This window comes from Streptomyces sp. D2-8, assembly GCF_023184515.1.
In the GTDB taxonomy this organism is placed as follows: Bacteria; Actinomycetota; Actinomycetes; order Streptomycetales; family Streptomycetaceae; genus Streptomyces.
In genome coordinates this window covers 795,781-852,212 of sequence record NZ_JAAHBP010000003.1, presented here as the reverse complement: position 1 = coordinate 852,212, position 56,432 = coordinate 795,781, and the positions used below count along the sequence as shown (strand labels likewise).

General features: G+C 72.1%; 50 protein-coding genes and 2 pseudogenes (2 of these 52 only partly in view). 27 read left to right on the top strand and 25 right to left on the bottom strand.

Features of this window, described 5'->3' with window-relative positions:
- A protein-coding gene (locus G3I77_RS10250) for a SpoIIE family protein phosphatase (protein WP_248502365.1) crosses the window boundary here: on the top strand, positions 1-362 show its 3' end. Its footprint begins 2,035 nt before the window's first position; the window shows 362 of its 2,397 coding nt (coding positions 2,036-2,397); the start codon falls outside the window, past its left edge; it ends in the stop codon at positions 360-362.
- A gap of 245 nt (positions 363-607) precedes the next feature.
- Here the strand turns inward: G3I77_RS10250 and G3I77_RS10245 are convergent, their stop codons facing one another.
- The gene (locus G3I77_RS10245; protein WP_248502363.1) at positions 608-1,096 is read right to left on the bottom strand and encodes a flavin reductase family protein; all 489 of its coding nucleotides are present in this window, start codon (positions 1,094-1,096) and stop codon (positions 608-610) included.
- A 9-nt stretch (positions 1,097-1,105) separates the two neighbouring features.
- Complete coding sequence (locus G3I77_RS10240) at positions 1,106-1,804, bottom strand: peptidoglycan-binding domain-containing protein (RefSeq protein WP_248502361.1); 699 nt, start codon at positions 1,802-1,804, stop codon at positions 1,106-1,108.
- A 221-nt stretch (positions 1,805-2,025) separates the two neighbouring features.
- Between G3I77_RS10240 and G3I77_RS10235 the strand changes: the two genes are divergently transcribed.
- Positions 2,026-2,697 (top strand): TetR family transcriptional regulator, encoded by a 672-nt coding sequence (locus tag G3I77_RS10235; protein WP_248502644.1) that lies wholly within the window; start codon positions 2,026-2,028, stop codon positions 2,695-2,697.
- Between the two features lie 151 nt (positions 2,698-2,848).
- Positions 2,849-3,259, top strand: coding sequence for a Zn-ribbon domain-containing OB-fold protein (locus G3I77_RS10230; RefSeq protein WP_248502359.1), 411 nt, complete (start codon positions 2,849-2,851; stop codon positions 3,257-3,259).
- A gap of 7 nt (positions 3,260-3,266) precedes the next feature.
- Here the strand turns inward: G3I77_RS10230 and G3I77_RS10225 are convergent, their stop codons facing one another.
- The 3 genes from G3I77_RS10225 to G3I77_RS10215 form a co-directional block, all read right to left on the bottom strand.
- A complete protein-coding gene (locus tag G3I77_RS10225) occupies positions 3,267-4,604 on the bottom strand; it encodes a Gfo/Idh/MocA family protein (RefSeq protein WP_248502357.1) in 1,338 nt (445 codons plus the stop codon).
- Positions 4,605-4,668: 64 nt separating this feature from the next.
- On the bottom strand, positions 4,669-5,049 hold the full coding sequence (locus tag G3I77_RS10220) for a PPOX class F420-dependent oxidoreductase (RefSeq protein WP_248502355.1): 381 nt from the start codon (positions 5,047-5,049) through the stop codon (positions 4,669-4,671).
- Between the two features lie 30 nt (positions 5,050-5,079).
- The gene (locus G3I77_RS10215) at positions 5,080-6,258 is read right to left on the bottom strand and encodes a MalY/PatB family protein (protein ID WP_248502353.1); all 1,179 of its coding nucleotides are present in this window, start codon (positions 6,256-6,258) and stop codon (positions 5,080-5,082) included.
- A gap of 24 nt (positions 6,259-6,282) precedes the next feature.
- Here G3I77_RS10215 and G3I77_RS10210 point away from each other — a divergent pair, with 24 nt between their 5' ends.
- Together G3I77_RS10210 and G3I77_RS10205 are read left to right on the top strand one after the other, a co-directional pair.
- A complete protein-coding gene (locus G3I77_RS10210; protein ID WP_248502351.1) occupies positions 6,283-7,272 on the top strand; it encodes a hypothetical protein in 990 nt (329 codons plus the stop codon).
- A gap of 122 nt (positions 7,273-7,394) precedes the next feature.
- Positions 7,395-8,741: a S1 family peptidase gene (locus G3I77_RS10205; protein ID WP_248502349.1), complete on the top strand. Its 1,347-nt coding sequence runs from the start codon at positions 7,395-7,397 to the stop codon at positions 8,739-8,741.
- Positions 8,742-9,141: 400 nt separating this feature from the next.
- Here the strand turns inward: G3I77_RS10205 and G3I77_RS10200 are convergent, their stop codons facing one another.
- Positions 9,142-9,327 (bottom strand): hypothetical protein, encoded by a 186-nt coding sequence (locus G3I77_RS10200; RefSeq protein WP_248502347.1) that lies wholly within the window; start codon positions 9,325-9,327, stop codon positions 9,142-9,144.
- 151 nt (positions 9,328-9,478) lie between these two features.
- Positions 9,479-10,639: an ROK family transcriptional regulator gene (locus tag G3I77_RS10195; protein WP_248502345.1), complete on the bottom strand. Its 1,161-nt coding sequence runs from the start codon at positions 10,637-10,639 to the stop codon at positions 9,479-9,481.
- 171 nt (positions 10,640-10,810) lie between these two features.
- On the opposite strand from G3I77_RS10195, the gene G3I77_RS10190 reads away from it, so the two are divergent.
- The 4 genes from G3I77_RS10190 to G3I77_RS10175 are packed head-to-tail and all read left to right on the top strand — an operon-like array spanning position 10,811 to position 15,306.
- Positions 10,811-11,776: a carbohydrate ABC transporter permease gene (locus tag G3I77_RS10190; RefSeq protein ID WP_248502343.1), complete on the top strand. Its 966-nt coding sequence runs from the start codon at positions 10,811-10,813 to the stop codon at positions 11,774-11,776.
- 18 nt (positions 11,777-11,794) lie between these two features.
- Positions 11,795-12,718 carry a carbohydrate ABC transporter permease gene (locus G3I77_RS10185; RefSeq protein WP_248502341.1) on the top strand — a complete coding sequence of 308 codons (924 nt, stop codon included), beginning with the start codon at positions 11,795-11,797 and terminating at the stop codon, positions 12,716-12,718.
- 10 nt (positions 12,719-12,728) lie between these two features.
- On the top strand, positions 12,729-14,078 hold the full coding sequence (locus G3I77_RS10180; RefSeq protein ID WP_248502339.1) for a sugar ABC transporter substrate-binding protein: 1,350 nt from the start codon (positions 12,729-12,731) through the stop codon (positions 14,076-14,078).
- Positions 14,079-14,106: 28 nt separating this feature from the next.
- Positions 14,107-15,306: a Gfo/Idh/MocA family protein gene (locus G3I77_RS10175; RefSeq protein WP_248502338.1), complete on the top strand. Its 1,200-nt coding sequence runs from the start codon at positions 14,107-14,109 to the stop codon at positions 15,304-15,306.
- 31 nt (positions 15,307-15,337) lie between these two features.
- Here the strand turns inward: G3I77_RS10175 and G3I77_RS10170 are convergent, their stop codons facing one another.
- The 4 genes from G3I77_RS10170 to G3I77_RS10155 all read right to left on the bottom strand — a co-directional run bounded on the left by G3I77_RS10170 (position 15,338) and on the right by G3I77_RS10155 (position 18,911).
- Positions 15,338-16,033 carry a L,D-transpeptidase family protein gene (locus G3I77_RS10170; RefSeq protein WP_248502336.1) on the bottom strand — a complete coding sequence of 232 codons (696 nt, stop codon included), beginning with the start codon at positions 16,031-16,033 and terminating at the stop codon, positions 15,338-15,340.
- 156 nt (positions 16,034-16,189) lie between these two features.
- Positions 16,190-17,104 carry an SDR family oxidoreductase gene (locus G3I77_RS10165; RefSeq protein WP_248502334.1) on the bottom strand — a complete coding sequence of 305 codons (915 nt, stop codon included), beginning with the start codon at positions 17,102-17,104 and terminating at the stop codon, positions 16,190-16,192.
- Between the two features lie 89 nt (positions 17,105-17,193).
- Positions 17,194-17,823, bottom strand: coding sequence for an MBL fold metallo-hydrolase (locus tag G3I77_RS10160; RefSeq protein WP_248502332.1), 630 nt, complete (start codon positions 17,821-17,823; stop codon positions 17,194-17,196).
- Complete coding sequence (locus G3I77_RS10155) at positions 17,823-18,911, bottom strand: S-(hydroxymethyl)mycothiol dehydrogenase (RefSeq protein ID WP_248502330.1); 1,089 nt, start codon at positions 18,909-18,911, stop codon at positions 17,823-17,825. Before G3I77_RS10155 ends, G3I77_RS10160 begins: the two co-directional genes overlap by 1 nt.
- A gap of 160 nt (positions 18,912-19,071) precedes the next feature.
- On the opposite strand from G3I77_RS10155, the gene G3I77_RS10150 reads away from it, so the two are divergent.
- Complete coding sequence (locus G3I77_RS10150) at positions 19,072-20,826, top strand: ABC transporter ATP-binding protein (protein WP_248502328.1); 1,755 nt, start codon at positions 19,072-19,074, stop codon at positions 20,824-20,826.
- Positions 20,827-20,883: 57 nt separating this feature from the next.
- Here G3I77_RS10150 and G3I77_RS10145 read toward each other — a convergent pair.
- Positions 20,884-21,170: pseudogene (locus tag G3I77_RS10145) on the bottom strand (hypothetical protein).
- Between the two features lie 173 nt (positions 21,171-21,343).
- Between G3I77_RS10145 and G3I77_RS10140 the strand changes: the two are divergent.
- Entirely contained in the window at positions 21,344-21,709 is a 366-nt protein-coding gene (locus tag G3I77_RS10140; protein WP_248502326.1) for a nuclear transport factor 2 family protein, read from the top strand.
- Between the two features lie 608 nt (positions 21,710-22,317).
- Here G3I77_RS10140 and G3I77_RS10130 read toward each other — a convergent pair.
- Entirely contained in the window at positions 22,318-22,977 is a 660-nt protein-coding gene (locus G3I77_RS10130; protein ID WP_248502324.1) for a TetR/AcrR family transcriptional regulator, read from the bottom strand.
- Between the two features lie 179 nt (positions 22,978-23,156).
- Between G3I77_RS10130 and G3I77_RS10125 the strand changes: the two genes are divergently transcribed.
- Entirely contained in the window at positions 23,157-24,413 is a 1,257-nt protein-coding gene (locus tag G3I77_RS10125) for a YncE family protein (protein ID WP_248502323.1), read from the top strand.
- A gap of 8 nt (positions 24,414-24,421) precedes the next feature.
- Here the strand turns inward: G3I77_RS10125 and G3I77_RS10120 are convergent, their stop codons facing one another.
- Both G3I77_RS10120 and G3I77_RS10115 read right to left on the bottom strand, forming a co-directional pair.
- Positions 24,422-26,281 carry a cellulase family glycosylhydrolase gene (locus G3I77_RS10120; RefSeq protein WP_248502321.1) on the bottom strand — a complete coding sequence of 620 codons (1,860 nt, stop codon included), beginning with the start codon at positions 26,279-26,281 and terminating at the stop codon, positions 24,422-24,424.
- 81 nt (positions 26,282-26,362) lie between these two features.
- Entirely contained in the window at positions 26,363-28,336 is a 1,974-nt protein-coding gene (locus tag G3I77_RS10115; protein ID WP_248502319.1) for a translation factor GTPase family protein, read from the bottom strand.
- Positions 28,337-28,526: 190 nt separating this feature from the next.
- Between G3I77_RS10115 and G3I77_RS10110 the strand changes: the two genes are divergently transcribed.
- From G3I77_RS10110 to G3I77_RS10085, 6 genes are all read left to right on the top strand, one after another.
- Complete coding sequence (locus G3I77_RS10110) at positions 28,527-29,633, top strand: XdhC/CoxI family protein (protein ID WP_248502317.1); 1,107 nt, start codon at positions 28,527-28,529, stop codon at positions 29,631-29,633.
- Between the two features lie 84 nt (positions 29,634-29,717).
- The gene (locus G3I77_RS10105) at positions 29,718-30,050 is read left to right on the top strand and encodes a putative quinol monooxygenase (RefSeq protein WP_248502315.1); all 333 of its coding nucleotides are present in this window, start codon (positions 29,718-29,720) and stop codon (positions 30,048-30,050) included.
- 133 nt (positions 30,051-30,183) lie between these two features.
- Positions 30,184-31,191 carry an NADP-dependent oxidoreductase gene (locus G3I77_RS10100; protein WP_248502313.1) on the top strand — a complete coding sequence of 336 codons (1,008 nt, stop codon included), beginning with the start codon at positions 30,184-30,186 and terminating at the stop codon, positions 31,189-31,191.
- 26 nt (positions 31,192-31,217) lie between these two features.
- Positions 31,218-32,270, top strand: coding sequence for an alcohol dehydrogenase catalytic domain-containing protein (locus G3I77_RS10095; RefSeq protein WP_248502311.1), 1,053 nt, complete (start codon positions 31,218-31,220; stop codon positions 32,268-32,270).
- Between the two features lie 68 nt (positions 32,271-32,338).
- Complete coding sequence (locus G3I77_RS10090) at positions 32,339-32,944, top strand: carboxymuconolactone decarboxylase family protein (RefSeq protein ID WP_248502309.1); 606 nt, start codon at positions 32,339-32,341, stop codon at positions 32,942-32,944.
- A 243-nt stretch (positions 32,945-33,187) separates the two neighbouring features.
- Positions 33,188-33,673 carry a cytidine deaminase gene (locus G3I77_RS10085; RefSeq protein ID WP_248502308.1) on the top strand — a complete coding sequence of 162 codons (486 nt, stop codon included), beginning with the start codon at positions 33,188-33,190 and terminating at the stop codon, positions 33,671-33,673.
- Positions 33,674-33,859: 186 nt separating this feature from the next.
- On the opposite strand, the gene G3I77_RS10075 is transcribed toward G3I77_RS10085, so the two are convergent.
- Positions 33,860-34,369, bottom strand: a complete 510-nt coding sequence (locus G3I77_RS10075; RefSeq protein ID WP_248502306.1) for a metallophosphoesterase — start codon at positions 34,367-34,369, stop codon at positions 33,860-33,862.
- Positions 34,370-34,464: 95 nt separating this feature from the next.
- Here G3I77_RS10075 and G3I77_RS10070 point away from each other — a divergent pair, with 95 nt between their 5' ends.
- The 3 genes from G3I77_RS10070 to rfbC all read left to right on the top strand — a co-directional run bounded on the left by G3I77_RS10070 (position 34,465) and on the right by rfbC (position 39,087).
- On the top strand, positions 34,465-36,357 hold the full coding sequence (locus G3I77_RS10070; RefSeq protein WP_248502305.1) for a TerD family protein: 1,893 nt from the start codon (positions 34,465-34,467) through the stop codon (positions 36,355-36,357).
- A 173-nt stretch (positions 36,358-36,530) separates the two neighbouring features.
- Positions 36,531-38,471, top strand: a complete 1,941-nt coding sequence (locus G3I77_RS10065) for a glycosyltransferase family A protein (protein WP_248502304.1) — start codon at positions 36,531-36,533, stop codon at positions 38,469-38,471.
- 4 nt (positions 38,472-38,475) lie between these two features.
- The gene (gene rfbC, locus G3I77_RS10060; RefSeq protein ID WP_248502303.1) at positions 38,476-39,087 is read left to right on the top strand and encodes a dTDP-4-dehydrorhamnose 3,5-epimerase; all 612 of its coding nucleotides are present in this window, start codon (positions 38,476-38,478) and stop codon (positions 39,085-39,087) included.
- Positions 39,088-39,593: 506 nt separating this feature from the next.
- On the opposite strand, the gene G3I77_RS10055 is transcribed toward rfbC, so the two are convergent.
- The 7 genes from G3I77_RS10055 to G3I77_RS10025 form a co-directional block, all read right to left on the bottom strand.
- On the bottom strand, positions 39,594-40,397 hold the full coding sequence (locus G3I77_RS10055) for a class I SAM-dependent methyltransferase (protein ID WP_248502302.1): 804 nt from the start codon (positions 40,395-40,397) through the stop codon (positions 39,594-39,596).
- Positions 40,384-41,271, bottom strand: coding sequence for a dTDP-4-dehydrorhamnose reductase (gene rfbD, locus G3I77_RS10050; RefSeq protein WP_248502301.1), 888 nt, complete (start codon positions 41,269-41,271; stop codon positions 40,384-40,386). The genes G3I77_RS10055 and rfbD overlap by 14 nt, the downstream gene beginning before the upstream one ends.
- A complete protein-coding gene (gene rfbB, locus G3I77_RS10045; RefSeq protein WP_248502300.1) occupies positions 41,268-42,248 on the bottom strand; it encodes a dTDP-glucose 4,6-dehydratase in 981 nt (326 codons plus the stop codon). The genes rfbD and rfbB overlap by 4 nt, the downstream gene beginning before the upstream one ends.
- A complete protein-coding gene (locus G3I77_RS10040; RefSeq protein ID WP_248502298.1) occupies positions 42,245-43,312 on the bottom strand; it encodes a glucose-1-phosphate thymidylyltransferase in 1,068 nt (355 codons plus the stop codon). Before G3I77_RS10040 ends, rfbB begins: the two co-directional genes overlap by 4 nt.
- A gap of 104 nt (positions 43,313-43,416) precedes the next feature.
- A complete protein-coding gene (locus G3I77_RS10035; protein ID WP_248502296.1) occupies positions 43,417-43,590 on the bottom strand; it encodes a hypothetical protein in 174 nt (57 codons plus the stop codon).
- A gap of 204 nt (positions 43,591-43,794) precedes the next feature.
- Positions 43,795-44,214 carry a CBS domain-containing protein gene (locus tag G3I77_RS10030; protein ID WP_248502294.1) on the bottom strand — a complete coding sequence of 140 codons (420 nt, stop codon included), beginning with the start codon at positions 44,212-44,214 and terminating at the stop codon, positions 43,795-43,797.
- 74 nt (positions 44,215-44,288) lie between these two features.
- The gene (locus tag G3I77_RS10025; protein WP_248502292.1) at positions 44,289-45,224 is read right to left on the bottom strand and encodes a LysR family transcriptional regulator; all 936 of its coding nucleotides are present in this window, start codon (positions 45,222-45,224) and stop codon (positions 44,289-44,291) included.
- 155 nt (positions 45,225-45,379) lie between these two features.
- On the opposite strand from G3I77_RS10025, the gene G3I77_RS10020 reads away from it, so the two are divergent.
- On the top strand, positions 45,380-46,075 hold the full coding sequence (locus G3I77_RS10020) for a type 1 glutamine amidotransferase domain-containing protein (RefSeq protein WP_248502291.1): 696 nt from the start codon (positions 45,380-45,382) through the stop codon (positions 46,073-46,075).
- Between the two features lie 36 nt (positions 46,076-46,111).
- Here G3I77_RS10020 and G3I77_RS10015 read toward each other — a convergent pair whose 3' ends face one another.
- Positions 46,112-48,559, bottom strand: a complete 2,448-nt coding sequence (locus G3I77_RS10015) for a SpoIIE family protein phosphatase (protein ID WP_248502289.1) — start codon at positions 48,557-48,559, stop codon at positions 46,112-46,114.
- Between the two features lie 186 nt (positions 48,560-48,745).
- Here G3I77_RS10015 and lanKC point away from each other — a divergent pair, with 186 nt between their 5' ends.
- The 4 genes and pseudogenes from lanKC to G3I77_RS40860 form a co-directional block, all read left to right on the top strand.
- Positions 48,746-51,340 (top strand): class III lanthionine synthetase LanKC, encoded by a 2,595-nt coding sequence (gene lanKC / locus G3I77_RS10010; RefSeq protein WP_248502287.1) that lies wholly within the window; start codon positions 48,746-48,748, stop codon positions 51,338-51,340.
- 84 nt (positions 51,341-51,424) lie between these two features.
- Positions 51,425-51,538 (top strand): SapB/AmfS family lanthipeptide, encoded by a 114-nt coding sequence (locus G3I77_RS10005; RefSeq protein WP_248502285.1) that lies wholly within the window; start codon positions 51,425-51,427, stop codon positions 51,536-51,538.
- Positions 51,539-51,620: 82 nt separating this feature from the next.
- Positions 51,621-53,423 (top strand): ABC transporter ATP-binding protein, encoded by a 1,803-nt coding sequence (locus tag G3I77_RS10000; protein WP_248502283.1) that lies wholly within the window; start codon positions 51,621-51,623, stop codon positions 53,421-53,423.
- A gap of 46 nt (positions 53,424-53,469) precedes the next feature.
- Positions 53,470-55,002 (top strand): annotated as a pseudogene (locus G3I77_RS40860) (ATP-binding cassette domain-containing protein); the annotation flags it as partial.
- 291 nt (positions 55,003-55,293) lie between these two features.
- Here the strand turns inward: G3I77_RS40860 and G3I77_RS09990 are convergent.
- Positions 55,294-55,902 (bottom strand): response regulator transcription factor, encoded by a 609-nt coding sequence (locus G3I77_RS09990; RefSeq protein ID WP_248502282.1) that lies wholly within the window; start codon positions 55,900-55,902, stop codon positions 55,294-55,296.
- A gap of 317 nt (positions 55,903-56,219) precedes the next feature.
- On the opposite strand from G3I77_RS09990, the gene G3I77_RS09985 reads away from it, so the two are divergent.
- Positions 56,220-56,432: the 5' end (the start) of a SpoIIE family protein phosphatase gene (locus G3I77_RS09985; protein WP_248502641.1), read on the top strand. Its footprint extends 1,944 nt past the window's final position; 213 of the gene's 2,157 nt are visible here — the first part of the coding sequence; its start codon is at positions 56,220-56,222; its stop codon lies beyond the right edge, outside the window.

Sequence of the window (56,432 nt, the reverse complement as noted above, 5' to 3'; positions counted from 1 at the left end):
GCCGGCGCCTGGTCTGGGCCCAGGCGGGGCATCCCCCGCCGCTGCTGCTGCGTGACGGCGAGGCGCGGTATCTGCGCCGCCCCAGCGGCATGCTGCTCGGGGCGACCGCCACCCCGGCCTACCAGGAGGCGGAGTGCCGCCTCGACCCGGGCGACCGGCTCATCCTGTACACCGACGGCCTGGTCGAACACCCTCCGGACAGCATCGACCGGGGTCTGGAGCAGCTCGCCGAGGCGGTGGCGGCTCCGCACGGCGACGGGCCCGGGTCGCTGGGGCCGCTGCTCGCGCGGATGCTGCCGGACGAGCGGCGGGACGATGTGTGCGTGGTGGACGTCCGGGTTCCCGGGGTCAGGGAACGGTAGGGCCACGCCGGCTCACGAGTCCCCGCGGTGGCGCCAGTACCACCACAGGCCCACGAGCAGGGCCAGCAGGAACAGGGTGGGCAGCACCAGGCCGGGGATGCGGGAGCCGTTCATGGGCGTGGCCTTCGGTTCGCGGCGGTTCGGGCGCCTCGTGCGTCGCCCCGGTCCAGGGTGACGCCGGGTGATCCCGCCGTTCCGCTGCTTTCCCCAGCCCTTGCCCGGCGTTCGATTGAAGGGGAGCGGCGTCAGCCGACCGGGTGACCCGGGTCGATGGTGACGGCGTCGGAAAGGCGCAGCAACGGCCCGTCGTGCCCCTCGTGTCCGCCCCACTCGACCGGGTCGAGGACGAAGCCGATGTGGTCGCCGCCGCCCGCGCGCGTCACGATCCGGCCGACGAACCAGGCCGGCGCGTCCTCCAGTACAAGGGCCCCGCCGTACGCCTCCCGCAGGCGGACGTCCTGGAACTTGTCCGTCCGGTCGCCGGTGTGCCCGCCGAACAGCTCGGCGAGGCCGCGCTGTTCGCGTCCGAGCAGGTGCACGGCGAGGACCTCCGCGTTCCGGGCCACCCGGAAGGTGTGGTTGAGCTCGGACAGCCACACCACGAACCGCACGGGCCGAAGCGAGCACTGCGAGGCGAACCCGACCAGACAGCCCGCCCGTTCACCGCCCGCGGCGGCCGTGACCACGTACATGTCGGGGTTCAGTCGGTCGATGAACGCGTCCATGCCGGCCATGGTCACACATCAGCTCGAGCCCGCCGGGGTGCGGGACTCCAGTGCGGCCCGGGTGTCGTTGCCGTAGACGCCGGTCTCGTCGCCGCGGATGCCGTACCAGAGCTGGAAGCGGGCGACGGCCGCGGTGAGGGTGGGGTCGTAGCGGCCGCTGGTGGAACCGTCCCGGTAGACGTCCGGGATGTTCAGGAGGCGTTGCTGGAGTTCGGTCACCTCGGGGCCGGTGGCGCCCTCGCGCAGCGTGCCGGGGCCGTCGGGGTCCACGGGTGCGGTGGCGGGCGGGGTGGGTGTGGGGTCAGGGGTGGAGGGGGTGGAGGGGGTGGACCGGGGCGGTGCGGGCACGGGCGCCGCGCGGTCGGCGCTGTGCTCGCCGCGGAGCAGGAGCGCACCGCCGAAGCCGATCACCGCGGCCGCGAGGACGGCCACCGCGACGGCGGCGCGGCGCAGCCCGGCTCCCGGGGGTACGGCGTCCGTACGCCGTCGGGTCCCGCGGGCGACGGGCGGGATTTCCTGTGTCAGGGCCTCGGAGCCGGCCGGCCGCCCCGGCAGCGCGACGGACTCGTAGCCGCCGGGTTCGGGTTCGCGGCCGCTCTCCTGCTGGAACTCCCGCATCAGCTCCGCGAGCGCGTCGGTGCGGCGGGGCCGCAGGACGCGGATGGGTTCGAGGGCCGGGCCGTCGTGCGGCGGCCGGGGCTCGGACGGTGTCGACACGCTGCTCTCCTTCGTCCGGGCCCGGGGTGCCCGTCTTCGAGGATCGTCCTGCCGCTAGATACGCGGCTGCCGGGCCCGGGGTTCAGAGACCGCTCAGGTCCGGCGGGCAGTGCACTCAGTACCTCCCATCGAGTGCACTGAGTGCCACGAGTGGTGTGCCGGGTGCTACGTTCGCGCTCATGAGCTCCGAGAAAGCCGAGGCCGGCCCCGGGAAGCCGCCCATGCGGGACGCCCTGGTGGCGGCGGCCTTCCAGCTGTTCCTCGAGCGGGGGTACGAGCAGACCACAGTCGACGACATCGTGGCGCTCGCCGGTGTCGGACGGCGCTCGTTCTTCCGCTACTTCCCCTCCAAGGAGGATGTGGTCTTCCCCGACCACGAGCGCTGCCTGGCCGACATGACGGCCTTCCTGGCGGAGGGCTCCGACGACGACGAACCCGTGGGGCGGGTCTGCGACGCGGCCCGGCTCGTCCTGCGCATGTACGCCGAGAACCCGACGTTCTCCGTGCAGCGCTACCGCCTCACCAAGCAGGTGCCGGGGCTGCGCGCCTACGAGCTGTCGGTCGTGTGGCACTACGAGCGGGCTCTCGCCGAGTACCTGCGCCGGCGCTTCGCGACCCGCCGGGACGGCACCCTGCAGGCCGACGTGATCGCGGCGGCGGTGGTCGCGGCGCACAACAACGCGCTGCGCTCCTGGCTGCGTTCGGACGGGCAGGGCGAGGCGAGCACCGCGGTCGGCCACGCGCTGGCCTACGTGCAGTCGGCGTTCGGGGGGACTCCGGTGCCGCCGGCCGTGGCGCGGCAGGAGGAGGACGTGGTGGTCGTCGTCTCGCGGCGCGGGGCACCGCTGTGGCGGGTCGTGCAGGAGATCGAGGCGACGCTCGGGCGGGGCTGAGCCTTCGCACATTGAGGGTACGGAGTGCCTTTACGAGTGGCACTGAGTGCCATACTCTGTGCTGCGTGCACGGTGGCACGGCGAACCGCGCACACGTGTGCGCGGGTGATCGCGTGCGCGGATTCCGGCCGAGTGCAGGGAGTTGACCAGCGTGTACCACTCAGGAAGCGTCACTCAGCAGGCAGCCGGCTCCGCGACGGGTCTGCTCGACCCGAGGGGCCAGGACTCGGAGGCCATCCTCTTCCAGCGCTGCACCTGGTGCGGCACCGCCATGTACCACCGGCTGCTCTGTCCGGTCTGCCGGGGCAGCGAGCTGCGCACGGAGCGCGCCGAGGGCACGGGCACGGTGCGGCACTCCACCGTCGTGCACCGCAACACCCCCGCGGCGCGCAACGTCTCCCTGATCGAGATGTCCGAGGGCTTCGTGGTGCGCGGCCGGGTGATGGGCCCGCCGATCGGCATCCACAGCGGGGACCGGGTACGGCTGTCCACGGCCAAGGACCCGGTACGGGGCGAGCCGGTCTTCCAGCTGCTGGACGAGCCCTACCGGGCCTGGAGCTGACGTCCCCTCAGTCGGCGATCAGGTCGTCGGTGCGCACCGGCCGTCCCGTCTCGAAGCTCCGGTTGGCCGCCAGTCCGACCGCCAGGGCCAGTGCCCCGTCGCGTTCGGTGGCCGTCGGATGGGTGGCGGCGGCGATGTCCGCCGGGCGGTGGGGGCCGGCGGGGCCGAACAGCGCGTCGAGCATGCGCGGATCACCGCCGCCGTGGGCCTCGTGGGCGACCGCGAGCGGCACGTCCACCGGGGGCTGCCACAGCGGGCGCAGGGTCAGGCGGGCGCCGCCCGCGTGCTCGGCCGCCGCGTCCCCGTGCACCGCGCCGACCGCCGAGGCGACCCGGGTCGGCGGCGGCTGCCAGCGGCTCTCCTCCACCTCCAGCTCCAGCCGGCCCGCGCTGCCGTTGAACATCACCCGGTAGCCCTCCCACGGGGAGTAGGCGCTCAGGTGGTACGTCATGGTCGCGCCGCGCGCGTAGCGCACGAGGACGGACATGTCGTCCTCGATGGTGACCGGCCCGTCGAAGACATTGCGGTCGCGCAGATAGCCGTCGTCGCCTTCGGCGTCGAGGTAGAGGGCGCGCAGGGTGTCGTTGGCCGCGAGGTCCAGGGCGAAGGGGTCGTCGGCGGCCCGCTCGGCGCCGTGGGCGCGGTCGTAGTGCCGGCGCAGTCCATGCCGCTCCCCCGCCTCGCGGCCGTAGAAGCCGAGCCGCCCGTAGCCGAAGGCCTCCCGGGGCTCGTCGGCGAGCCACCAGTTCACCAGGTCGAAGTGGTGCGAGGACTTGTGCACCATCAGGCCGCCGCTGTGGCGCTTCTCGCGGTGCCAGCGGCGGAAGTAGTCGGCGCCGTGCCGTACGTCGAGCAGCCACTCGAAGTGGACCGACAGCACCTCGCCGATCGCGCCGTCGGCGAGCAGGGCGCGGACCTTCTCGTGCACGGGGTTGAAACGGTAGTTGAAGGCGACGGTCAGGGAGTTGCCGGTCTCGCGGACGGTGCCGAGGATGCGGGCGCAGCGCCCGGCGTCGACGGTCATCGGTTTCTCGGTGACGACCCGGCAGCCCGCCTCGAGGGCCGGGACGATGTAACGGTCGTGCTCGGCGTCGACGGTGGTGACGACGACCTCGTCGATGCCCTCCTCGGCGAGCAGGTCGGTGAAGCGGTCGGGCTCCCACGTGGTGGCGGCCGGTGCGCCGGTCTCGGCCAGCAGCCGGTTGTGGAAGGCCATCCGGGTCGGGCTGGGGTCGCACAGCGCGGCCACGACGTGGCCGGGGCGTTCGGCGAGGCCACGGGTGAACAGCTGGGCCCGGTGGCCGGTGCCGACGACGGCTGCGCGCAGGACGGGAGTTCGGCTCATGGCAGGTGCCCTTTCCCGCGGACCGGGCGTCCACTCTCCTGCGACCGAAAGCGCTTGCTGAACGTCACAGGGTGATGCGGATGCCCACGGTGCCGTCCAGGCCCCGGCGCAGCCGGCTGCCGAGCAGGGTCAGCCGGCCCGTCAGGCCGTACTTGCGGGCGATCAGCTTCCGGTAGCGGGCGGTGGTGGCCGGGTCGCAGATCTCCGCCGTCGCGGGCACCTGGTCGCCGGTGGGGTTGCCGCGCAGGTCGCAGGGGCCGACGAGGACATCGGCCCGGTTGCGGATCCGCTTCACCTTCCAGGAGCCGGCGGGCGTCCACGCGCCGAGCGCGTCCCCGTCGCGTACCACCCAGACCGGGGTGGCGACCGGCGTACCGTTCTTGCGGTAGCTGGTGATCAGCAGGTATTTGCCCGCGCCGAGTTCGTCCAGGGTCCTGTCGTCCATGGCGGGCAGTGTACGAGCGTGCCCCCGGGGTCAGTGCAGCGCCGCCGCCATTCTGCGCACCGCCTCCGTGAGCACCTCCTGCGAGGTCGCCAGGTTGAGGCGGACGTGGCCGGAGCCGCCGGTGCCGAAGGGGAGGCCGGAGTTGAGGGCGACGCGGCCGCGGTGCAGGAAGACGTCGGCCGGGTCGTCGCCGAGCCCGAGGGCGCGGCAGTCGAGCCAGGCCAGGTAGGTGGCGTCGCCCGGCCGGTAGCGGATCGCGGGCAGGTGCTCGGCCAGCAGGTCCGTGAGCAGCCGCCGGTTGCCGTCGAGGCCGGCCAGCAGGGCGTCCAGCCAGGCGACGCCGTCGCGCAGGGCGGCGGTGTGGGCGATGACGGCGACGTGGCTCGGACCGTGCCCCACCTCCTCGGGCATCCGCTCCAGGTCGGCGGCGGCCCCGGGCCCGGCGATCGCGAGGGCGGCCTTGAGCCCGGCCAGGTTCCAGCCCTTGGAGGCCGACATCAGCGACAGGCCGCGCTCGGCGCCCGGCACGCTCAGATACGGCACGAAGCCGGCGCCGCCGACCACGAGGGGGGCGTGGATCTCGTCGGCGACGACACGCACGCCGTACCGCTCGGCGAGCCCCGCGACGGCGGACAGCTCCTCGGCGGTGTGCACGGTGCCGGTCGGGTTATGGGGGTTGCACAGCAGGTAGGCGGCCCGGCGCCGGTCCGCCACGGCCTGCCGGAAGGTTTCCTCCAGGACACCGAGGTCGATGCGCTCGTCCGCCCCGAGCGGGGCCTCGGCCACCCGCCGGTCCATGTGCTCCACGAACGGGTAGAACGGCGGGTACACGGGCGGGTTCACGACCACGGTGTCGCCGGGGCCGGTGACCAGTTTGAGCATCTCGACGACACCCATCATGACGTCCGGCACGATCGCTGTGCGCTCCACGGCGAGCCCGTCCCAGCCCCACCGCTTCCCGGCGAAGGCGGCCAGGGCCTGCGCGTAGGCCGTGCCGGCCGGGTAGCCGGTGTCACCGAGGTGGAGCGCGTCGGTGACGGCGCGCACGACGGGCTCGGCGAGCGGCACGTCCATCTCGGCCACCCACAGCGGCAGCACGTCCTGCGGGTAGGCGCGCCACTTCATGCTGGTGCGCTGCCGGAGGCGGTCGAGGGTGAGGGCTTGCAGGGGATTCGGTTCACCGGACGTCTCGTGCGGGATCCTGGTCATGGGCACACGATAGGGGGCCGTGCGGTGACCGGGAATCTTGTGGACGGGGAGCGGGGCGGGGCGGCGGGCGCGTTGCTGGAGATCGCCTGCGACGAGTCGGGGTCGGACGGTGAGAACCTCACCGGCGGGAACACGGACGTGTTCGCCCACGCCGGCGTCTCCCTGTCCGTGGCGTCGGCCGCGGCGGCGGTGGGAGAGATCCGGGACCGGATCCGCTCTCCGGCCGAGGAGTACAAGGCGAACCATCTGCTGCGGGAGAAGCACCGCGCGGTGCTGGAGTGGCTGCTCGCGCCGCAGGGGCCGATCGACGGGCAGGCGCGGGTGCACCTCATGGAGAAGACGTTCTTCGTGGTGGACCGGACCCTCGGCCTGCTGCTGGGCGACGCGGCCGAGGCCGCCGCCCTGTTCCGCGCGGGGCGCCCGGCCTTCGGGGAGGACGGCTGGCGGGCGTTCCTGGAGGCGGCCAACCAGTTGCTGCGGGTCCGTCACGACGGGGACCCGGTGGACGCCTTCTACGGCACGGTCGACGCCCTGCGCCGCGCGCACCCGCGGACGGACGCGGCGAGGATCCTGGAGCGGCTCGCCGCGACCCGGCCCCGCGCGGTCTCCTACCGGGACGGTTGCCTGGCCGGGCCGCCCCTGATCCCGCTGCTCAACCCGCTGCTCCCGGCGATCGTGCGGACGGCCGCGCTGTGGAGCCGTGACGGGCGGCCGGTCCACCTGGTGCACGACCGGCAGAACATGCTGACGCCGGACCGCATCGCGTGGATCGAGGGCACGGCCCGACGGGCCGGGATCGGCCTGGCCGGGCTGCGGCTGGTCGTCGCGCGCGACGACGCGCGGGTGCAGGTGGCGGACTTCCTCGCCGGGATCGCCCGCAAGATCGCCTCCGACGAGCTGAACGGCCGCGGGGACCCCGCGCTCACCGCTCTGCTGCGGCCCTACGTCGATCCGGACTCGGTGTGGGGCGACGCGCGCAGCGGGGCCCTGCTCGCGGCCCCGCTCGCCGGATGACGCCGAAGAGATCCCCGGCGCGCTGAACGCGGCGCGACTGCGACCCGTATGGATGAAGGGCGCTCAACTCAAGGAGGGCCCCGCGGTGTTCGCACCGTGATGTTCGGGTTCGGGAGCCATGCATGAGGCACGCACGACGACGGGTCGTCCGGCGAGTGACACGGCTGGCGGCCGTCGGCGGACTCCTCCTCGGAGGAGCGATGGTCACCAACGCCGTGGCGAGCGAGCCCCCGACCCCGACCATCGGTGTCCCGTTCACTGCGCCGCCGGCGACCGGGGAGGGCACCGACCTCATGTCCCGGCTGGGGAACTCCCGCACGGCGGGCAGCTGGCTCGACTCGGCCGGGCGGCCGGTCGTCGCGGTCACCGATGAGAAGGCGGCCGCCGAGGTGAAGCGCGCCGGCGCGCAGGCGAAGATGGTCAGCCACAGCATGAGCGACCTCAAGTCCGCCGCGGCCGCGTTGCGTTCGGCACCCAGAGTCGCCGGAACCTCGTGGGCCCTGGACTACAAGAACAACCAGGTGGTGGTACGGGGCGACACCACCGTCTCCGCCTCCGACTGGTCGCGGATGACCGAGGTCGCCGAACGCATCGGCTCCTTCGTGCGCATGGAGCGCACCGAGGGCACGTTCACGACACGGGTCAACGGCGCGCAGCCCATCCTGTCCACCGCCGGGCGCTGTTCGGCGGGGTTCAACGTGACCGACGGGAAGAGCGACTACATCCTCACGGCCGGGCACTGCGGGCCCGACGGTTCCATCTGGTTCGCCGACGACCAAGGCCGGGAGCAGGTCGGCACATCGCTCAGGGGGAGCTTTCCCGGCGACGACTACTCCCTGGTGAAGTACGACGCCGGCCGTGCAGGCAAGGGCGCGGACGTCGTGGCGGTCGGTGACGGCAAGGGCGTGCGGATCACGGGCGTCGCCGATGCGGAGGTCGGGCAGAAGATCTTCCGCAGCGGCAGCACCAGCGGACTGCGCGAGGGAGAGGTGACCGCGCTCAACGCGACGGTCAACTACCCCGAGGGCACGGTCACCGGCCTCATCGAGACGAACGTGTGCGCCGAACCGGGCGACAGCGGCGGCCCGATGTTCGCCGACGGCGTCGCGCTCGGCTTGACGTCGGGCGGCAGCGGGGACTGCAGGGCGGGCGGTACGACGTTCTTCCAGCCGGTGACGAAGGCGCTGACCGAGCTGGGGGTCAAGCTGATCGTGGCCAAGTCGGCCGGCGGCACGGGTGCCGCCCCCGCGCCGTCGGCCTCGCAGGGCGCCGCCTCACCGGGTTCGTCGGCGCCGATCACGGGCACGGACGTGTCGACGCTGCTGAGCCGCCTCACCGACCCGCGCAATGTCGGCCCCGGCGTGCTCGTCATCGCGGGCAGCCTCGTCGCCCTGGTGGCGACCCGGTGGATCCGCGCGGAACAGGACCGCAAGGCGTATCGGCAGCACTACTCGGCCACTTGGGGATGATGCCGCCGATGGCCGGCCGTCGCGGGGCGGGCCCGTCAGGCCAGGGTGAGCAGCAACGGGGAGGGCCGGGCAGAGGGAGGCCAGGACCACGGCGAGGGCGGGCAACTGCCGCTGGGCGGCGAGCAGCGGCACAGCCACATGGCCGTGCCGCTGCCGACGCCGGACAGCGGGCGCCCCACAGCGGGTCGGAGGTATGAACGGCGTCGGCGGGCAGGAGGAGCACGGCGGCGCACCGGCCGGGGAAGGTGACGACCGTGTGCTGTGCGCGCCGGACGGGCGGACCGCCGGCGAAGTCGACGATGCCGTGGACGACGGCCGAGGAAGGTGCGAGAAGGGCACCCAACGGATCAGGGGTGCCCCTCGACGAGGGTCGCGATGTGTCAGCGGGCCGAGGTGATGGTCAGGCCGCGGGCACCGACTGCGGGGCCGCGGAGGCCCACTCCAGGACGAGCCGCTGGTATTCCTCGCGCTGCTCGACGCTCAGTGTCCCGCCCGACCGGCGCCACAGCGCGCGGATCTCCTCGTTGACCTCGTCAGCCGATCGCTCGGATGAGGTTTCAACAGTGGTGGACATGCTGTGAAGCATACGTCGCCGGACGTGAAGACGATGTGAGTAATCGCGAACTAAACGGTCATTTCGGACAGTGTTGCTGATCACGTCCATCTCCCGGTAAACGTGAGGCTGTTCACATCAGCCGCCTGCGAGTACCTTTCGCCACCCCTACGTTCGCCGTCGTTCACGCTTCGGCCGATCCCAGCACCAGCACCTTGATGGCCAACACGGCCGCGCCGCGCGCCCAGTCGTGGAAGTCGGACACCTTCGTCTCCAGGCCCACCGGGGCGGCCAGCGGGTGCCTGTGCTCGCGGACCGTCTCCTCGACCGTCTTCCGGGCCACATCCATCAGCCCGACCCCCTCCCCCGCGAGCAGGATCTTCTGCGGCATCACGAAGTTGGAGATCTGCGCGACGAGCGTACCCAGGGCACGCGCGGCCTCGTCGACGACCCGGGCGGGCATCGGGTCCCCCGCGGCGGCCAGGGCGAGGATCTCCTCATAGGTGAGGTCACTGCCGGTGGCGGCCCGGATCTGGTAGCGGATGCTGGGGATGGTCAGCAGCGAGACGGCACTGCCGCGCCTGCCGTCCGGGGTGAGCGGCCCGTTGGGGTCGACGATCCAGTGCCGCCCGAACCCGCGGTCCTCCTCCGCGAAGGGCACCCGCTTGCCGCCGAGGACGAGCCCGTAGCCGAGTCCGGCGCCGATGGTGAGGACGACGAAGCGGTCCAGGCCGCGTCCGGCGCCGAACCAGGTCTCGGCCTCGACCAGGGCGGCGACGTCGTTTTCGACGACCACCGGCAGTCCGGTGCGGCTCTCCACCAGGTCGGCCAGGGGGACGTCCCGCCACAGCAGGAAGGGGGACTCGCCCACCACGGCGCGGTCCTGGACGAAGCCGCCGACCCCGATGCCGATCCCGGCGAGGCGGGGGTGGCCCTCGGCCAATTCGGCGGTCATCTCGGCCAGCACGTCGGCGACTTCGGCGGGGTCGTGGGTGGTGAGCGGGCGGTCGTGGCGGGCGACGATACGGCTTCGAAGAGTGGTGACGACGCCGTAGACCGTGTCCTGCGTGATCTTGAAGCCGAGGAAGAAGCCCGAGTCGGCGACGACGTCCAGCGGCTGGGAGGGGCGGCCCTGGCGCGTCTCCGCGGCCGCTCCCGCCTCGGGCACCTCGACCAGCAGGCCCGACTCGATCAGCGGCTTGGTCAGCCGGGTGAGGCTGCCGGCCGACAGACCCAGCCTGCGGGCGAGTTCGGTGCGCGACAGCGGGCCGTGGACGAGCACTTCGATCGCCACGGAGCGCTCCCCCGGGCTCAGCGGCAGCCAGCCCGCGGTGCCTTCGGTCATGAAGGTCCGACTCCCCTCACCCATTTTTTTCGCACTGAAACCAACACGATCACTCTATGTCGATGAAGGCTTCTGAGAAAAGATGTTTGCAGGCCTCTTGACGCAGCAATTGTTTCGCACCAAAAGTAAATCCCGCCAGAGGACGAGCCGCCGCAGCGAGGGAGTCTCCCGATGACCATCGCCTCCAGCAGTCCTCCTTCGCGTCTGCCCACGGGCGACGCGCGGGAGGCCCGCAGCAGGACCGGAACGCGACAGGGGGTGTCCGGCGAGGACCGGGGGGACGGGCGGCTGGCCGCGCTCTTCATCGCGCCGGCCCTGCTCGGCTTCCTGGTCTTCCTGCTGTGGCCGACGCTCCGGGGTATCTATCTGAGCTTCACCCGCTTCAACCTGCTGACACCGGCGGAGTGGGTGGGGCTGGACAACTACGTCCGCATGGTCAACGACCCCATCTTCTGGGACTCCCTGTGGGTCACCGTCGAGTACGTCGTCATCAACATCGGCGTCCAGACGGTCGCGGCGCTCGCCATGGCCGTCCTGCTCCAGCGGCTGACCCAGTCGGCGATGCTGCGCGGCATCGTGCTGACGCCGTATCTGATGTCGAACGTCGTCGCCGGTCTCGTCTGGCTCTGGATCCTCGACACCCAGCTCGGTATCGGCAACGAGATCATCAGCGGCCTCGGCGTGGACCGCATCCCGTTCCTCGCCGACGAGACCTGGGCGATCCCGACGATCGCGCTCATCAATGTGTGGCGGCACGTGGGTTACACCGCCCTGCTGCTGTTCGCCGGTCTGCAGGCCATCCCGAACGACATGTACGAGGCGGCCCGGGTGGACGGCGCGAGCGAGTGGCGGATGTTCTGGCGGATCACCATGCCGCTGCTGCGGCCGGTGCTCGCGGTCGTGCTGATCATGACGGTGATCGGATCGTTCCAGGTGTTCGACACCGTCGCCGTGACCACCGCGGGCGGTCCGGCCAACGCGACCAACGTCCTGCAGTACTACATCTACGGCTCGGCCTTCGGGCGCTTCCAGTTCGGCTACGCCTCGGCCATGTCCGTCGCCCTGCTGGTCGTGCTGAGCGCGATCACCGTCCTCCAGTACCGGCTCACCCGGGCCGGCCGGACCGACCTCGGCTGACGGAAGGGAGACACCGCCATGACTGCCGTGACGACAACGACGCCGACGACCCTGCGGCCGGTCCGGCGCAGGTTCCCCTTCGGGCGGGCCGCCGCCTGGACCGTGATGGGACTGATCGTCCTCATCACCCTGCTGCCGTTCTACTGGATCCTGCGCACCGCGCTCTCCACCAACGCGGGCCTGAACGCCGACCCCACCAACCCCCTGCCGGTGGGCCTCACCACCAGCGGCTTCGAACGGGCCCTGGGGATGCAGTCGGCCGAGGAGGCCGTCAAACAGGGCGGAGCCGGCGGCGGGCTCGACTTCTGGCGCTATCTGCTCAACTCGGTGCTGGTGTCGACCCTGATCACCGGATGCCAGATCTTCTTCTCCGCGATGGCCGCGTACGCCTTCTCGCGACTGCGCTGGCGGGGCCGGGACAAGATGTTCGGGCTGTTCCTGGCCGGGATGATGGTGCCGGCCATCTTCACGCTCCTGCCGAACTTCGTGCTGATCAAGCAACTGCACCTGATCGACACGCTCCTGGGTATCGCACTGCCCACCATGTTCATGACGCCGTTCGCGGTGTTCTTCCTGCGGCAGTTCTTCATGAACATCCCGAAGGAGGTCGAGGAGGCCGCGCTGCTCGACGGCGCCGGGAAGATCAAGATCTTCTTCCGGGTGGTGCTGCCGATGGCGTCCACGCCGATCATCACGCTGGGCGTGCTGACGTACATCACCTCCTGGAACGACTACTTCTGGCCGCTGATGGTCTCCTACAGCGACAGCTCCCGCGTGCTGACCGTGGCGCTGGCGGTCTTCCGGGCGCAGACCCCGCAGACCGGCGTCGACTGGTCCGGGCTCATGGCCGCGACGCTGATCGCCGCGCTGCCGATGCTGGTGCTGTTCGCCTGCTTCGCCCGCCGCATCGTCAGCTTCATCGGCTTCACCGGGATCAAGTAAGGGGACTGTGATGCGAATTCGACGTCGTCCGCTCGTCGCGGTGACCGGAGTGCTGGCGCTGTCCCTGGTCAGCGGATGCGCTCAGGGAGGTGCCGCCGGATCGTCCGCGAACACCGTCACGTACTGGCTGTGGGACGCCAACCAACTGCCCGCCTACCAGGCCTGTGCGAAGGGCTTCGAGAAGGAGAACCCCGGGCTGAAGGTGAAGATCACGCAGCTGGGCTGGAGCGACTACTGGACCAAGCTCACCGCCGGGTTCATCGCGGGCACCCAGCCGGACGTGTTCACCGACCACATCCAGAACTTCGGCCAGTTCGCCGATCTGAAGGTCCTCGAACCGCTCGACGACCTCGGCATCGAGGACTCCGACTACCAGCCGGGTCTCGCCGCCAACTGGGTCGGCCAGGACGGCCACCGCTACGGCGCTCCGAAGGACTGGGACACGGTCGCGCTCTTCTACAACGAGAAGCTGACGAAGGACGCGGGCCTCACCGCCGGGCAGCTCAACACCCTCTCCTGGAACCCGAAGGACGGCGGCACCTTCGAGAAGGCCATCGCCCGTCTCACCGTCGACAGGAACGGCAAGCGGGGCGACGAGCCGGGCTTCGACAAGAACAACGTCAAGGTCTACGGCCTGGCCACGGGCGGCGGCGGGTTCGGCGACGGCCAGACCCAGTGGAGCACCTTCGCGGCCTCCGCCGGCTGGAGCTACCTCGACAAGCCGCGCTGGGGCACGAAGTACCAGTACGACAGCAAGACCTTCCAGTCCGTCGTCCAGTGGTACTTCGGCCTGGCGAAGAAGGGCTACATGCCGCCGCTGTCCGACTACAACGTCCAGTCCAACCAGGCGAACACCCAGGTCGCGGCGGGCAAGGCGGCCACCGCCTTCGACGGGGCCTGGATGATCTCCACGTACGCGGGCTTCAAGGGCAAGGACATCAAGACCGCCCTGACACCCGCCGGCCCGACCGGCAAGCGCGCCACGATGATGAACGGCCTCGCCGACTCCATCACCAAGGCCTCCAAGAACAAGGCGGGCGCCCGCAAGTGGGTGGCCTACATGGCCTCGGACCGGTGCCAGAGGGTCGTCGGCGGGTCCGGGGTCGTCTTCCCCGCCACCCCCGCCGGGACCGAGGCGGCCGTCGCCGCGTACCGGAAGAAGGGCATCGACGTCTCGGCGTTCACCGAACCCGTGGCCGACAAGAAGCGCTTCCGGACCTTCTCCTACCCGATCGCCAACTACTCGGCGGACATGACGGCCCTGATGGCACCCGCGATGGAGGACATCTACGGCAACGGAAAGCCCGTGAGCAGCCTCGACCAGACCAATGAACAGATCAACCTGATCCTCTCGCAGTGATCCCCCGACCAGTGAAGGGCACGCCCCCATGACGTTCTCCATCGGCATCGTCGGCGCCGGACAGTTCTCGGGCCAGTTCGCCACCCTGTTCCAGGCCCACCCCGGCGTCAGCGACGTCTACGTCACCGACCTGCTGCCCGAGCGCGCCGCACAGCTCGCCGCCGCCCAGGGACTGGCGGGCACCTTCCCGTCGTACCAGGCCATGCTGGAGTCGGAGGACGTCGACGCCGTCGCGATCTTCACCCAGCGCTGGACGCACGGGCCGCTGGTGCTCCAGGGACTCAACGCCGGCAAGCACGTGTACTCCGCCGTCCCGATGGCGATCAGCACGGAGGAGATCGCGGCGATCATCGACGCGGTCAAGGCCACCGGGCTGACCTACATGATGGGCGAGACCAGCGAGTACAACCCGGCCACGGTCCACGCCCGCAACCAGATCGCCGAGGGCGCCTTCGGGCGGCTCTTCTACGCCGAGGGCGACTACGTCCACGACATGGATCTGGGGTTCTACGAGGCCTACCAGTACAGCGGCGGCGAGAACTGGAAGGCGACCGCCAGTTATCCCCCGCTGCTGTACCCGACCCACGCGGTCGGCGGGGTGCTGGGCGCCTGGAAGACGCACGCGGTGAGCGTGTCGGCGATCGGTGTCGTCGACGACCGGGGCGACGGCGTCTTCGACAAGGACGTCAGCCAGTTCGGCAACGACGTCTCCAACGCCACCGCGCTCTTCGAGGTGGCGGGCGGCGGCTCGTTCCGTACGAACGAGTTCCGGCGGGTCGGCTACCCCTCACACATACGGGAGTCGCGCTTCCGCTTCTTCGGCACCGAGGCCAGCATGGAGCAGCTCGCCACGGTCGCCCTGTGGCAGGACAAGCAGGGGGTGAAGGACATCAGCGAACTGCTGGAGCCCAAGCCCACCATGGCGCCCGACGACCCCTCGCTCCAGCACATCGCGCCCGAGCTGCGGGCCGCCTTCACCTCCGGATCGGCGCCCGTGCACGACCGTGCGCGGCTGCCGAGGGAGTTCGACCACCTCCACAACGGCCACGAGGGCAGCCACCACTTCCTGGTGGACGACTTCGTGACCGCCGTCAACGACCGCACGCTGCCCTCGGTGAACGCCTGGGTGGCCGCCCGCTACACCCTGCCTGGCATCATCGCGCACGAGTCCGCGCGGCAGGGCGGAGTCAGGCTGGAGATCCCGGACTTCGGGGACGCGCCCCAGTAGGGGACGCCGGGTGCGAGCCGGGTGCCCGGGATCAGGTGCCCGGCTTGCGGCCGTAGACGAAGACGTCGTCGCCCTTCTTCAGCAGCGACCAGTACTTCTTGGCGTCGGTCTTGGTCATGTTGACGCAGCCGTGCGATCCCGGCGGGTTCCACATGCTGACGCCGACCGAGTGGAAGGCCTGGCCGCCGTCGAAGAACTGGGCGTAGGGCATCGGCACGTCGTAGATGGACGAGACGTGGTCGATGTTGCGCCAGTAGATCTTCTTCAGGCCGGTGCGGGTCTCGTACCCGTCGCGGCCGGTGCGGACCGGGACGGGGCCGTAGACGAGCTTCTTGCCGTCCTGGATCCAGCTCAGCTGGAGCGTCAGGTTCACGCAGGCGATCCGGCCCTTGTTCACCGGGCACTTGCCGTCCTTGTTGGGGTTCGTCCCGACGGCCTTCTGCTTCTGCATCAGGTCCATCACCCCCCAGGTGACGGGACCGGCGTAGCCGATGTTCGGGGAGATGCCGTGCTTGGTCTGGAAGGCGCGGATGGCCTTGCAGTCGGCGGCGGACTGCTTGCCGTCGACCGGACGGCCGAGGAACTTCTCCACCTTCTTCTGGTACGGGCCGGCCTGCGTGGTGCAGCTCGCGGCCTGGGCCGGTGTGGCGCCGAGTGCGAGCGTGAGCGGTGCCACCAGACCGGTGATCCCCAGTGCGACGGCGCTCCGTCTGCGTACGTCCCCCATGGCTGGTCATGCCCCTTCGCGAAAGTCGGGTCTGCGATGTCTGCCAGCTAGACGGACGGAGAACGGTTCCGGTTGTGCGGTCGGGCGCGCTGGGACGGAACAGTGACATTCCTCATGGAGCGGGCACGGGCCCGCGCACAGCGTCTGGCGGCCGCGTCACCGGTATCCGGTGACGTCCGCGGGCTTCCCCGTGTCCTGGACCTCCACCAGGTAACGCCAGGCGTCCGGACGGCTGCCGTCGAGGTCGGTGAAGCCGTACACCTGTGCGAGTCCGCCGCTGGAGAGGGAGGTGCCGTTGAAGCGGGACACATCCGGGTCGGCGGCGAGTGCGGCCACGGCCCGGCCCACGTAGTGCGGGGTCTCCGAGATGGCGAAGTGGGGGACGCGCTCCAGGGCGTCGCGCCAGTTGTCCTCCCGTACCCCGAAGGCGTCCAGCATGATCTCCGAGCGCATCCAGCCCGGGGTCAGGGCGACCGCGGTGGCGCCGCGCGGGCCGAGTTCGTGGCCGAGGGAGAAGGCCATGCGCAGGACGGACGTCTTGGCGAGGTCGTAGAAGAAGCTGGTGCGGTAGTTCGCGCCGTTGTAGTCGGCGGTGCCGTCGGTGACCTCGACGACCAGGCCGCCGGGGTTGCGCAGCAGCAGGGGCAGGGCGTGGTGGCTGGTGACGGCGTGTGTCTCGACGGCGAGCTTGAGCAGGCGCAGGCCGTTGTCGAGGTCGTGCTCCCAGAGTGGGGTCTCCCACTCGAAGAGCTTCTCGCCGCCCCAGATGTCGTTGACGAGGACGTCGAGGCGGCCCTGCTCGTCCGCGATCCTGTCCACGAGCGCCCGCACCTGCGCCCGGTCCAGGTGGTCGGTGGGGACGGCGACGCCCCGCCCGCCGGCCGCGGTGACCAGGTCGGCGGTGTCCTCGATGGTCTCGGGCCGGTCGTACTCCGAGCGGCGGGCGCGGGTGGTGCGGCCGGTGACGTAGACCGTGGCGCCGGACGCGCCGAGTTCCACGGCGATCCCCCGCCCGGCTCCCCGGGTCGCACCGGCGACCAGTGCGACCTTGCCCTGCAACGAAGCTGACATGTCCGACCTCCCGTGGTGTGACTGCCTGTCGCCTTCAGCGTGACGGGTAAGCCGGACACCTTCTGTCGCCTTTTACCGGCGACGCGCGATCAGTGGCCCCGGGCGATCCATTCCTCGAGCTGCGGGGCCTCCGCGCCGATGGTCGTGGAGTCGCCGTGGCCGGTGCGGACCGTCGTCCCGGGCGGCAGGGTCAGCAGCCGGTCGCGGATCGAGTCGATGATCGTCGGGAAGTGCGAGAAGGAACGGCCGGTGGCGCCGGGGCCGCCCTGGAAGAGGGTGTCGCCGGTGAAGACGGTGCCGAGCCCCGGGTCGTAGAGGCAGACCGCGCCGGGCGCGTGCCCCGGGGTGTGCAGGACCCGCAGGTCGGCGCCGCCGGCCTCGATCACCTGGCCGTCGACCAGCCAGGCGTCCGGCTCGCGGTCCGGGTGGGTCTGCTTCCACAGCGGCAGGTCGTCGTGGTGCAGCCAGATCGTGGCGCCGGTGCGCTCGGCGAGGGCGGGGGCGGCGTCGATGTGGTCGTTGTGGGCGTGCGTGCACACGATGGCCGTGAGCCGGCGGTCCCCGACGGCCTCGGCGATGGCGTCGGCGTCGTGGGCGGCGTCGATGACGATCGCCTCGTGGTCGTCGCCGACGATCCACACGTTGTTGTCGACGTCCCAGGTGCCGCCGTCGAGGCTGAACTGGCCGGAGGTGACGAGGTGTTCGATACGCGTCGTCATCACAGCACCACCACCGAGCGCAGCACGTCGCCGTGGTGCATCCGCTCGAACGCCTTCTCCACCTCGTCGAGCTGGATGGTCTCGGTGACGAACGCGCCGAGGTCCAGACGCCCCTGCAGATGCAGGTCGATCAGCATGGGGAAGTCCCGGGAGGGCAGGCAGTCGCCGTACCAGCTCGACTTCAGTGCTCCGCCGCGGCCGAAGACGTCGAGCAGCGGCAGTTCGAGCTTCATCTCGGGCGTGGGGACGCCGACGAGGACGACCGTGCCCGCGAGGTCACGAGCGTAGAAGGCCTGCTTGTACGTCTCCGGGCGGCCGACGGCCTCGATGACGACGTCGGCGCCGAAGCCGCCGGTGAGCTCGCGGATCGCCTCGACCGGGTCGCTCTCGCGCGAGTTGACGGTGTGCGTGGCGCCCATGGACCGGGCGGTCCGAAGCTTGCGGTCGTCGATGTCGACGGCGATGATCGTCGCCGCTCCGGCCAGGTGCGATCCGGCGATGGCCGCGTCGCCGACACCGCCGCAGCCGATCACGGCGACCGAGTCGCCCCGGCCGACGTTCCCGGTGTTGATCGCGGCGCCGATGCCGGCCATCACACCGCAGCCCAGCAGCCCGGCCACCTGCGGGGCCACGCCCGGGTCGACCTTGGTGCACTGCCCGGCCGCGACGAGCGTCTTCTCCGCGAAGGCGCCGATGCCGAGGGCCGGGGACAGCTCCTGCCCGGTCGAGGCGAGGGTCATCTTCTGCTGCGCGTTGTGGGTGTCGAAGCAGTACCAGGGCCGCCCGCGCAGACAGGCCCGGCACTTCCCGCACACCGCACGCCAGTTGAGGATCACGAAGTCACCGGGCTCGACATCGGTGACGCCGGCGCCGACCGCCTCGACCACGCCCGCGGCCTCGTGGCCCAGCAGGAACGGGAACTCGTCGTTGATGCCGCCCTGCTTGTAGTGCAGGTCGGTGTGACACACCCCGCAGGCCTGCACCTGCACCACGGCCTCGCCCGGGCCGGGGTCGGGCACCACGACCGTCTCGATCCGCACCGGCTCGTCCTTGCCGGAGGCGATCACGCCGCGTACTTCCTGGGCCATGGTGCTGACTCCTTCGTCGGCCGGGTCCGTTCCCTTCCGACCCTACGCGCGACTGATCGGTAAGGCGCACGGATCGGCCACCCACCTCTCCACGAAAGGGCAGGCCGCGCGGGTCGCCGCCGACGTAGCCTGAACGCTCCGCCGACGCCGAGGGAGCGCCGTGAGCATCGCAGAGACCGAGACCGCCACACCCGCGTGGCGGCAGCTCCTCGGATACGTCCGGCCGCACCGCTGGTCCCTCGTCGCGGGGGCGCTGCTCTCGCTGGTCACCGGGGCGACCGGGCTGCTGCTGCCGCTGGTGGCGCGGGGCCTGATCGACGATCTGTCGCACGAGCGGGCCATCACCGGCGCCCTGCTGGCGATGTCGGCCCTGGTCGTGGCCAACGCCGCGGTGGGCGCGCTGGGTTCGTACGTCCTGACGCGCACCGCCGAGTCGGTGGTGCTCGGCGCGCGGCGCGCCCTGTCGTCGTATCTGCTGCGGCTGCGGATCCCCGCCGTGGACCGCAGCGAACCCGGGGACCTGATGGCCCGCATCACCTCCGACACCACCCTGCTGCGCGCGGTCACCACCGACTCGCTGGTCGGCCTGGGCACGGGCGGGCTCACGCTCGTCGCCACGGTGGTGATGATGGGCCTGGTCGACGCCGTGCTGCTGGGAGTCACCCTGGCCGTGATCCTGGGCGCGGGCGTGGTCCTCGGGGTGATCGTGCCGCGCATCAACAAGGCGAGCCGGGAGGCGCAGACCGCGGTGGGGGTCATGGGTGCCTCGCTGGAGCGGATCCTCGGCGCCCTGCGCACGGTGAAGGCGTCCGGGGCCGAGCACCGGGAGGAGCGGACGCTCCACGAGGCGGCGCAGGAGTCGTGGCGGCAGAGCGTGCGGGCCGCCAAGTGGTCGGCGGCCGCGGGCAACACGGCGGGGCTCGCCATGCAGATCGCCTTCATCACGGTGCTCGCCGTGGGCGGCGCACGGGTCGCGACCGGGGCGGTCGACGTGGGCACGCTGGTGGCGTTCCTGCTCTACGTCTTCTACCTGATGTCGCCGATACAGCAGGTCGTCGGCGCCATCACGCAGTACCAGACGGGCGCCGCGGCCCTCACCCGCATCGAGGAGGCGCTGCGCCTGCCCGCCGAACCGGCCGCCGAGGCCGCGCCGCTGCCCTCCCCGGGCGCGCAGCCTGCCGCTCTTGCCTTCGACGACGTCCGCTTCCGCTACGCCGATGACCTGCCCTACGTCCACCACGGGGTGACGTTCACCGTGCCCGCCCAGGGCATGACGGCGTTCGTCGGCCCGTCCGGCGCCGGCAAGACCACCGTCTTCTCGCTGATCGAGCGGTTCTACGACCCCGAGTCCGGTGTCATCACGGTGGACGGCCGGGACCTGAACGACTGGGAGCTGCCCCGGCTGCGTGCCGCGATCGGCTATGTGGAGCAGGACGCGCCGGTTCTGTCGGGCTCCCTGCGGGACAACCTGCTGCTGGGCCATCCGGAGGCGGACGAGGACGCCCTCGCGCGGGTGCTCAAGACGACCCGTCTCGACGGTCTGGTCTCCCGGCTGCCCGCCGGCCTCGACACGCTCGTGGGGCACCGCGGCACCAAGCTGTCCGGCGGTGAGCGGCAGCGCGTCGCCATCGCCCGCGCGCTGCTGCGCCGCCCCCGGCTGCTGCTGCTCGACGAGGCGACCTCGCAGCTGGACGCGGTGAACGAGGCGGCGCTGCGCGACACCGTCGCGGACGTGGCCCGTACGACCACGGTCCTCGTCGTGGCGCACCGGCTGTCCACGGTGACGATGGCCGACCGGATCGTGGTGATGGACGCGGGCCGGGTCCGGGCCGTCGGCACGCACCGTGAGCTCGTGACGGCCGATCCGCTCTACGCGGAGCTGGCCGCGACGCAGTTCCTCGCCACCGCGGACTGAGCCCGGGTGTGCGTGGGGGCCGCCCGGGTGCGGGCGGCCCCCACGCACACGCTGCGGTCAGCGGACGTTCGGAAGGAAGCCGAAGACCGGGGAGACCAGACCGACGACCTGGTTCAGCTGGTCTAGGTCGTTGAGGCGGTTGAGCCCGGCCAGCTGCGAGGAGGGCCGCGGGATCTCGTCCTTGTGCTCGGCGGGGATGTCGCTCACGGTCAGCGAGTCGAGCGTGGCGATCGGGCTGAGCGGGCTCTTGCTTCCGCGTCGGCCGCGTTCGCCATCGGCGCGGCGAGGCCGGTGACCCCAGCGGCGAGACCAACGGCGACGACGATACGTCGTGTTGAGATCATGTCTGTGGCAACGCGGGCGGGTCCCCGGCGGACACGGGTGGGCGGTGCCGCTCACCCGGCAGGCCCAGTGTCCCGGTTGCGCTTGCCGAGTCCGCCGGGCGGGAGGACGCTCGACAGGAGAGGCCTTTCGCGGCCCGCTCCCGCCGGGCCGCGGCCCTTCGAAGGAGGTCATCATGGGAACCGCGGCAGACCCCGCCTTCGACCGAGAGACCCTGCGCCAGGGGTTGGAAGGTCAGAGCCCCGACATACTGCTCTCCCTCTACGCCGACGACGCGGAACTGCGCATCGTCGACCGCACGACCCAGCCCAGCCATCCCAAGGTCCTGCACGGCCGGGACGAGATCGGCCGGATGCTGGAGGACGTCTACAGCCGCGACATGTCGCACAAGCTGGAGCGGTGCGTCATCCAGGGCGACGAGGCCGCCTACAGCGAGAGCTGCCAGTACGCGGACGGGGTGCGTGTCCTGTCCGAGTCCATGGTCTCGCTGCGCGGCGGCAAGATCGCCGAGCAGACGCTGCTCCAGGCCTGGGACGAGTAGCAGGAGTCTCACGGCACGTGGCGCTGCCCGCCGCCACGAGATCAGCGCATCCAGGCGCTGTACGACATGACGTCGCCCTCCTCGACGCCGAAATGCGGGCTCCGGGGCCGTGAGAGTGCTCTCCAGCCCGAGGACGGCTCCGGTGGCCGGGTCCATGATCAGCATGCGGCGGAGGCCGCCGGTGTCGTTCACGTAGGCCTGGCCGCGTCGGCCCAGCCGGTCGGTCACCTGGCCGACCGGTCGCAGCCCCTCGGCACCGGCGAGGAGCCGGGCGAGCGCCGCGCTCTCCCGGGCGCCGAGGGTCCAGTGGTCCAGCAGCGTCGCCGTGGCGTCCAGCAGCTCCGGCGTGTTCGGCGCGGTGTCGGTGAACTGAGCCTCCATCAGGTAGGCGGTCAGGCCCTGGTCGAGGGGGCTCCTCGGTACCTGGCTCAGGCGACCGCCGCCGTCCGGTCCGTGGTCCGCGGTGCCGGTCTCCCCGGGGGCCTCGAGCCGCTCTGGGGTATGCCGACGCAGGGGCCGGGACCGGTCAAGGGTCCGGACGGCGTGCGGCGTGCGGCGTGCAGCGTGCAGCGTGCGGCAGGACGCTCCTCCGCACCCGGCGGCTGCCTTCACCCTTCCGGCTTCCACCCCGGCGGCCGCAGGATCCCCAGCAGCTGCCGGACCAGTTCGTCGACGACCTCGTCGAGCGTCGCGTCGACCCAGCCGGCGCTCCAGTCGTGCAGCAGGCCGTTGACGCTGCCGATGAAGCCCGTCGCGGCGAGGCGGTAGTCACGGGGAGCGGCCTCTCCGCGTGCCGCGGCCGCGTCGGCCTCGGCGCAGATGAGGTCGACCCAGCCGGCCCGGCGGGCGAGCCGCTGCTCCTCCAAGCGCGGGCTGACGCCGATGATCTCGACGAAGGTGATGCGGATCCGGCGCGGATCGGCGGCGACGTTCCCGGCGTAGGCACGGAAGATGGCGGTGGCCCGCTCGACGAGCGGCAGGTCCGCCGCGCCCGCGGCCGCCTCCAGCGCCGCCCCCTCGGCCCAGCCGTTGACCTGGAGGTGCAGCGCGGCGAGCACGTCCTCGAGGGTGCGGAACTCCTCGTAGAACTGGCGGGTGGACAGCCCGGCCGTCTCGCTGAGGGCCGCGACCGTGGTGGAGCGGAAACCGGGGTGGTCGCCGAACAGTTGGAGCGCGGCGTCGAGGAAGCGCCGGCGCCGCTCGGCCTGCCGCTCCTCGGCGGTCTTGCCGCCGTAGCGGCCGGTCGGCGCTCTGAGTCTGCCCGGCACCGGCTCTCCCTTCACTGTTCGAACACTGATTTTGTCGTGCACGCGGTCTTGTGGAGAAGGCCGCCTCTTCCTTACTTTGCAGTAAGTTCACTCTGAAAGCGCGTGTGTTCAGATTCCACGCACCAAATTTGGCATGTCCCACTCACAACGCTCACCCCACAGCAGAGAGGGGAGCAGTCATGCCCGTCTTCCGACGCCGGCACCTGTGCTCCGTAGCCGCAGCCCTCGCCCTGACCGTCACCGCTCCCGCGACCGCCGCCACCGCGGCCGACCCGGGCTCCTCCGCCGCGCTGCGCGAGGTGCTGTTCGTGGGCAACAACTGGGACGGCACCGCCGAAGTCATCCGCTCCACCGGCGACTTCGCGAAGATCGGCCGGATCAACGTCATCCCCGACAAGGCCGAGCGGATGGCGGAGATCAACGCCGATCCGATCAGGTGGATCTACTTCATGGCGATCCGCAACAGCGTCGGCGAGGGCCACGACCAGTTCGTCGACGACATGTACTCCACGCCGGACGGGACGTCGGTGGTCGTCTCCCGGCCGAGCTTCGCCGATGTCGTCTCGATCGACCTCGCCTCCGGGCGGCTCAACTGGCGCTTCCCCGTGTCCGGTTACCGCTCCGACCACATGGCGGTCTCCCCCGACGGCAAGCGGGTCGCGGTCTCGGCGTCGACCTCCAACACCGTCCATGTGCTGGACATCGTCTCCGGCAGGGAACTGGGCAAGTTCGGCACCGGCGACAAGCCGCACGAGAACATCTTCACCCAGGACGGCAAGTACATCTACAACATGGCGATCGGTGACGTGAACACGCAGACCGACGCCCCGTGGCTGGACTGGACGAAGGGCGACCGGCGCATCACCGTCGTCGATGCCACGACGTACAAGCAGGTCAGGGTCATCGACATGCGCCCGCAGCTGGACGCGCTCGGCCTCAAGGACTACTCCGACGCGGTCCGCCCGGCCGTCTTCTCCCCGGACGAGTCGAAGCTGTACTTCCAGGTCTCCTTCTTCAACGGCTTCTTCGAGTACGACATCGCCGCGAACAAGATCACCCGCACCAAGACCCTGCCGAAGAACTCGGCGACCAGCGACGACCGCACCAGCTTCGTCAACGACTCGCGCCACCACGGCATCTCGATGAGCCCGGACGGACGCAAGCTGTGCGTCGCGGGCACGATGGACGACTACGCCACCGTCGTGGATCGCGCCACCCTCCAGGAGGGCCCGCTCGTCACCGCCTCCAAGCCCTACTGGGCCACGGTCAGCGGTGACGGCAAGTCCTGCGTGGTCTCCGAGAGCGGCACCGACCAGGTCACGGCCATCGACTTCACCACCGGTAAGAAGGTCGTGTCCGTGCCGGTCGGTGACCACCCGCAGCGCGTCCGGCTCGGCCATGTCGCGGCCGACTGGACGAGTCCGTCCGCTGGTTGACCTCCCCGCTAGTCGACCTCCTTCGCCGCCCACGCCGCCAGTTCGGAGCGGGCCGCGGCGAGCAGATCCGCCGGGGGAGCCGTCGCCCCGTTGGTCACCAGCGCGTAGTGCAGGACGCCCGAGTCCGGCGCGGTGAGCAGCAGGCGGCGGCTTCCCGTGCCGCCGGGCTCCTGCGCCACGCCGACCGGGGTCGCCGAGGTGTACGCCGGCGGGGCGTGGGCCGTGCCCAGGTCGGAGACGACCGTGGTGGACGCGGTCGGGAAGCTCGCCGGCAGATGCAGTTCGGTGGGCGCCGAGCCGCCGTCCGAGCGCCACAGCAGCAGCCCGTATTGCCCGGACCCCACCAGCCGCCGGACGTTCGGCAGGGAGCTGGGCACCGGGTTCCAGGTCAGGGTCGTCGAGCCGTCCCGGGAGCGGTCCTCGTAGGTGAAGCCGACGGTGGTACCGGCGGTGGCGCTCGGGTAGATGCGGTCCAGGAGCCGGCCGTCCTGGCGCAGCTCCGGCCGGCCCGCATCGTCGAGGCGTACGGCGGAGAGGTCCTCGTCGTTCCAGGCGTCACCGGTGGTGAGCACCTTGTCGGGGTTGCCGTTCATCAGCTCGCGGTGGCGGCCGTGGTAGATGTCCCACTGCCACTGCGAGCCGGAGAGCACGCGCCCCGAAGCCGCCGGGTCGGACCACCAGTCGGCGCCCTTCAGACGGGAGTCGAGGGCCTGGTACATCGCCTTGAGGACGGTCGGCGCCTTGTCGGAGACGTTGCCCGCCAGTGGGTGCCCGAACTCGCTGACCACGGCGGCCGTCTGCGCGGCGGCGGCCCGGTCGCGGACGGTGCGGAAGTCTCCCGCGTACTGGCCGTCGGCCGCCTTGCCCCACATGAAGACGCCGGAGATGGCCTTCTGGTCGTAGAAGTGCGTGTTGAAGACGTAGCGCGGGCCGAGCTTGCCCGCGTCGAGCAGGCCGCCCTCCTGCTTCTGGAAGGCGAGGTTGGCGTTCCAGAACAGGTTCGGCTCGACGAAGGCGGGCTTGTCGCGCCAGCCGGCCGTGTCCATGCGGGCCCGGATCTTCTCGTAGAACGGCCAGAGCACGTCCTTCTCCCAGGCGCGGCTGGTCTGCCCGGAGTCGTAGACGCCCGCGTGCGGCTCGTTGTAGGGGTCGAAGCCGACGATGCCCTTGAACTGGTCGGCGCTCAGGTGCTGTCGGACGTACGCCATGGTCTTCTGGGCGGTGGTGAGGAAGGCGTCCTGCACGCCGTGCGCGTTGTGCCAGAAGTCGTACGTGGCACGCTTCACGGCCTCGTTCTGGGTGATGTTCTGCCCCCAGAAGAGGCAGATGCCGCAGGACTCGTCCGGGTAGTTCCCGGCGTCCACGGCCCACTTGGGCGCGCCGTCGCCGGTGTACCAGCTGTCGGCGTCGAAGAGGTGCCGGGAGTAGAGGTCCTGGTGGAAGTCGGGGTAGACGCGGATGCCGGCGTCGAGGAAGGCCTTCATCTGGGCGGTGGCGGCGGCCAGGTAGGCCGTGTCCACCTTTCCGCGCTCGGGCTCGGCGTACGCCCAGGAGAGCAGGAAGCGGACGGTGTTGCCGCCGCCGAGGGCGCGCAGCGCGGTCGCCGATGTGCGGGCGTCGGCGACCGAGGCGAAGGGCAGGCCCTTGTTCTCCGCGAGCTTGGTCTCGCCGGAGACGTTGAAGCCGCGCAGCACGATCTCGCGGCCGTGGGCGTCGGTGAAGCGGCCGTCCCGCACGGTGACGGTCGGGTCGTCGAACCAGAGGGAGCCGGGAGGAGGCGCGGCGGTGGCCGGCGGGACACCCGCCACCGACACGGAGCCGAAGAGGACGACCAGGACGACCAGCAGACGCGCTCGGATAGTCGGCATGTCCACTACAGTCCGGCGATATCAGGACACCGTCAACACCTCTGACTCCGGAGTAAGTTCGTTCCGGTCAGCCCTCACATCTCAGCCACACACCCTTCGTGTCACGTTCAACAAGTACTCCTTCCTGTCCAGCGGGTTGTGGTCGGTGCGCGGGCGCTCGGGAATCGTGCCGTGCGTGACGGGCGCGTAGTGAGCGAAGGAGCTCTCCAGCTCACCCTCGCCCCGGGTGAGCCCCGGCAGCCTCTGTTCGAGGGCGTGCACCCGGGCGGCCGGCACGGTGCCCTCGAGGACACAGACGTCGTCCCCGTTCATCGTCGTCTCGGGTACGGCCGCGAGCCCGGCCAGGACCGGCAGCAGGGCGCCGAGGGTGTCGGCGGGCGCCTCGACGCGGAAGCGGTGCATCGGCTCGTGGACCCGCGTACCGGCCCGCCGCAGCGCCTCGATCAGCACCAGCGGGGTCACACCACGAAAGTCGGCACCGGTGCTCGACATGCTCTTGTCGAAGCCCTGGTGGGCATGGCTCTGACGGGGCGAGTAGCCGCTGTGGGTCATCGTGACCACGCAGTCGGTGACCTGCCAGCCGTGCAGGCCCTGGTCGAGGGTCTCGCGCACGGTGTCCTCGACGGCCTTGAAGAAGGCGTACGGCATCGACCCGAGCTCCACCTCCAGCCGGAAGCCGACACCCGAGCCGACCGGCGCGGGGTCGACGCGCAGGCCGACCGTCGCGAGGAAGGGGTTGGAGTCCTTCTTGTTGAACTCCACGGCCTGCCCGGTGCCGACGGGCCGTTCGACGCACAGCGGCGTCGTCTCCCGGAACGTGACGTCGAGGCCGTACTCGTCGGCGAGGGTGGCCTGGACGACCTCCTTCTGCACCTCGCCGTACAGGGACACGGAGGTCTCCTGGCGGCGTTCGTCGCGGCGCAGGCCGATCAGCGGGTCCTGCTCGGCGAGTTGGGTGAGCGCCAGGTGGAGCGCGCCCCTGTGCACGTCCGGGCCGGGGACGACGACCGTCTCCAGGGTCGGCGGGGCGAAGACGTGCTCGTACGTCTTGCGGGGTTCGCCGATCGCGTCGCCGATCCGGATGTCGCCGAGCCCGGTGAGGCGGGCGATCCGGCCGGCGGTGACGGAGTCCTCGCGGGTGTCCGTGCCGTGGCCGAAGACGCTGATGCCGGTGATCCGGCCTTCGGCGCCGTCCGTTCCGAAGGGGACCCGGTCGCGGGTGCGCAGGGTCCCGGAGAACATCCGGGCATAGGCAACCTTCTCCCCCGCCGGGCCCCGGTCGACCTTGAACACGGTGGCGGAGACCGGCCCGTCCGCATCCCCGCCGGCCGCAGGCAGCAGCGTCTCGATGCCGGACAGGAGGGCCGCCACGCCCGCGCCCGTGGCGGCGGAACCGAAGTAGACCGGGTGGACGAGCGCCTCCCGGGTCTGCGCGACGAGGGACCCGTGCAGCAGGGCGTCCGTGACGCCGTTCTCCACGTACGCGGACAGCAGCGCGTCGTCGTGCCCGGTCAGGACGTCGAGGGCGCCGGCCGGTCCGGGGCCGGGGGTGAAGCGGGCCGCGCGGGTGCCGAGGCCGGTGGCGGTCCCCATCGGCACGATCGCGGGTGTCAGCCGGGCCGAGATCTCCCGCAGCACCGACTCCTGGCGCGCCCCGCTCCGGTCGATCTTGTTGACGAAGAGCAGGGTCGGGATGCGCAGCCGCTGGAGCGTCCGCATCAGCACCCGTGTCTGCGCCTGCACCCCTTCGACGGCGGAGATCACGAGGACGACGCCGTCCAGCACGCCGAGGACGCGCTCCACCTCGGCGATGAAGTCCGGGTGACCGGGAGTGTCGATGAGGTTGACGGTCACGCCGTCGAGGGGGAACGAGACGACGGCGGACTTGATGGTGATGCCGCGCCGGCGCTCCAGGGCGAGGGTGTCGGTGCGGGTGTTCCCGTCGTCGACGCTGCCGATCTCGTCGATCACCCCGGCCGAATGGAGCAGCCGCTCGGTCAGGCTGGTCTTACCCGCGTCGACATGGGCGAGAATTCCAAGGTTGAGCATGTGCACGAAGCGTCATGTCCTTCGGAGAGAGGTCCGTTCCTGGCTGGGGGGACATGCACGCAGTGCGCATTCGGAACTCCTCGGGACTCGGTGACGTCGCTGTCCCGTGCAGTGCAGCAGACCGGCACGGAGGTCCACAACGGAATTAGCCGCTGCCGGGGTACCCGGCGGGTGCGCGCAAGGAGAGGAGCGGCTCGTGCGTGACGTTCTCCCGGTACTCGGCCGCTGGTACGCGGCCGGGGTCCCGTTCGGTCTCGCCACGGTCGTCGAGGTCAGCCGCAGCGCGCCGCGCGACCCGGGCGCGGCGATGGCGGTGGGCCCGGACGACGAGGTCGTGGGCAGCGTCTCCGGGGGCTGTGTCGAGGGCGCGGTGTTCGAGCTGGCGCAGGACGTCGCCGCGGGAGGCGAGGCCCGGCTGGAGACCTTCGGCTACAGCGACGAGGACGCCTTCGCGGTCGGCCTGACCTGCGGCGGCGAGATCACGCTGCTCGTGCGCGCGGTCACGCCCGAGCGGGATCCCGGCTTCGGCGCGGTCGCGGACTCGGTCGCGGCGGGCGAGCCGGTCACGGTGGCGACCGTGACCGACGGCCCGGCACCGCGCGGGGCGGCGCTCGCCGTCTGGCCGGACCGGACCCTCGGCACGCTCGGAGCGAGCGGCCTGGACGCGGCCGTGACCGCCGACGCCCGCGGCGAACTCGCTCTCGGCGCCACCGGCCTGCGGCACTACGGGCCCGAGGGGCAGCGCCGCGAGGACTCCGTGAGCGTGTTCCTGCAGTCCTTCGCGCCGCCGCCGCGGATGCTGGTCTTCGGCGCGATCGACTACGCCGCGGCCGTGGCCCGCATCGGGGACTTCCTCGGTTACCGAGTCACCGTCTGCGACGCCCGCCCCGTCTTCGCCACCCCCCGGCGCTTCCCCGAGGGCGTCGAGGTGGTCGCGCAGTGGCCGCACCGCTATCTGCGCGAGACCGACACCGACGAGCGCACGGTGATCTGCGTCCTCACGCACGACCCGAAGTTCGATGTGCCCCTGCTCCAGGAGGCGCTGCGCCGCCCGGCCGCCTACATCGGGGCGATGGGCAGCCGCCGCACCCACGCCGACCGGGCGCAGCGGCTGGCCGAGGCCGGGCTCACGGAACGCGAACTGTCCCGGCTGCGCTCACCGGTCGGCCTGGACCTCGGGGCCCGTACGCCCGAGGAGGTGGCGGTGTCCGTCGCCGCCGAGGTCGTGGCGCTGCGCTGGGGCGGCACCGGAGCGCCGCTCACCGCGACGGAGGGGGCGGTGCACCCCCGCCGATCCTCCTGATCAGCGGCGCCGCTCCCGTCACGTCGCCGTCGAGCCGGGTTCGTACGATCGTGTCGCCAGCAGCGCTTCAGTGAAGGGAATCCCATGATCTTCATCACCGCAAAGTTCCGGGTCCGTCCCGAGCACGCCGACCGCTGGCCCGAGATCGCCGCTGATTTCACCCGGGCGACGCGCGCCGAGCCCGGCTGCCTGTGGTTCGACTGGTCGCGCAGCGTGGACGAGCCGTCGGAGTACGTCCTCGTCGAGGCCTTCCGCGACGACGAGGCCGGAGCCGCACACGTACAGTCCGCGCACTTCAAGGCCGCGCAGCAGACGCTGCCTCCGTATCTGGCCGAGACGCCGCGCATCGTGAACGCGAACGTCCCGCAGGACGACTGGTCGCTCCTCGGAGAGATGGCGGTGCCGGGACAGGAATAGCTCGCTGTCCAAGACCGGCCGCCCGCATGAGCCGTAAATCGTGGCGGACCGGCTCTTGCCCCGGACGGCGGGCACCCGTACGCTCACGGCCGTACCGACTGGACGGTATGCAGCTGAGGGAGAGTCGCCGCTGATGAGTACGGTCAACCGCCAGATACGCCTGGCCGCACGTCCCGTGGGAGAGCCGCGCCCCACCGACTGGGAGCACGTCGAGGAACCGGCGGGGCAGCCGGGCGAGGGGGAGTTCCTGGTACAGGTGCTCTGTCTGTCGATCGACCCGGCGATGCGCGGCTGGATGAACGCGGGCAGGTCCTACATCCGCCCGGTGGAGATCGGCGAGGTGATGCGCGCCGGCGCGGTGGGCCGGGTGGTCGCCTCCCGGCACTCCGGGTTCGCGGTCGGCGACCATGTGTCGGGCACGTTCGGCGTGCAGGAGTACTGCGTCTCGGACGGGCGCGGGGTGACCAAGGTCGACCCTGCGGCTGCTCCCCTGCCGACCTATCTCGGCACGCTCGGTATGTCGGGCCTGACGGCCTACTTCGGCCTGATCGAGGTCGGGCGTCCCGAGCCGGGGCAGACCGTCGTGGTCTCCGGAGCGGCCGGGGCCGTCGGCAGCGTCGTCGGGCAGATCGCCAAGATCCTCGGATGCCGGGTCATCGGCATCGCCGGCGGCGAGGCCAAGTGCCGCCTGGTGGTGGACGAGTTCGGATTCGACGCCGCGATCGACTACCAGAGCGAGGACGTCCGCAAAGCCCTGCGCGAGCACGCCCCCGACGGCGTCGACGTGTACTTCGACAACGTCGGCGGCGACGTTCTGGACGCCGTGCTGCTGCGCCTGGCGCGCGGCGCCCGCGTCGTGGTCTGCGGCGCGATCTCCCAGTACAACAGCACCAAGCCGCAAGGCCCCGCCAACTACCTGTCGCTGCTGGTGAACCGCGCATCCATGACGGGCATCGTGGTCTTCGACTACGCCGAACGGTACGCGGAGGGCATCGCACAGATGGCCACGTGGCGGGCGGAGGGCCGGCTGAAGTCCTTGGAGGACGTGGTGTCCGGCTCGGTCGCGTCGTTCCCCGAGACCCTGATGCGCCTGTTCCGTGGTGACAACCGCGGCAAGCTGGTGCTGAAGATCGCGGACTGACCGGGCCGAGGGGAGGGAGAGATCCGATGAAGGCACTGACCTACCACGGCCGTCACGACATCCGCTACGGGGACGTCCCCGACCCGGCCGTCACCAGCCCCGCCGACGCGGTGGTGCAGGTGACCGCGGCCGGCATCTGCGGCAGCGACCTGCACATCTACGGCGGCAACGCGTTCAGCCCGGAACTGGGCTACACACCGGGACACGAGTGCGTCGGCGTGGTCGTCGACACCGGCGGCCAGGTCACCCGCTTCAAGCCCGGCGACCGGGTCCTGGTGCCCGCCTCTGTCGGCTGTGCGCAGTGCCGGCAGTGTGCGGCCGGGTTCACCGCCCGATGCGAGCGCGCCACGTCGAGCACGGAGCTCTGCTACGGAGTGAGCCCGAAGCTCCCGGGCAGCCAGGCTCAACTCCTGGCCGTGCCCTGCGCCGACGTCAATCTGGTGCACCTGCCCGAGGACATCTCCGACGACGCCGCCGTCGTCCTCACGGACAACGCCCCCACCGCCTGGTACGGCTGCCGCCGTGCCCGCATCCAGCCCGGTGAGACCGTCCTGGTCGTCGGCCTCGGGCCGGTCGGCCTCATGGCCGCTCAGTCCGCCTTCGCGATGGGCGCGGCACGGGTGCTGGGCGTGGACCTGGTCGCGGAGCGCCGCGCCTTCGCCGCGGGCCTGGGCGTCGAGCCGGTCGAGGGTGACGACGTGCGGTCGGCCATCCGGGAGATGACATCCGGCCGCGGGCCGGACGCCGTGGTGGAGGCCGTGGGTTCCGACGCCACCATCGGGCTCGCCCTCAAGGCCGTCCGGCAGGCCGGCCGCGTCAGCGTCATCGGGGTCAGCCAGAACAAGGCGTTCCCGTTCCACATGTACCTGGCGCAGATCAAGGAACTGGAGTTCGCCATCGGGCTGTGCTCGGTGCACTACGAACTCCCTCCCCTGATCGCCCTCACCCGCGCCGGCCGGCTCCAGCCCGAGGCCGTGGTCTCCCACCACTTCGCCCTCTCCGAAGGACCGGCGGCGTACGAACTGTTCGCAGGCCGTTCCGACGGCGTCCGCAAGATCGTTCTCGACCCGGCCGGCTGACCACTCCGGGCCTTCCACTCGCTGAGTGCGGTCTCCTAGGGTGAGCCCCTCGGAGACCGGAGGCCGCCATGCCACAGCGCCACGAAGCCGCCCGACCGACCCGTCCGCGGCTGACGCCGCTGCCCGAAGCACAGAGGGACCCGCGGACCCGGGAACTGCTGGCCCTGGCTCCCCAGGATCCCGGGGGTCAGATCCCGAACATCTTCACCACGCTCGTACGCCATCCCGATCTCTACGAGCAGTTCATGCCGTTCGGCGGCCAGTTGCTCGTCAGCGGCCGACTGCCGGGAGAAGTGCGCGAGTTACTGATCCTGCGCACCGCGTGGAACACCGGCTCACGGTACGAGTGGGGGCGGCACCTCCCCCTGGCCAGGGCCGAGGGCGTCACGGACGCGGACATCGACCGCATCGGCGAAGGGCCGGAGGCACCCGGCTGGACGGACCTCCAGAGGCACTTGATCCGCGCGGCGGACGAGCTGAACCGCGATGCCGCGATGTCCGACGCCACCTGGGAGGGCCTGTCAGAGCACTTCGACGAGGCCGAACTGATCGAGATCGTCATGCTGGTGGGGCAGTACCACATGGTGGCCTTCTTCCTGAACGCCACCGGTGTGGAACTGGAACCCGGTTTCGACAGCACCGGCTTCGCGGAGAGGGAAAGGAACGACAGGTGAGGGGCGCCCCGGTCCTCGCTGCGGAAGCGCCGACTCCAGTGCCGCGTCAGGCACCGTTTGCCCTCTTGTATGTGGCGCGCCGCCAGACGGCCGGGTCAGCGACGTGATCCACAACTTCCAGGCCGACGACTTCGATTCCCTGTGTCCGAGGTACAAGGGTGCTCGGCCGAAGACCCTGATATTCGCTTGCGCGCCATCGTCACTCGGGCCAACGTCGCCTGACACCACACGAAGGCGGGCAAGATGACCAGGCAGACCCACGGCGTCGACCACGAACTCATCCAGGCCGCGGCCGATGTCGCGCGCACCCGCTGCCGGGGCGAAAACCACACCATGGCGGCCGCGGCCCGCGCCCGGGACGGCCGCATCGTCACCGCCGTGAACGCCTACCACTTCACCGGAGGCCCCTGCGCCGAACTGGTCCTCATCGGCGCGGCGGCGGCCCAGGGCGCCTACGACCTGGACACCATCGTCGCCGTGGGCGACCGCGACCGGGGAGTGGTTCCCCCGTGCGGCCGGTGCCGCCAGGTCCTTCTCGACTACTTCCCGGCCATCGACGTCATCGTCGGCACAAGCGACCGCCTCCGAGCCGTTTCCATCGCCGACCTGCTTCCCGAAAGCTACGTCTGGGCCGACCACCAACTCGACCCCGAGCAAGCTCACCACTCAGCACGAGCTGACACCACGGGCGGAAACAGCGCGAACGTTGCCCGATGCGGCGCTGGATGAGTCGCTGCGAGCCGTCGCCGGTCGGTCTGCGGCCCCACGCCGAGATCATCGGCGAGGTGGTGAGGTCCAGACGTCCCGCCTCGACGGCGGTGAGATGCCCGTCGATGCCTCGGACTGCCGGTTGTCCGGGTGGTACCCCTCGTCCTGAGCCGTGCGGCGATCATGTCACGGGCCCGGCCGGGCGGTTCAGAGCGGTGCGCGGGGCGGCAGACGGTGCAGTTCCACGTCGGTGAGCAGCCCGCCGGCGACCGTGGCGGTCATGTACGTGCAGTGCGGCTGGCGGCGGCGGTCCGTCGGGGAGCCCGGGTTCAGCAGGCGCAGGCCGGTGGGGGCCGTGGTGTCCCAGGGGATGTGGCTGTGGCCGAAGACCAGCACGTCCAGGCCGGGGAAGCGGGCGGCGCACCGCTGTTCCCGGCCCTGCCTGGCGCCCGTCTCGTGGATCACGCCGAACCGCACCCCTTCGAGTTCCGCGTACGCCACCTCCGGCAGCCGGGCGCGCAGATCCGGCCCGTCGTTGTTGCCGTACACCCCGACGAGCCGGCGACAGCGGGCCTCCAGCAGGTCGAGCGTCTCCGTGTCGACCCAGTCCCCGGCGTGGAACACGACGTCGGCGTGGGGGATCTCGGCGAGCAGGGGGTCGGGAAGGACCTTGGCACGCTTGGGCAGGTGGGTGTCGGACATCAGGAGCAGTCGCACATCATCACCCTAGAGGGTGTCGTTCAATGTCCACTTATACGGATGAATCGACATCCGGGTTGAAGGGCCGGTGAAGATCCCTCCATCCTTCCTCCATGTCTCTCCTCTCCCCTGCCTTCGATGCGTCCGGCCTGCGCGACTACGCCTACGACTGGGCGGTGGTCGACGTGGAGACGTCGGGGCTGGTCGCCCGCCGCGACCGGGTGCTGTCCCTGGCCGTCGTGACCCTGGGCCCGGACGGGGAGCAGACGGACGAGTTCTCGACGTTCCTCGACCCCGGCTGCGATCCGGGGCCGGTCCATGTCCACGGGCTGACGTCCGAGAGGCTGCGCGGTGCGCCGGTCTTCGACCGGGTCGCGCCGCGGATCGCTGCGATGCTGAGGGACCGCGTGCTCGTCGCGCACAACGCCCAGTTCGACTACGACTTCCTCGCCCACGAGTTCGCCCGTGCCGGCGCCGCGCTGCCGGTGGCCCGTCGCCTGTGCACCCTCGCGCTGAACCGCCGGGTCGATCCGCCGACCGAGGACCTCGGACTGGGCACGCTCGCCGCCCACTACGGCGTCCCCCAGGTCAGGGCCCACGACGCGCTCGACGACACCCGGGTGCTGGCGGGCGTACTGCGTGCCTCGCTGCGGGAGGCGGCGCGCCTCGAACTGCCGTTGCCGTTCGTGTCCTGCCCGCCCCGCCAGGACCCCCGGTTCGCTCCCCGGACGCCCAAGACGCCGTGCGCCTACCGCAATCCGGGGCGGCCGGAGCCGGGCGGGCCACTGGTGCAGGGCATGAAGGTCGCGATCACCGGTGAGACGCTGACGCCGCGCGCGGAGCTGGAGCGGCAGGCCGTCGAGGCCGGGCTGAACGTCATGGCATCCGTCAGCCGGCACACCAGCGCACTGGTCACCAACGACGCCTCGTCCGGCTCCGGCAAGGCACGTCGCGCGCTGGCCGAGGGGGTTCCGGTGCTCGACGAGTCCACGTTCGTCAGGCTGCTGGGGGACGTACGGCCGGGGACACCGCACGAGCGGACACGAAACTCGGAAGCGGCGATCGCCTCGCCCGCGACGCCCCCCGCCCCGGCCGGCACCCCCCAGCCGGTCCAGGAGCCCATGCCCTCCGCAGTCCTCATCCCCGGGCCGGCGCCGGCGGCAACGTCCACACCACCGCGTCCGGCACACCCTGCCGCCCAGGGCCGTCCCCTCTCCGGGCGGCGCGTCCTGGTGCTCGGTGGCACGCACCCCGATGCCGTCGCGGCCCGCGGCCGGATCGTCGAGCTCGGCGGGGCAGCGGCGATCAACCTCTCCTCCAGCGTCACCGACGTCGTACTCCTGGCGGGCGGCGAACGGGACCGCCGGATGAAGCGGATCACCGCCCTCGCCTTCCCCACACACGAGGCACCGTGGCTCGACGCCCCGGTCATCACCCCCCTCGCCCGGCAGGGCGGCGGGCCGGCGGCACCGCGCGTCCTCCCGCGCGGCGGTGTCATCGACCTGCCTCAGCCGAGCGGATCCGCCGCGGTCCCCTGGACCGTCACCGCGACCTGGGCGCAGCAGACGTCGTGCGAGATCGACGTGGTCGCCTTCGTCGTCGACGAGGACGAACAGGTCTGCTTCGACGAGGACTTCGTCTTCTACGGCGCGCCGGAGAACCCGGGCGGGACGGTGCGGCTGCACAGCGACGGGCCGACCGAGCAGACGATCGGTGTCGATCTCGCCGCACTGCCGCCCTCGGCCCGCAAGGTCGTGGTCGCCGCCGCCATCGACGGCTCGCCCACCTTCGGGGACGTCGGCGCGATCCACATCAGCTCCGGTCCGGGCCCCAGCGCCGCACCTCTGGTCCAGGCCACTCTGGACGCCGCGACCACCGAGCGCACCCTGCTGCTCACCGAGCTCTACCGCCGCGGCCCGCTGTGGCGCCTGCGAACCGTGGGGCAGGGGTACGACCAGGGTCTGGGCGCGCTGGCCCGGGGCTACGGTGTGGATGTCGCCGACTGAAGCGCACTTTGACCGCGAACAGACAGACAGCGCAGCTCAGTTGCCGTGCGGGGGGAGATGATCACGGCCAGGTCTCGAAAGGTGAGACCGCATCGCCGACCGGGTTAGCATCGGGCAACACGCAGTACAACAGGACGTCTACGGCAAGCGACCCGAAGGGGCCCGGAAACCCGATGCCGGTCAAGGTCAGCGTCATCGTCCCCGTGTACAACCCGGGGATCTACATCGAGGACTGCATCTCCTCGCTGCAGCGGCAGTCGCTGCCGCCCGACGAGTTCGAGGTGATCTTCGTCGACGACGGCTCGACCGACGAGACCCCGGCCCGGCTCGACGCGCTCGCCGCCGAGGACCCCCGGATGAAGGTCATCCACCAGGAGAACTCCGGCTGGTCGGGCAAGCCCCGCAACGTCGGCATCGAGGCCTCCCGGGGCGAGTTCGTGATGTTCGTCGACAACGACGACTACCTGGGCGACGAGGCCCTGGAGCGGATGTACGACTACGGCGTGGCCAACGGCGCCGACGTCGTCGTGGGCAAGATGGCCGGCAAGAACCGCGGGGTGCCGGTGGAGCTGTTCCGCCGCAACCACCCGCGTGCCACCGTCGAGAACGCCCCGCTCATCGACAGCCTCACCCCGCACAAGATGCTCCGCCGGGCCTTCCTGGACCGCATCGGCCTGCGCTTTCCCGAGGGCCGACGGCGCCTGGAGGACCACGTCTTCGTCGCCGAGGCCTATCTGCGCGCGGAGAACGTCGCCGTGCTCAGCGACTACGTCTGCTACTACCACATCCGGCGGGACGACGGCTCCAACGCGGGCTTCGAACGCTTCGACCCCGTCGGCTACTTCGCGAACCTGCGCGAGGCCCTCGACGTCGTCGAGGAGTACACGGAGCCCGGTCCGGTGCGCGACCGGCTGTTCCGGCGCTGGCTGCGCGTGGAGATGGTCGAGCGGCTGCGTGCCCGGCGCTTCCTGAACCTGCCGGACGACTACCGCAGGGAGCTGTTCGGGGAGATCCACGAGGTCGTCGTCGAGCGCTTCGGGCCCGGTGTCGCGGCCGGTCTGCAGCCGACGCAGCAGGTCGTCGCCGCGTTGACGGCGGCCGACCGGTACGACGACGTGGTGGCCTTCGCGGAGTGGGAGGCGGGCGTCGCCCCCAAGGCGACCCCCGGGGACATCGAGTGGCGCGACGGCTCGCTCCGCGTCGGCTTCACGGCCGAGTACCTGTCCGGCGGCGAGCCGATGCTGTTCCCCGCCGCATCCGAGGCGGCGCCGCTGACCGATGTGCCGAAGGACGTGCCCGAGGCGGTGCGGTGGGTGGCCTCGGAGACCGCCGCGCGGTTCGGGCAGGCCACGGCCGATCTGCTGCTGCGGGAGCGCTCCAGCGCCGCGCAGTACTTCCAGCCGGTGGAGTTCACACGCGAGACCGTGCCGGTCGGGGACGGTGAGGAGGTCCGGCTGGTGCTGCGGGCGACCGCCACGATCGATCCGGCCGAACTGCCGCGTGACGGCGCCTGGGACGCACTCGTCCGGGTGAAGACGGGCGGCTGGACCAAGGAGTGCCGGCTGGGTCCGGCACCGCGCGAGGACCGGCCCGGGCCGGAGGCGGGAGTCGTCGGCGACCGCCCGGTCCTGCCGTACTGGACCGAACCGCACGGCAACCTCTCCCTGGAGCTCGGCGCGCGCGGCAAGCGGCTCGGGCTGGGCCGCGTGCAACTGGGGGACGTCGCCGTCTCCGGGGTGCGGTTCCGTGTCCTGCTTCCGCTGCACTCCCCGGGCGACACGGACGTGCGGCTGAGGTTCGTCTCCTCCCGCCGGATCCTGGAGGTGCCGGGCACGCTCTCCCCCGACGCGGACCGGCCGGGCTCGGTGCTGGAGGCGGAACTGCCCCAGGATCTCTCGGACGAGGTCTGGCGCGTGGCCGTGTGCCTGAACCCGGGCGCCGACCAGGCTCGCTTCACCGGTCTGCCGTTCGCCCTGCGGGCCGGGGGCGGCAGCGTGCTGGTGACGCCGGTGCCGGGGCCCGGTGTCGCGCTGCGGCTGGCCCGGCGCGCCCGACGCGTACTCGGAGCCGCGCGCCGCACGGTGAATTCCCGTATCAGGACCGGAGAGCGGTGACGGCATGCGACCCCTGGGGATAGCAGGCGCCTGGGTTCTGGAGCCCAAGATCTTCCCGGACGACCGGGGCAGCTTCCACGAGTGGTACCGGGGTGCGGAGTTCCGCGAGGTGACGGGGCACGACCTGTCCCTGGCCCAGGCCAACTGCTCGGTCTCGCGGCGGGGCGTGCTGCGGGGTGTGCACTTCGCCGATGTGCCGCCCGGCCAGGCCAAGTACGTCACGTGTGTACGCGGCGCCGTCCTGGACGTGGTGATCGACATCCGCGTGGGCTCCCCCACCTACGGGCAGTGGGAGTCCGTGCGGCTCGACGACGACACACGGCACGCGATCTTCCTCGCGGAGGGCCTCGGCCACGCCTTCATGGCCCTCACGGACGACGCGACGGTGGTCTACCTCTGCTCGGAGGGCTACGCCCCGGGCCGCGAACACGGCATCCACCCCCTCGACCCGGCCCTGGGCATCGAGTGGCCCGAGGGCATCACTCCGCTCCTCTCCCCCAAGGACGAGCAGGCCCCGACCCTGGCAGAGGCGGAACGGCAGGGGCTGCTTCCGTCGTACGAGGCCTGCCTGGCGTACTACGCGGAACTGCGGGGGCGGGCCGCGGACGGCGACTGACGGCTGAGGCAGGCGGAGGGGCGTGGGCCCAGGTGTACCCGGGCCCACGGTGCTCTGCGGGCCGGGCGGGCGCGCCCTGCGCCGTCGGCAGGCCGGCCGGGGCGGACACGGCGGCCGAAGGCGGTGGAGACCTGGGGCGGCGGGGACCCCGGGCTGGGCCGTGTGGGCCGGCGCGCCGCGGGTGACCGCGGGCACGGGCTGCACGGCCAAGGGCTGCACGACCAACTCGTTCAGCAGCCGTCGGCCGGTTCGGCCAGGCGGCGCGGCTCGCCGCCGCCCGCGGTGCGGAAGCCGGTGGAGCCGTTCCGCGTCACCCGCGGTCGTCGAGGCCTTGCGCGCGGCTGAGTGGGCACCCCGACGGGCGCCGCGGCCCGGACGTTGCCCCGCGGCCGAGCCTCTGGACACACCGCAGGCCCAGACGCGTGCAGCGTCCGGGCCTGTGCCCCGGAAGGCCGGGAAGGTCGTCGGCGCCGGCCGCCCCCCGGGGGGGTGGCCGGCGCCGTCGTTCAGCGGCTCACGCCGACCTGCTGCAGGGCCTTGCGCAGGGGCTCCCAGCCGATGGAGCGGGGCAGGCCGCGATTGCGGGCCTGGGCGAGGGGGCGCCAGAAGCCCGCTTCCAGGAGCGTCTCGGGGCGGACCGCGCCGGCCCGCTCCAGGATCGCCTCGGGGACCTTCTGCGGGTCGGGGATCTTGTACTCGGCCATGATCTCGTCGTACTTGTCGTGCAGGACCCGGTTGTCCGGGTCGGCGCCGAAGACGACCAGCTGGCCGGTGGGGGCGGTGTCCACCTGCACCGTGACCAGGTCGGGGCGGTAGCGCGCCAGCACTTCGGTGATCTTGTAGACGTCACCGGTCCAGGCATTGGTGTGCCGGTCCCGGGCCGCCTCGTCCACGCTGCGCGGCAGCATGTCGTCGAGGACGATCACGCTGGACCAGTCCGAGTACTTCTCGACGTTCATGAAGTCGCGCAGCGCGAACTCGAACAGGTGCATTCCGTCGATGAACGACAGATCCAGGGTCGTTTTGCGCCAGTAGCCGATCGGGCTGCGGCCGCGGCGCAGGTTGCGCAGCGGGTGACGGCCGCCCTTGAGGTGCTGGAGCGGGTTGTCGCGCGCGAAGAAGTCGTCGCTGGTGGCCTTCACCAGGTGGACGTCGCACCTCAGCTCCGAGACCACCTTGAAGGCGGGGTCGATCGCAATGCTGGGGACGCGGGACAGCGTCAGGCTGCGCCCGTCGTTGACGCCGATCTCCAGGTAGTTGCGATTGGCGCTGACCTTGTGCAGTTCCCGGAGGAACTCATGGCGTTTCACGAAGAAGACCTTCCTTGCGGATGCGGGGCAGTGCTTCGTGCAGGGCGGAGCGCCAGTCGCGCGGCAGCGGCAGGCCGATCTCCTGCCACCGTGGGTGTGCGAGGGCGCTGTACGCCGGGCGGGGGGCGGGCCGGGGGAAGGCCGCGCTGCTGGTGGGGCGGACCCGGTCCGGGTCGGCGCCGATGAGGGAGAACACCTCGCGGGCGAGGTCGTACCAGGTGGCCTCGCCGGAGTTGGTCGCGTGGAAGACGCCGTGCGTCTCCGGGCCGAGCCGGGGGCCGAGGTCGGCGATCCGCTCGGCGACGTCAGCGCTCCAGGTGGGCTGCCCGCACTGGTCGTCCACGACGTCGAGGGTGTCGCGGCGGGCTTCCAGACCGATCATGGTCCGGACGAAATTCGAGCCGTGGACGCCGTAGAGCCACGCCGTGCGCACGATCGCGCTCGCCCCGGGGAGCTCTTCCCGTACGGCCCGCTCCCCGGCCAGCTTGGTGCGGCCGTAGGCGGTGCGCGGGCCCGTCGGATGGTCCTCCGGGTAGGGGGTGGTGCGGGCCTCGCCGGAGAAGACGTAGTCCGTGGAGACGTGGATCAGGCGGGCGTCGTGCGCGGCGCAGGCCCGGGCCAGCAGACGCGGGCCGTCGCCGTTGACCTCCAGGGCGCGGGCCTCCTCGGTCTCGGCGTCGTCGACGGCCGTGTAGGCGGCGCAGTTCACGACGAGTTCGGGGCGGTGCTCCCGGACGGCCGCGTCGACGGCCGAGGGGCTCGTGATGTCCAGGGCGGCGCGGTCGAGGCCGACGACGGTCTCGCCGCGCCGCGTGAGTTCCTCGACGACGTCACGGCCGAGCATCCCGCCCGCCCCGGCGATCAGCCACCTCATGCCTGCTCCTGGGCGACGCGCCGCTTCAGGGGCTCCCACCAGGCCCGGTTGTCGCGGTACCAGGCGACGGTCTCGGCGAGGCCGGTGGTGAAGTCGTGACGGGGGCAATAGCCGAGTTCGTCGCGGGCCTTGGACCAGTCGACGGAGTAGCGCAGGTCGTGGCCCTTGCGGTCCTCGACGTACTCCACCCGGTCCCAGTCCGCTCCGCAGGCGTCCAGGAGCAGGCCGGTGAGTTCCTTGTTGGTGAGTTCGGTGCCGCCGCCGATGTTGTAGACCTCGCCGGGCCGGCCCTGGGTGCGGACGAGGTCGACGCCCTGGCAGTGGTCGTCGACGTGCAGCCAGTCGCGGATGTTGCGGCCCTCGCCGTACAGGGGCACCTTGTGGCCGTCGAGGAGGTTGGTGACGAACAGCGGGATGACCTTCTCGGGGAACTGGTGCGGGCCGTAGTTGTTGGAGCAGCGCGTAACGCGCACGTCCAGGCCGTGGGTGCGGTGGTAGGCCAGCGCGAGCAGGTCGGAGGAGGCCTTGGAGGCCGAGTAGGGCGAGTTCGGTTGCAGCGGGTGGTCCTCCGGCCACGAGCCGGACTCGATGGAGCCGTAGACCTCGTCGGTGGAGACGTGCACGAAGGGGCCCGTGCCGTGGCGCAGGGCGGCGTCCAGCAGGGTCTGGGTGCCGAGGACGTTGGTGCGGACGAAGTCGGCGGCGCCGCTGATCGAGCGGTCCACATGGGACTCGGCGGCGAAGTGCACGACCTGGTCCGCGTCGGCCATCAGCTTGTCGACCAGCTCGGCGTCGCAGATGTCGCCCTGTACGAACTCCAGCCGCGGGTGGGTCAGTTCGAGGTTGTCGAGGGTGCCGGCGTAGGTGAGCTTGTCCAGCACGGTGATGCGCGGCGCGTCGGGCGCGTCCGAGGCGAGAGTTGCGCGGACGTAGCGGGAGCCGATGAACCCGGCGGCGCCGGTGACGAGGAGGTTCATGAAGTGATCTGCACCTTGCTGTGATCTCCGAGGACGAAGCGGTGGGCGCTGGGGACGCTGGGGGCCGGGGTCACCTCGACGTGCCTGCCGATCAGCGAGGACTCGATCCGGCCGACGCCCTGGATCGAGGAGTCCCGCAGCACGATCGAGAACTCCAGCTCGCTGTCCGTGATCCGGCAGTTCTCCGCGACGGAGGTGAAGGGACCGACGTAGGAGTTGCTCACGAGGGTGCCCGAGCCGATGACGGCGGGCCCGACGATACGGGAGTTGACGATCCGCGCACCCTCTTCGACCACCACCCGCCCGATGGTCTCCGACGTCTCGTCCACGTCGCCGTCGATACGGCGCTCCATCACTTCGAGGACCGTGCGGTTCACCTCGAGCATGTCGTCGACGTTGCCGGTGTCCTTCCAGTAGCCCTTGATGACCGTGGAGCGCACGTCGGCGCGGGTGTCGATCAGGTGCTGGATGGCGTGGGTGATCTCCAGTTCGCCGCGCCAGGACGGTTCGATGGCGCGGACCGCCTCGTGGATGCGGGGCGTGAACATGTAGACGCCGACCAGCGCGAGATCGCTCTTGGGCTGGTCGGGCTTCTCCTCCAGGCCGATCACCTGGCCGGACGGGTCGAGTTCGGCGACCCCGAAGGCGCGGGGGTCGGCCACCCGCGTGAGCAGGATCTGGGCGTCGGGCCGGTGGTCGCGGAACTCGTCGACGAGGCCGGTGATGCCGCCGACGATGAAGTTGTCTCCGAGGTACATCACGAAGTCGTCGTCACCGAGGAAGTCCCGGGCGATCAGTACCGCGTGGGCCAGCCCGAGGGGCCGCTCCTGGGGGATGTAGGTGACCTTGAGGCCGAACGTCGACCCGTCCCCCACCGCTTCCTCGATCTCCTCGGCGGTCTCCCCGACGATCATGCCCACGTCGGTGATGCCGGCCTCGGCGATCGACTCCAACCCGTAGAACAGCACGGCCTTGTTGGCCACGGGCACCAGTTGCTTGGCCGACGTGTGGGTGATCGGCCTCAGCCGTGTTCCTGCACCGCCGGACAGCACGAGAGCCTTCATTCGGTTCACCTTAGTCGTGATCCGGCGGATGTGAACATCGCTTCTTTTGGTTGTCGATGCGCGCAGTTACTCGGATCGTCACCGCGCGGTCGTCCGGGGAGGGATCAGTCCTCACCCCGGACGATGTTCCACTCCGCCCCGGAGTGCGCGGCCCCCTGGGCGCTCCGGTCCTCGACGGCGGGGAGGCAGGTCCGCAGCGCGGCCTTTCCGCGCAGGCGGCGTGCCTTCGACCAGCCGGTCTCGTGCTGACGGGCGACGGGCTTCTCACTGGTGTCCATGGACTCCACGACTCATCATCTTCCTTCTGCTTCCACTGCTGTTCGAGTCCCCCGCGAAAAACCGAACAAACCCGGACCGCAACGCTCGTGCTCCACTGTCGAACTCCCCTTCTCCTGTCCGGTGTTCAGCAGTCGTGCTCGCACGACGTACGACGGTCCCGCGCACGGCGGGGTGCGCGGGACCGTCGGGCGGGTCGCTGTTCGTCAGGCGTTGGGGCGCGCGGCGCTGATGTCGCCGAGCGCCGACTCCGGGTCGCGCTCCATGGCCATGTCGCCCAGGGAGACGATGCCCACGGGGTGCCCGTGGTCGACGACCGGGATGCGGCGCACGGAGTGCTCGCGCATCAGCTCCACCGCTTGGGCCAGGCCCTCGTCGGGGCCGACGGTGACCAGCTCGTCGCTGCACGCGCCGGCGACGGTGATCCGCTCGGGGTCGCCGCCCCGGCTGACCGACCGCACCACAAGGTCACGGTCGGTGACCAGACCTCGCAGATGGTCGCCGTCCGTCACCAGGACGGCTCCGAGGTCCTCGTCGCGCATGATGCGTGCCACCTCGGCGACGGAGGTCTGCGGCTCGACGGTGACCGGGTCGCCGGTCATGATGTCGCGGACATGCTGAGCCATGACGTTCCTCTTCCTTCGGCTCGTGGCGGTTTCTCCTTCCTGCGCCGCGGCGGGTACCCGGCACGTCCGCGGCGTCACCAGGTACGGCCGGCCTCCAGCAAACGGTCACGGACGAGAGCCACGTGCGGGTTGTCCGAGGTGCCCGGCCGCTGGACGAGGAAGCCGGTGTTGATCGGCGCGTCCTCGGGGGCGTCGAGGAGGACCAGGGCGCCGGACGCCAGTTCCCCGGCGCACAGGTAGCGCGGCAGCACGCTGAAGCCGGCACCGGCCGTGACCAGTGCCAGGACGGCCCGCAGGTCCGGGACCGAGACGGCGGCGCGGCAGTTCAGGCGCCGGCCGAAGACGTGCCGCCAGTAGCGGCGCACGATGGGCAGGTCCTCGGCGTACGTGATCAGCGGGATGTCGTGCAGCGCCGCGGGCCTGTCGGCGGTCGGGCGCTGCGCGACACGGCCGGCCCAGGCGGGGGCGGCGACCAGGACGAACTCCTCGTCGGTCAGAGGCACCGCGGACAGGGTGCGACCGCGGGGCCGGGTGGTGGCGATCACGAGGTCGTGGCGGCCGGCGCGCAGTTCGTCGAGCAGGGGTTCGGTCAGTCCCATGGCGACGCGCAGCCGTACGCCCTCGGTGACGAGCGGGGCGAGGGCGGGCAGAGCCCGGGTGGACAGCAGCTCGGCGGGACCGGCCAAGTGGACCGGCTCGGCGCGTGACTCCTCCCGGGGGCCGTGCCCCGTGGCCTCCGCGAGCGCGTCGAGGGGGGCCGCGACACGGGCCGCGAGTTCGTCGGCCACAGCGGTCGGGGCGACGCCGCGCGGCAGCCGTTCGAACAGCTCCCGGCGGGTCTGCCGCTCCAGCGAGCGGATCTGCGTGGTGACGGTCGGCTGGGACAGGCCCAGCAGGTGCGCGGCGGCCGTGAAGGAGCCGGACCGGTAGACGGCGAGGAAGGTGCGCAGCAGGTTGAGGTCGTACTGCGCGGGCGTGCCGGTCGCGCCGAGGGGGTCGATGGGGCTCACACAAGGCGACCCTACCGCGCTCCGCCATTGGAATCCCTATGGCTGCCATTGAGTGTGCCATTGGAGAAGCGGCGGTCCGGGCGTCTACGGTCGTCACCGTCCGAGTCATCGCCGCGCGCTCCGGCCGCGGCCCGTCCCACGGAGATGCACCCACCATGTCGAAGATCCTCTTCGTCGTCACCGGCGCCGACACCTGGACCCTCGCCGACGGCACCGCGCACCCCACCGGCTTCTGGGCCGAGGAGGCCGTCGCCCCGTACGAGGCGTTCCGGGCCGCCGGCCACGAGGTCGTCGTGGCCACGCCCGGCGGTGTCGAGCCCACCGTCGACCGCGCCTCCCTCGCCGCCGAGGTGAACGGGGGCCAGGAGAACGCCGACCGGATCGCGAAGGCGCTGGAATCCTTCACCGAGCTGCGGCACCCCGTCCGTCTCGAGGTCGTCCGGCCCGAGGACTACGCGGCCGTCTTCTACCCCGGCGGCCACGGCCCGATGGAGGACCTGGCCGTGAACGCCGACTCCGGCCGGCTGCTGGCCCGTGTCCTGGAGTCGGGCAGGCCGCTCGGTGTCGTCTGCCACGGTCCGGCCGCGCTGCTGGCCGCCGTCGGGGATGACGGCACCAACGTCTTCGCCGGCTACGAGGTCGCGGCGTTCACCAACGCCGAGGAGATCCAGGGCGGCCTCGCCGACCGCGCCGAGTGGCTGCTCCAGGACCGCCTGACCGAGGCCGGTGTGACCGTACGGGCCGGTGAGCCGTGGGCCCCGCACGTGGTCACCGACCGCAACCTGGTCACGGGCCAGAACCCCGCGTCGTCGGCCCCGCTGGCGCAGGAGATGCTGAAGCGGCTGGGCTGAGCCGCCGGGGCCGCCGGGCCCGGGCCGGACGGGTGCTCAGCGTCCCAGCACCAGTTCCGCCCACACCTGCTTGCCGCCGCTGACCGGCAGGGTGCCCCAGGTCGCGGAGAGGGCCTCGACGAGCAGGATGCCCCGGCCGCCGGTGGCCTCCCAGCCGATGCTGGTCGGTCTGACCGGTGAGCGGGGGGAGGCGTCGGCGATGGCGATACGCAGACGGTTGTTGACGAGGGTCAGGTCCATCCGGACCTTGCCGTCGGTGTGGACCAGGGCGTTGGTGACGAGTTCGGAGACGACGAGGAGCGCGGCGTCGTAGTCCACGGTGACGCCCCAGGAGCGCAGGGTGCGCCGGGCGAAGCGGCGGGCGTGCCCGACGGCCTGCGGCACCCGCCAGACCGTCCAGCTCTCCCGGAGCGGGCGCAGTTCCATGCCGTCGTAGCGCATGAGGAGCAGGGCGACGTCGTCGCTGCGCGGGGCGTCGCCCAGGAGGGCGTCGGCGGCGAGCCCCAGGTCGGTGGGGGCCGCGTCGGCCAGCCGCTCGGCGAGATGGGCCATGCCCTCGTCGATGTCGGCGTCGGGCGTCTCGACGAGACCGTCCGTGGCCAGGGCGATCACGGTGCCGGGCGGGAGCCGGAGCGGGCTCATGGGGAAGTCGGCCCGGGTGACCACCCCGAGGGGCGGGCCGCCCTCGGCCTCGGCGATCTCGGTCCGGCCGTCCGGGTAGCGCAGCACCGGCGGCAGATGCCCGGCGCGCACGCACCAGGCGGCCCCCTCCTCCAGGTCGACGTCGACGTAGCAGCAGGTGGCGAAGAGGTCGCTCTCCATGTCCATGAGGAGCCGGTTGGCGTGCGCGACCACCACGTCCGGCGGGTGCCCCTCGACGGCGTAGGCGCGCAGGGCGGTGCGCATCTGCCCCATGAGGGTGGCGGCGCCGGCGCTGTGGCCCTGGACGTCGCCGATGACGAGGGCGACGTGGTTGTCGGGCAGCGGGATGACGTCGTACCAGTCGCCGCCGAGCTCCAGCCCCGCCGTGCTGGGCAGGTAGCGGGCGACGGCCACCGCGCCCGGCAGCCGGGGCAGGCTGCGCGGCAGCAGCTGGCGCTGGAGCATGCCGACGAGTTCGTGCTCGGCGTCGAAGGCCCGGGCCCGCACCAGAGCCTGTCCGGCGAGGCCGGCGCAGGCGGTGAGCAGCGCGCGTTCGTCGGCGCCGAAGTCGTGCGGGGTGTCCCAGCCGATCAGGCAGGCACCGGCCATGCGGTTCCCGGCCGGCAGCGGCAGGACGGCGAGGCCGCCGGGGCCGACCTCGGCCAGGGCGCGTTCCAGGGGGCTGCCGGCGGGCCAGATGCGGGCCCGGCCCTCGCGCAGCGCGGCGGCGAGGGTGGGCATGGCGCGCACGGGTGCGTCGGGCCACTCGGTGCGCCACTCCGACCGCCACAGCTCGGGCCAGGCCTCGGGCTCGGGCGGGTCGAGCACGGTGACGACGAGCCGTTCGCTCTCCAGCTCGGCGAGCGCGATCCGGTCGGCCCTGAGCGGCCGGCGCAGCGCGGCGACCACGGCCTTGCCGACGTCGCGGACGGTGACGGCGGTGGCCAGCGCGGCGGCCAGGCGCTGGACGCGGGCGACGTCGGTGACGTCGGAGCGCAGGGTGGAGACGTCGACGACCGTGCCCACGAGCCGTGCCGGGCGGCCCTCGCCGCCGGGCAGGAGGCGCCCGCGCAGCCGGAGCCACTTCGGCGGGCCGGTGGGCTGGAGCACCCGGAACTCCAGCTCCCGGTCGCCGATGGACATGTGGTCGGCCTCCACCACGGACATCAGCGACGGCAGGTCCTCGGGCACGGTCAGGCTGAGCAACGTCTCGACGCGGCCGTCGAACTCCACGGGGTCCAGGCCGAACAGGTCCAGCAGGTCGTCTCCGGCCCGGACGCGGCCGGTGTCCATGGCGAGGCTGAAGACGCTCGGCGGCAGGTCACCGGCCTCCGCGGGCGTGGCCGGGGCGGTGAAGGCGACCGCGTCGGAGATGAGTCCCAGGCATGCGAGGTCGTCGGCGGTGAAGCCCTCGGGGCGCTCGCTCACGGCCAGCAGGCAGCCGCCGTCGCCCTGCACGGGAAGGGCCGTCAGGAAGAAGTCCCCGGACGGCACGCGCCGCGCCTGGGCGTGCTCGGCGAGTTCCGCCGGGCCCAGTGACACCGGTTGTCCGCCGCGGTGTGCCTCGGCGACCGGGGACCGCCCGGCGCGCGGGTAGCTGTCGCGCAGTCCGTAGAGCGTCCTCGGGACGCCGGCCGACTCCATCAGGCAGAGCAGTTCGCCGTCCTCGCTGGGCGCGTACACGGCGGCGAGCGCCGCACCGGAGAAGACGAGTGCCTGCTCGAGGACGCGGCGCAGTCGTTCGGGCGACTCCTGATCGGCTGCGATCGCCTTGAGGGCACCTTCGGCACGCGACGTTCGCGTTCCGCGCTCCCGGGCGCCCTGACTGACCACGTTGGCCATTACAGCGCTAATGAGACACCTGCGCAGCCCCTGTGGGCGTTCCGTGGTCGAGCGCCGAGGCGGGCGCTCGAAAGAAGCCGAACATGTCTTAACGCATGCGTTCCGCACGGTGTTCTCGTGACAGGCGTGACTGTGCGTGCCCGGGTGGTGGCTGGAAAGCTCGGTTTCCGTCACGGAGGGGGACGCATGGACAAGCGGTACGAGGTGTACGCGCTGGCCGACCGGCATTTCTACGAGACGCCGGACCGGCTGGCGCGGGGCGGGCAGGGGACAGCCGCCCACCTCTACGAGACGGCCCGCCGGCCGCTGCCGGAGGGCTGGGAGTCGGCCCGGATCGGCGACTGGCTGACGATGACGCCGCTCGGCCCGGACGGCGAACCGCTGCAGGGCCCGGCCCAGGGATGGAAGATCCACGCCTCGGCGACCCGGGCGAACGCGGAGGAGATCGCCCGGATCGTGTGGGACTACTGCGTCGAGCGGCGCGTCCCCTTCAAGTTCGTGCCGGGCCCGCACCTGCTCCACCTGCGCAACACCAAGTACGCGCCGCGCGACGGCAGTGGCAAGTTCGTCACCGTCTACCCGGCCGACGAGGAGCAGCTGCACCAGGTGCTGCGTGAGCTGGGCGCGCTGCTGGAGGGTTTCGAGGGGCCGTACATCCTCACCGACCTGCGCTGGGGTGAAGGCCCGCTGTACGTGCGCTACGGCGCCTTCGCTCGCGCCTTCGTCGTGGACGAGCGGGGCTCGCTGGTGCCGGCGGTGCGGGACGGCGAGGGGCGGCTGGTGCCGGACCGGCGGTCGCCGTCCTTCCAGGTGCCCGAATGGGTGACGCTCCCGGCGTTTCTCCAGCCGCATCTCGACGCGCGGAACAACACGACGACGGGCGAGCTGCCGTACCGCATCGAGAAGGCGCTGCACTTCTCCAACGGCGGCGGTGTGTACGCGGGCACCGACACCCGTGACGGGCGCAAGATCGTCCTCAAGGAGGGCCGGCCGCACGCGGGTCTCGCCTCGGACGGCGCCGACGCGATCGCCCGGCTGGAGCGGGAGAAGCAGGCGCTGGAGCAGGTCGCGGGCACGGGCGTGGTCCCGGAGGTGCGCGACTGGTTCGAGCTCGGCGGGCACCGCTTCCTGGTGATGGAGTTCCTGGAGGGCCGTCCGCTCAACTCCTTCTTCGCCGAGCGGCATCCGCTGCTCACGCAGGACCCCGACGCGGAGGCCGTGGCCGCCTACACGGCATGGGCCCTGCGCATCCACCGCAAGGTGGAGGAGGCCGTGGCGGCGGTGCACGCCCGGGGCATCGTCTTCAACGACCTGCACGTCTTCAACATCATGGTCGCCCCGGACGAGGAGACGGTGTTCCTCCTCGACTTCGAGGCCGCGGCCCCGGCCGGGGAGAACGGCCGCCAGGTCGTCGCCCACCCCGGGTTCTTCGCGCCGCCGGACCGCCGGGGCGCCGACATCGACCGCTATGCGCTGGCCTGTCTGCGGCTGGCCCTGTTCCTGCCGGTGACCACGCTGTTCGTGGTCGACCGCGGCAAGGCGGCACATCTGGCCGAGGTGATCGCGGAGCAGTTCCCGGACGTGCCGCGGGAGTTCCTCGACGAGGCGGTCACGGAGATCACCCGGGAGGTGTCCGGCCGTACGCCGGCCGCGTCCTCCTCCCCGGTGGACCCGGGCGACTGGCCGTACAGCCGCGACTCGATGGTCAAGGCCATCCTCGCCTCGGCCACCCCGGAGCGCGACGACCGGCTCTTCCCCGGCGACGTCGCCCAGTTCTCCGACGGCGGGGGGCTCGGGCTGGCGCACGGCGCCGCGGGGGTGCTGTTCGCGCTGGACGCGGCCGGCGCCGAGCGGTACGAGGAGGGCGAGCGCTGGCTGCTGGACCGGACGGCACCGGCCCCGGTCGGCACCCCGCTCGGCCTGTACGACGGGCTCGCGGGCGTCGCCCTGGTCCTCGACCGGCTCGGGCACCGGCAGCGGGCGCTGGACCTGGTCGAGGGCATCCTCGCCGAGCGGTGGCAGAACCTCTCCTCCGACCTGCACGGCGGACTGGCCGGGCTGGGCCTCGTCCTCGGGCAGCTGGCCCGTACGACCGGCGAGGCGGAGCTGGGCGAGCGGGCCCACGAGGCCGCGCGGATCCTCGTCCAGCGCCTCACCGAGCCGGTCCCGGCCACGCCCCGGCGGCGCGCCGGACTGCTGCGCGGCGCGAGCGGCACGGCGCTGCTCATGCTGCGCCAGTACGAGTGGACCGGCCAGGAAGCCTGGCTGGAGGCGGCGGCCGTGGCCCTGCGCCGGGACCTGGAGTCCTGCGTGACCCGCGAGAACGGGTCGCTGGAGGTCGACGAGGGCTGGCGGACCCTGCCCTACCTCGGCGCCGGCAGCGCGGGCCTCGGCATGGTCCTCGACGACCTCGTGGCCCACTCCCCCGGCCTCGCCGCGGAGTTCGAGCCGTCCCGTTCCGGTGTGCTCACCGCGGCCACCTCACGCTTCTACGCGCAGCCCGGGCTCTTCCAGGGCCGCGCGGGAATGATCCTGCACCTCAGCCGCACGACCACGCCGGGCGCGACCGAGGACCGGCTGGCCGGGCAGATCGCCGGGCTCGGCTGGTTCGCGATGGCGTACCAGGGCCAACTGGCCTTCCCCGGGCACCAGATGATGCGGCTCTCCATGGACCTCGCCACCGGAACGGCAGGGTGCCTGCTGGCACTCGGCGCGGCCCTCGACCCGGCGACCGACGCCCACCTGCCGTTCCTCCCGCCGCCGGGCAGGCGGCCCCACTGACGCGGTTCCGCGATCCCGCGGAGTCGTGACACCACCCCGTCCCCACGGATGACCACGGACGGACACCCTATGGAAGGACACACCATGGCACTTCTCGACCTGCAGACCATCGAGACCGAAGAGCGCACGGAAGGCGGCAACAGCACGGTGAGCCTGCTCTCCTGCATCAGCGCCGCGAGCGTTCTGCTCTGTCTCTGACCTGCGGTCTGCTCGCTCCGGGCGGTCCTCTCCCTTCGGGGAGGGGCCGCCCGGGGCCCTTCCCGCCCCAGGAAAGGCCCGTATGACCTCGCGCGCCGACGACGACCCGGCGGCCGGACACGCGCGCACGCTGCTGCGCGCGGCCACCCGGTACAGCGGGACCCGCTGTGTGGCGCTCTGCCTGGTGAGTATCGCCGCGACGGGTGCCGGACTGCTGCTGCCGGCCGCGCTGGGCCGGGCCCTCGATCTTCTGCTGGCGCAGGCCCCGGCGACCCGCTGGGTGCTCTACTGCGCCGGCCTCGTGACTCTGCTGGCTCTGCTCGACGCCGTCCAGACCGTCCTGATCGGCACCGTCGACGCCCGTTCCACCGCGTGGCTGCGCCGCCGGCTCACCGGGCACGTCCTCGGCGTCGGCCCGCGGGCCGCCGACCGCTTCGGCTCCGGTGACCTCGTCGCGCGCCTGGTGGGCAACGCCGCCGAGGCGGGAACCACTCCGGCGGCCCGTGCGGCCCTGCTGGCCGCCCTCGCCGGTCCCGTCGGCGGGGTGGTCGCACTGGGGCTGATCGACTGGTGGCTCGCTGCGGTGTTCCTCGCCGGAGCCCCTGTGCTGGCGCTTCTCCTGCGCGCCGTCTCCCGTGACACCTCCGAGAGCGCGTCGCGCTACCAGCGGGCCCAGGGCCGGATCGCGGCCGCGCTGGCGGAGGCCGTCGAGGGGGTCCGCACGGTCCGGGCGGCCGGCACGGAGGGCCGGGAGACCGCCCGGGTGCTGCGGCCGCTGCCCGATCTGTCCCGGGCCGGGCACCGCATGTGGCGGGTGCAGGGGCGGGCCGCCGCCCGGGCGGTCGCCGTGGCCCCGCTGCTGCAACTCGGAGTCGTCGCCGTGGCCGGGGTCCTGCTCACCCGGGGCCGGCTCTCGGTGGGCGAGGTGCTCGCGGCCTCCCGGTACGCGGTGCTCGCGACGGGCGTCGGCGTGCTGGTCGGCCGACTCGCGGGCCTGGCCCGGGCCCGGGCCGCGGCCCGTCGCCTCGGCGAGCTCGAGACCGAGCCCGCCACCACGTTCGGCGCCCGCCGGCTGCCCGACGGCCCCGGGCGGCTGGAGCTGCGCGGGGTGACGGCCCGGCGCGGCGGACGCACCGTGCTCGACGGGGTGGACCTCGACGTGCCGGGCGGCACGACCCTGGCCGTGGTCGGCCGGTCCGGAGCGGGCAAGTCGCTGCTGGCCGCACTCGCCGGACGGCTGACCGACCCGGACGCGGGCGAGGTGCTCCTCGACGGTGTGCCGCTGCGCGAGCTGCCGCACGACGACCTGCGCGGCGCCGTCGGGTACGCCTTCGCCCGCCCCGCCCTCCTCGGCGGCACGGTCGAGCAGGCGATCGGCCTCGGTCTGCCGTCCCCCTCCCCCGGCCTGATCCGCGAGGCGGCCCGCACGGCCCTCGCGGACGACTTCGTCCGCCGTCTCCCCGGCGGATACGGCACGGCCGTCGCCGACGCCCCGCGCTCCGGCGGCGAGTCCCAACGGCTGGGCCTCGCCCGGGCGTTCGCGCACGACGGGCGTCTGCTGATCCTCGACGACGCCCTCTCCAGCCTCGACACGGTGACGGAACGCCGCATCACCGACGCCCTCTTCGGCGACGGCCCGGGCACCACCCGGCTCCTGGTCGCCCACCGCGGCGCGACGGCCGCCTGCGCCGATGCCGTGGCGTGGCTGGACGGGGGGCGGGTGCGGGCGGTGGGACGGCACGAGGAGCTGTGGCGGCTCGCGGAGTACCGGGCGGTGTTCGGGGACGGGTCGGACGCCGCCGACGCGGATGCGGACGACAGCGGCTCGCGGCAGGTCCCGGACGCCCGGGACGGCGGAGGCGGGGAGAAGGACGTGACAGCATGAGCGGCCCCATGCGTGCGGGCGCGGCTGCCGGTGACGGGGCACGTCCATGACCGCCCGGCTCCGGACGCGCGGACGGCTCCGGCGGGACGCGCACACGAAGGCCGACGCCCCGGCACCCGGGGATCGGTCCGCCTCCGCCCACCTCCCCAGCCGGGGCCTGCGCTTCCTGCTGGCCCGCCGGCGGGTCCTGCTGCGGCTCACCGCCTGGTCCGTGCTGGAGACCGGGCAGACCTTCCTCATCGGGTACGGGCCCGCCCGTGCCCTGGACGAGGGGTTTCTGCGCGGGCGTGCGGACGTCGGACTGGTCTGGCTGGCGGTGACCGGGCTCGGTGTCCTGCTCGGCGCGTTCGGGACCGCCCGCGTCTACGCCGCCGTGGCCGCGCTGGTCGAACCGCTCCGGGACCGGCTCGTGGAACAGGTGGTCTCGCGCGGGGTGCGGACCGGTGACGCGGGTTCCCTGTCCGGGCTCACCCAGCAGGTGGAGATCGCCCGGGACACCTTCGCCGGACTGGTCATGGTCTCCCGGTCCTTCGTGTTCACCACCGCCGGTGCCCTGGCGGGCCTCTTCACGCTCGCCCCGCCGCTGCTGCTGGTCGTGGGACCGCCCCTGGCCGTCGGCATGGCGCTGTTCGCCGCGACACTGCGGCCGCTCGCCCGGCGGCAGGAGACGTTCCTCGTGGCCGACGAGGCCCTCGCCGGTGACCTCGGCGCCGTCGGCCCGGGCCTGCGGGACATCACGGCGACCGGCGCGGAGGCGCACATCGCCGCCGGCACCGGGGAACGGATCGACGCGGAACTGCGGGCGGCCCGCGCCCTGGCCCACTGGGGCGTGCTGCGCGTGGTGTCCCTGACGATCGGCGGCCAGCTGCCCATCGTGCTGCTACTCGCCGCCGCCCCCTGGCTCCTGGCCCACGACGTCACCACCGGCGCCCTGGTCGGCGCCCTCGCCTATGTGACCCAGTCCCTGCTCCCGGCCCTCCGCAACCTGATCCACGGCCTGGGCACGAGCGGCTCCCGCCTGACGGTGGTGCTCCGCAGACTGGCCAGGACGGATGCCGGCACCGCCCGTCCGGACAGCGGACCCGGCGCTGCGGGCGCCACCGCGAACGCCGACCCCGGCGCGGCACTCCCCCCACCCTCGGGGAGCCCGCCCGCCCTCTCCCTGACCTCCGTCACCTTCGCCTACGGTCCGGCCGGCACCCCGGTCGTCCAGGACCTCGACCTCGCCCTCCCGCCCGGCGCGCACCTGGCCGTCGTGGGCCCCAGCGGCACCGGCAAGTCCACGCTCACCGCGCTCGTGGCAGGGCTGCTCACACCCTCACGCGGCACCATCCAGGTCGCCGGACACCCCGTACCCGGCCCGGAGGCCGCGGCCGCACGGGTGCTCATCCCGCAGGAGGCGTACGTGTTCGGCGGCACCCTGGCCGAGAACCTCGCCTATCTGCGACCGGACCCGGTGCCCGAGGAGGAGCTGCTGGCCGCGGCCGAGGCGGTCGGCCTCACCCCGCTGGCCGACCGGCTCGGAGGGCTCGGCGCCCGGGTCGATCCGTCGGCGCTGTCGGCCGGCGAACGGCAGTTGGTCGCGCTGACCCGGGCCTATCTCTCGCACGCCCCGCTCGCCCTGCTGGACGAGGCGACCTGCCATCTGGACGCCGAGACGGAGGAGCGCGCGGAGCGGGCGTTCGCCGCGCGGCCGGGCGGGACCCTGGTGGTCGTGGCCCACCGCATCAGCTCGGCCCGCCGCGCCGGCCGCGTCCTGGTGATGGACGGCCGGACCACGGCGTACGGCAGCCACGAGGAGCTGATGCGGTCCTCCGCGCTGTACCGGGACCTCGTCGGGAGCTGGGCTCCCGCGCCGGTCCGGCGGGGGTCAGAGCCAGCCCTGGCCCTGCGAGATGCGTATGGCGTCGATGCGGTTGCGGGCCCCGGTCTTGCGGGTGATGGCCGCCATGTAGTTGCGCACCGTCCCGTGGGACAGGTGCAGGCTCCCGGCGATCTCCGCGATGGAGGCCCCCTCGGCCGCGAGCGATAACACGCTCAGTTCTCTTCGGGTCAGCGGCATCTCGGCCGCCTTGAGGAATCCGAAGCCCAGCGAGTCGTTGACGAAACGTTCCCCCTCGGCGACGCGACGGATTCCGCGCAGCAGGTTCTGCGGGGATCCCTCCTTGTCGACGTAGCCGAGCGCCCCCGCCTCGGCCGCCCGCTTCAGCAGGCCCGGCCGGTTCGCGGTGGCGAGCACGAGTAATCGGGGGCGCACGCGATCCGGCCCCGGCCGGCCCAGGTCGCCCAGCGGGGGGATGCCGTAGGAGTCCGCGCACTCCAGGTCCGCCGCGCACACGTCCGGCCGTACCGACCGCACCAGGCCCGGCGCACCGCGCCACGACGTGTCGTGCACCGCCAGGTCCGCCTCCTGCCGCAGCCATTCCGCCAGCACCGACCGCACCAGACACTCGTCGTGGACCAGAAGCACCCGGATCACTGCCACCCCCTCCGCTCGCCGTACGCCCCCTCGTCGTATTGAGCGCGTGCCCCATTGTTCGCGACCGTGACCCTGCGTGGGCGCGAAGAACCGGCCATCAGGAGGCGTGGGGGCGCACGCCCAGCGCCCGTACGCCCGGCCACGCCTCGACTACAGGGGCATGGGTCGGGGCGGTCGGGGTACGGGGCCGCACCCGGCGGGGCCAGAGCGCGTGTGACCGACGGTAACCGCGGCCGTCCCGGAACCGCTCGTCGTGCGGGACTGGCCGTCAGGGGGGAGATTTGTTCCTGGACCCGGTCGCGCGGCCGTGCGAGGAGGTGGTCGGCGTGTCCGACGGGCAGTCGTCCGCGCAGGCGCCGGCAGCAGCCAGGACGCCGGTCGGCCGTCCCCTGCTCTCCCTGGCACTGGCCTCGATGATGGACGAGGTGCACGCCCACTCCGGCGCGGTGTACCTGATGGCACCGGATCAGCCGGTGCTGGAGATGGCGGTGATGGCCGGTCTGCCCCGGGCGTTCGCGGCGCCCTGGGAG

Bases quoted from the DNA above. Each gene is read 5' to 3' on its own strand.
- G3I77_RS10245 (WP_248502363.1), bottom strand. From the start codon at position 1,096: ATGGCCGGCATGGACGCGTTCATCGACCGACTGAACCCCGACATGTAC.
- G3I77_RS10235 (WP_248502644.1), top strand. From the start codon at position 2,026: ATGCGGGACGCCCTGGTGGCGGCGGCCTTCCAGCTGTTCCTCGAGCGG.
- G3I77_RS10225 (WP_248502357.1), bottom strand. From the start codon at position 4,604: ATGAGCCGAACTCCCGTCCTGCGCGCAGCCGTCGTCGGCACCGGCCAC.
- G3I77_RS10220 (WP_248502355.1), bottom strand. From the start codon at position 5,049: ATGGACGACAGGACCCTGGACGAACTCGGCGCGGGCAAATACCTGCTG.
- G3I77_RS10215 (WP_248502353.1), bottom strand. From the start codon at position 6,258: ATGACCAGGATCCCGCACGAGACGTCCGGTGAACCGAATCCCCTGCAA.
- G3I77_RS10205 (WP_248502349.1), top strand. From the start codon at position 7,395: ATGAGGCACGCACGACGACGGGTCGTCCGGCGAGTGACACGGCTGGCG.
- G3I77_RS10200 (WP_248502347.1), bottom strand. From the start codon at position 9,327: ATGCTTCACAGCATGTCCACCACTGTTGAAACCTCATCCGAGCGATCG.
- G3I77_RS10195 (WP_248502345.1), bottom strand. From the start codon at position 10,639: ATGACCGAAGGCACCGCGGGCTGGCTGCCGCTGAGCCCGGGGGAGCGC.
- G3I77_RS10190 (WP_248502343.1), top strand. From the start codon at position 10,811: ATGACCATCGCCTCCAGCAGTCCTCCTTCGCGTCTGCCCACGGGCGAC.
- G3I77_RS10185 (WP_248502341.1), top strand. From the start codon at position 11,795: ATGACTGCCGTGACGACAACGACGCCGACGACCCTGCGGCCGGTCCGG.
- G3I77_RS10180 (WP_248502339.1), top strand. From the start codon at position 12,729: ATGCGAATTCGACGTCGTCCGCTCGTCGCGGTGACCGGAGTGCTGGCG.
- G3I77_RS10175 (WP_248502338.1), top strand. From the start codon at position 14,107: ATGACGTTCTCCATCGGCATCGTCGGCGCCGGACAGTTCTCGGGCCAG.
- G3I77_RS10170 (WP_248502336.1), bottom strand. From the start codon at position 16,033: ATGGGGGACGTACGCAGACGGAGCGCCGTCGCACTGGGGATCACCGGT.
- G3I77_RS10165 (WP_248502334.1), bottom strand. From the start codon at position 17,104: ATGTCAGCTTCGTTGCAGGGCAAGGTCGCACTGGTCGCCGGTGCGACC.
- G3I77_RS10160 (WP_248502332.1), bottom strand. From the start codon at position 17,823: ATGACGACGCGTATCGAACACCTCGTCACCTCCGGCCAGTTCAGCCTC.
- G3I77_RS10155 (WP_248502330.1), bottom strand. From the start codon at position 18,911: ATGGCCCAGGAAGTACGCGGCGTGATCGCCTCCGGCAAGGACGAGCCG.
- G3I77_RS10140 (WP_248502326.1), top strand. From the start codon at position 21,344: ATGGGAACCGCGGCAGACCCCGCCTTCGACCGAGAGACCCTGCGCCAG.
- G3I77_RS10125 (WP_248502323.1), top strand. From the start codon at position 23,157: ATGCCCGTCTTCCGACGCCGGCACCTGTGCTCCGTAGCCGCAGCCCTC.
- G3I77_RS10120 (WP_248502321.1), bottom strand. From the start codon at position 26,281: ATGCCGACTATCCGAGCGCGTCTGCTGGTCGTCCTGGTCGTCCTCTTC.
- G3I77_RS10105 (WP_248502315.1), top strand. From the start codon at position 29,718: ATGATCTTCATCACCGCAAAGTTCCGGGTCCGTCCCGAGCACGCCGAC.
- G3I77_RS10100 (WP_248502313.1), top strand. From the start codon at position 30,184: ATGAGTACGGTCAACCGCCAGATACGCCTGGCCGCACGTCCCGTGGGA.
- G3I77_RS10095 (WP_248502311.1), top strand. From the start codon at position 31,218: ATGAAGGCACTGACCTACCACGGCCGTCACGACATCCGCTACGGGGAC.
- G3I77_RS10090 (WP_248502309.1), top strand. From the start codon at position 32,339: ATGCCACAGCGCCACGAAGCCGCCCGACCGACCCGTCCGCGGCTGACG.
- G3I77_RS10085 (WP_248502308.1), top strand. From the start codon at position 33,188: ATGACCAGGCAGACCCACGGCGTCGACCACGAACTCATCCAGGCCGCG.
- G3I77_RS10070 (WP_248502305.1), top strand. From the start codon at position 34,465: ATGTCTCTCCTCTCCCCTGCCTTCGATGCGTCCGGCCTGCGCGACTAC.
- G3I77_RS10065 (WP_248502304.1), top strand. From the start codon at position 36,531: ATGCCGGTCAAGGTCAGCGTCATCGTCCCCGTGTACAACCCGGGGATC.
- rfbC (WP_248502303.1), top strand. From the start codon at position 38,476: ATGCGACCCCTGGGGATAGCAGGCGCCTGGGTTCTGGAGCCCAAGATC.
- rfbD (WP_248502301.1), bottom strand. From the start codon at position 41,271: ATGAGGTGGCTGATCGCCGGGGCGGGCGGGATGCTCGGCCGTGACGTC.
- rfbB (WP_248502300.1), bottom strand. From the start codon at position 42,248: ATGAACCTCCTCGTCACCGGCGCCGCCGGGTTCATCGGCTCCCGCTAC.
- G3I77_RS10040 (WP_248502298.1), bottom strand. From the start codon at position 43,312: ATGAAGGCTCTCGTGCTGTCCGGCGGTGCAGGAACACGGCTGAGGCCG.
- G3I77_RS10035 (WP_248502296.1), bottom strand. From the start codon at position 43,590: ATGGACACCAGTGAGAAGCCCGTCGCCCGTCAGCACGAGACCGGCTGG.
- G3I77_RS10030 (WP_248502294.1), bottom strand. From the start codon at position 44,214: ATGGCTCAGCATGTCCGCGACATCATGACCGGCGACCCGGTCACCGTC.
- G3I77_RS10020 (WP_248502291.1), top strand. From the start codon at position 45,380: ATGTCGAAGATCCTCTTCGTCGTCACCGGCGCCGACACCTGGACCCTC.
- G3I77_RS10015 (WP_248502289.1), bottom strand. From the start codon at position 48,559: ATGGCCAACGTGGTCAGTCAGGGCGCCCGGGAGCGCGGAACGCGAACG.
- lanKC (WP_248502287.1), top strand. From the start codon at position 48,746: ATGGACAAGCGGTACGAGGTGTACGCGCTGGCCGACCGGCATTTCTAC.
- G3I77_RS10005 (WP_248502285.1), top strand. From the start codon at position 51,425: ATGGCACTTCTCGACCTGCAGACCATCGAGACCGAAGAGCGCACGGAA.
- G3I77_RS10000 (WP_248502283.1), top strand. From the start codon at position 51,621: ATGACCTCGCGCGCCGACGACGACCCGGCGGCCGGACACGCGCGCACG.